This is a genomic window from Burkholderia sp. AU19243, from assembly GCF_018148075.1.
GTDB classification, from domain to species: domain Bacteria; phylum Pseudomonadota; class Gammaproteobacteria; order Burkholderiales; family Burkholderiaceae; genus Burkholderia; species Burkholderia latens_A.
In genome coordinates this window covers 224,996-281,215 of sequence record NZ_JAGSTV010000003.1, presented here as the reverse complement: position 1 = coordinate 281,215, position 56,220 = coordinate 224,996, and the positions used below count along the sequence as shown (strand labels likewise).

Here is a 56,220-nt window from a genome sequence, read left to right as displayed (position 1 = left end):
CGTCCGCGGTCGCTCGCGCGCACGTCGCGTGTCGCGTCGGCAATCACCATCAGCGCGGTGCGGATCTGCTGCGCGTAGCGCATGCCGGCGTCGGTCAGGCATAGCCGCTTGCCGTTGCGCGTGAACAGCTGCACACCCAGTTCCTCCTCGAGCGCGCGCACCTGGTGGCTGACCGCGCCGTGCGTGACGTAGAGCTCGTCGGCGGCGCGAGAGAAGTTCTCGTGCCGCGCGGCGGCTTCGAATGCGCGAATGGCGTTGAGCGCAGGCAGCTGGCGGAGGTCCATTTGCTAATTTTCCTCACATCGACGTGAAAAATGGTCGTTTGGTCGGATGCCTTGGGGTGACTACGATTGTAGCCATCGAAGCACGTATTGGCGGAGTCGATCATGCAAGAAATTTCCTCAAGCATCACGTTCGAAATCCCCGCAGGCGAAACCGTACCGATGAAGGTCCAGCACAGCACGCGCCTGACTGTGCAGTGCGGGCCGGTGTGGGCGACGCGCAGCAACGACGTCGAAGACTACTTCCTCGTCGACGGCGAGACGCTGAAGCTGCGCCGCGGCGAGCGGCTGTGGCTCAGTGCGGAAAGCGGGCGGGGCGCGCACGTCGCGTTCTCGGTGTCGCGACCGGCTCGGGACGTCGCACGCGGTGCGCTCGCGCGGCTGCGCGAGCGCGTGAATGCGCTGCTTCACGACGGCTGGCGCACCGTCTGACGCGGCTTTCGTCCGACGGATGCCTGCCATCCGTCCCTTTTCCCTGCCCGGCGAGACCGATGGGTTTTCGGTAAACTGACGGCCATGTCCGTCTCGCCGGTTGCCATCGTGTCCACGCCTGTCGCTGTTTCCGCATCGCCCGCCGGGGCTCCGGTCGAGTCCGTCGTGCCGGTGACCGTGCGCTGGCGCGGCAGCGAGGCCTACCAGGCGAGCTTTGACGCGATGCGCGCGTTCACCGACACGCGCACGGCCGACACCGGCGACGAAATCTGGGTCGTCGAGCATCCCCCCGTCTACACGCTCGGCCAGGCCGGCGACCCGGCTCACCTGCTGGTGGCCGACAGCGGCGTGCCGCTCGTGAAGGTCGACCGCGGCGGACAAATCACCTATCACGGCCCCGGCCAGATCGTCGTCTACCTGCTGCTGGACTTGCGCCGCCGCAAGCTGATGGTGCGCACGCTCGTGACGAAGATCGAGGAGGCCGTGATCGAAACCCTCGCGGCGTATAATCTCGCTTCGGTCCGCAAGGCGGGCGCGCCCGGTATCTACGTGGCGTCCGGCGCGCACGAAGGCGCGAAGATCGCGGCCCTCGGCCTGAAGATCCGCAACGGCTGCAGCTATCACGGGCTGAGCCTGAACGTGAAGATGGATCTGCGCCCGTTTCTCGCGATCAACCCGTGCGGCTACGCCGGACTGGAAACCGTCGACATGGCGAGCCTCGAGGTTGCCGCCGACTGGAACGACGTCGCCCGCACGCTCGTGGGGCGCCTGATTGCCAACCTCGATGGCGCATCCGCGGCCGCCGACAAGCCGCAGGCACTGGAACATTCGAATGACTGACGTTACCGCTTCTCCCGCACCGGCCGATTCGGCCGCGACCGCTGCCTACGATCCGACCGCCAAGCAGAAGGCGCAGGCGAAGACGGCGCGCATTCCGATCAAGGTCATTCCGATCGAGAAGCTGAAAAAGCCGGAGTGGATCCGCGTGAAGGCGGCCACCGGCAGCTCGCGCTTCAACGAGATCAAGACCATCCTGCGCGAGCACAACCTGCACACCGTGTGCGAGGAAGCGAGCTGCCCGAACATCGGCGAGTGCTTCGGCAAGGGCACTGCGACGTTCATGATCATGGGCGACAAGTGCACGCGCCGCTGCCCGTTCTGCGACGTCGGCCACGGCCGCCCCGATCCGCTCGACGCGGACGAACCGAAGAATCTCGCGCGCACGATCGCCGCGCTGAAGCTCAAGTATGTCGTGATCACGAGCGTCGATCGCGACGATCTGCGCGACGGCGGTGCTGCTCACTTCGTCGAGTGCATTCGCGAAGTGCGCGAACAGTCGCCGGACACGCGCATCGAGATCCTGACGCCGGACTTCCGCGGCCGTCTCGACCGTGCGCTGTCGATCCTGACCGCGGCGCCGCCGGACGTGATGAACCACAACCTCGAAACGGTGCCGCGCCTGTACAAGGAAGCGCGCCCGGGTTCGGACTACGCGCATTCGCTGAAGCTGCTGAAGGACTTCAAGGCGCTGCATCCGGACGTCGCGACGAAGTCGGGGCTGATGGTCGGCCTTGGCGAAACGGAAGAGGAAATCCTGCAGGTGATGCGCGACCTGCGCGCGCACGACGTCGACATGCTGACGATCGGCCAGTACCTGCAGCCGTCCGAGCACCATCTGCCGGTGCGCGCGTACGTGCATCCGGATACGTTCAAGATGTACGAGGAAGAGGCGTACAAGATGGGCTTCACGCACGCGGCCGTCGGCGCGATGGTGCGCTCGAGCTATCACGCCGATCTGCAGGCGCATGGGGCGGGGGTGGTCTGATTGCTCGCTGAGTTGAACGCACAAAAACCCGCGGCGCGGTATTTTGTTCGTTTTTTCCGATATCCCGCGAAATCGCGGTTTCTCGCGGCTCAAATAATCAGGTACGAGAAGATGCCACGCGTTTCACGAACGCGCCAGAAATGCTTTGACCCGATTCATTGCCTCGGAGCAGTCCTTTTCTCTAAACAAGCGCGACGCCATTTGGGCTGGGTCACCGAAGAAGAAGCGTTCATATAGGATTTGGCGCCCGCCAAATGCCGAGATCGCCGTGTCCCATGCCAACCGGTACAGCGCGATCCGATCATAGGCATCCATGCGGGCTACCTCGTAATAGCGTCTAATGTCTGCAGCAAGCGGTCCAGTGAGAGATATCGTGGCCGGCATCGAAACGAGGCCGCTGGCTCCGAGTTGCTGAATGATCTCGACCATTCTGGGATAGAGACGAGGATACAGATTTCTAGCGGCGTCGAGCGGGTCCCAGGCCGGAACGAGCATCCCGAAGGCATTGTTATGGGCGCCGGCTTCGGCTGCATGTCTGAAGGCCTTCAAGGTTTCAAGATTGACCCAGACTTCCGCCATTTTTTCATGAACGTGCTGAAATTTTTCCAGCCCGGATCCTTCTATCATCAGGGAGACCAGGCCGAGGAGAAACTCGGTCTTGACGATATTCTTGCAAACTACTTGGTAAGCCATGTGTGCGGTTGCACCGGTGGCCATATAGGCCATATTGCAAATATCGATGTCTCGATAGCAAAAGACGCGTTCCCACGGAACAAACACATCATCAAAGATCGCGACCGCGTCCATTTCTTCGAATCGGGCGCTAAGCGGGTGATCCGCCGCGCCGAATCCGTAATCTACCGAGTCGCGGCAGACGAAGCGCAGGCCGGGCGTCGCGGTCGGGAGTGCACAGCCAAATGCGTATGACTTTGATCGATCAGAATGATCCATCAAGCGCGCGGGAAAGAGTGCAATCTCGTCGGCGAATGGCAGAGTCGCAAGCAGACGTGCGCCGCGTATTACGATACCGTCATCCCGTTCCTCGCACACGTGAGTGGCAACCGCCGCATCAACCTGGAGCGCTGGGCCAACCAAGCGGTCAGGGCGTGGATTGAGCAGTGTGTGAGTCAACGATAGGTCGTTTTCACGAATGAAATCGTGGTATCGAATAGCATTTGCGCCATATGCTCGATCGGAAGTGCTGAACAAGGCTGCACTTCCCGAGAAAGAGGATATTGCACGATTCAGATACGCGGGCTCGCGCCCGAGCATCCCCATACTGTATTGGGCGCTATGCTGAAGAGCGTTGCCAAGCGAAACGAGGTCTGAGGGGGTGCGGGGAATACCGAATGAGCGATTGACCACCGTTCCCCGGGGACCCTTCTCGAGCAGGATATCCTCAGCGTTCCATTGGTAATCGTAGAGCCCGGCCAAGGTTGCCACTCCATTCTTGAATGCCGGATCGGTGGTAACGTCGGCGATCCGCGCACCACGATGCCAGATTTCTGCAGGATGCCTACGCAAGCGCTCGATAACATCGGCACTATGTCGAGCACCGGTGAATTGGTGGTTTGTCGTTAGAGAATCATTCATGTTTATCAAGAGTAGTGATAAATTGATTGCAGGAAGTCTGAACGCATGGCTATTCGTGATTCGGTTGATCCGCCGTTATTCCACTTTCTCGATGCTTTTCGTCATAGCAAAGCGCTGCTATCTGCCACCGATCGTCGCAGATTAGCCACAGCTCTAGAAAATCAAACATGGTAAGTATTCTTCCATCGCGTCGCATCGAGCCGGTGCCGGAAAACGACGCCCATTGCTGTTTTTCAGAGATTTTCGTGATTTCGTCGTGGACGTACATACCGAAATTACACCAACTCTGCTCGAGCAGATGTCGTTGTATATAGGATATTTGTTGGGATTTCGTCGATATTCTGCCTCCTCGCTTTACGAAGAAATGAGGGCTTTCGACGAAATTAAGTTGATCGACGTCCCCATTCATATAGGCGTCGATCCAGACGTCTCTCATTTGCAATAGACTGTATCTTGGCTTCATGAGATTTTGGTGAATTGAATATTTTATGGTGTTTATCGATATTTTGTGCTGATTTGGTAATTGGGCAGGGTAAACGCCGGGCGTCGTTTTTTGTGAATTGTGATGACGTTTTTCATGCATTCTTCTATGTCAATCTCTCGGATTGCATTAATTATATTCTCTCTAAAAATATAAAAATCAGCTGAGTCTGGGTCGAAATTGATGGTGCCGCGAAAAATTTCGCTAAGTCCAAGTTGATTGGCTATGGCGTGAATGATATCCAATTTTCTCGGAAAATCGAGGCCAAATGTTATGTGCAACGAGTGGGCTGAGATGGTTTGGACGTTGTGCCAGTAGCCGGAAGGGAGATATAGGCTGGATCCTGTTCGCAGGTTTTCAAGGAGATCAGGTGAGCCGGTTGGCGGATCGAGATAGAAGCTCTTGTCTCCTCTGTTTGGTGAAATATATGTCGGATTATAGATGTGCCAACGCTTTTCACCGGACAGCTGCACTGAAATGATGTCGTGGTCGTCAAAATGGCACCCGAAACTAGTCCCGGATTGAGCGGAGATATAGAGGTTCGCCCACGACTGGCATTTCAGGATGTGTTCGATTTCAGTAGTCAATGCTAAGACAGGTGGAAAGTAATCCTGGCATCCGTCGATGATAATGGTGCAACCATCATCCAGCGCGCGATACAGAAGGTCAGGCATAATTGTCGCGAACCTGCCGCCGCGTGGATTCGAGCTGTATCTTAGAAATCCGCAGTATCCGCGCGGATATTCCGTGTCAGCGCTACTAATTCTGATTCTGGGGTAGTCGAGCAACCCACTTTCTAGTAGAGCGTTTACGGTGCTCCAATTAGGTAGATTTTGGCGCATCACGGGACCAAGCAGATGTGGGTGCATGTGTAGCACATGCTTGGTGAAGAATTCGAGATCGAAGTTCGGGAAGAGGGAGTTAGTCACGAATAATCTCCAGCGTTTTCAGATCGGAATTCGCCGCGAGGACGAAGGCATTGAGCGGAGTGCTCGAGGTGCCGAATAATTGGCGAGGATCCTGATGCAGAATGAGGAGGACGTAGACGCGATTCGACAAATCCGCAATTAACGAGGCCAAGCTGATCACGCCGGCAGTCTCCAACCCGGCAAACGGCTCGTCGAGAATAATCAGGTCAGCATTTTGCAAGAGCGCTCTGGCGACTCCTAGTCGCTGCCGTTCGCCTCCGGATAATAGCCCCCCTTTTTCACCGACGACAAAATCCAGACCATCTGCGGTGCAAAATTTACTCAACCCGACTGACGATAGCGTTGAAATCAATTCGCTATCGTGGGCATCGGGATTGCCGTAGAGAAGATTGTTGCGGATGGATTCATTGAAAATGATACTTTCTTGCGATGTGGAGGAAATCGACTGGAGCAAGGAGTCGCGCTCGACAGACGACATGTCGATGCCGCATAGAAATATCTTCGAGGTAGGAGGAGTGATTTCGCCTCTCATGATACGCGCGAGCGTGCTTTTGCCGATCCCGCTGTCCCCTCTCATCGAATTGATGTGACCTTTTAGAATGACGATATCACCCGTAACGGGGTAGGATTGCCTGTCTTGATGGTCAAATAAAATGAGATTATCAATTTTGTAGTGGATATTTTCTGTTGTTCGGATATTAATCGTGATCAGCTCTCGTTGCGCTACATTCGCTTGAGTGAGTGCGTCCGATATTCGCTCAATATCGATTTTGGCGTGCAGGATGTTTCTGTAATTGAATCCGAGTGAATTGATCTGTGAAATCATATGGGCTAATCCAGTGGAGAGCATGATCGTGGTACCTATGCTTCCAATTTTGTCGCCGTCGAACCACGAGAGCGCGACGTACGCCATACCCCCGCAAAGTACGGCTGCCCAGATGCTGTCTTTCAGGAGCTCCTTTGAGTGATAAAACCGTTTTTTTGCCAACGTCGTCAAGAGCAGTGCATGTTTCCGAGCGCGCACCGAGATTGCCTCGGATGAAATCGGTCCGGCGTTGATGAAACTGTCATGCATGAAGGCAGAGCACGCCGCATCTGCTTCGGAGATGTTTCGAATGAGCGGCACGCGAGTGCGAGTAACCTTGATGATATAGATTGAATAAATCACACCGCATAGTACGAGCGCCAGACTCGCACTTGGTCCGATCAAGAAGAGCGTAAACGCAATGATCGAAATAAATTCGAGAGTGATGGATAGCGTGGAGCGCAATGTGTTGTTCAGAAACGAGCGGACGGACCCGATGGCGTCTTGAAGTCTCTTCTGCAACTCTCCGGAGTTTTTTTGTCTTGACGAACTTGAGTCCAGATTGATGACGTGTTTGTACCATGCGTCTCTGATGTCATTTTCCAACCTCACCGCAAGGATGTTGGACGAGAATGTCGAGATTCCGCCGCAAACGGGAAGCAGCAGACGTTGAATCGAGAAAAACAGTACGAATAAGTAGATGCCGTGTGCGCTGTTGCTCTGAATGCTTTCCGTTAACCATTTCAAAAGTGCACCCAATGAGGTATTGAGTGCCGAAGTGGCGGCAGATGCGATGAAAATGACGAAAAGCAGGCCACGATATCGATTTATCAACAATGGCAGGCGAGACGCATTTTTAGTGTTTCTTTTCAAGATAGGTGCAATGAGAAGGATTGCCGGTCGGGGGAGGCGCCATGAACGAGACACGGCACCATGCGGTCGTGCTGACGGGCAATGAGTGGAGCCGTCGCTTACGACTTGCTAGAACCGAACGGTTTGTCCATGACGCGCATTGAAATCGTGATCGACGATTCGTCGATCAGGAATACAAACTCTTGTTCGAGTTGCATGAGCAATAGACGCCGCAACCGTGCCCACCACAGTACATGGACGGATTCTGTCGCTGGATGATTCCTTCGATCAATTCAGTCGGCGTTAAGGATCTTGCTGCTTCGGGATCCATTGGCGAGCCGATGTGAACGAGATCTTCGTGGTAAACCGGGCGCTGGAGGGCGTTGAGTTTTTGTAGCGAATAGGAATTGCCGAACTCGACATACCATTTTCTTACGGTTTCGATGCCGAAGGTCTCGTGGATGATATCGATTTGCTGCTGAAGCCGAATCCTCTTGTATTCGGATAGGGTGATTCCGTGAGACGAGAGATCTCTGATTTTTTCGATTAGATGCGCTCTGCAGAAGGGAGTGTGATGTAGCATCCTCCCAAAAAATGCATCGCAGAACTCGGAGTATTCTTTGGTGAAAAGAATAAAGGTGTGCCACATCTTATCGATGATGAGAACGGACTCGTCGATTTCGAAGGTGATGCAGTGCCTCTGTGCATGATCCGCTAGGAAAAGGAATTTCTTGGTTTCCTCGAAGATGTCGCTGGCGGCTTGCTCGCTTACACTCCATTTGTCCCGAAATTTCTTGATGACGCCATCGTTTCGGTATTTGATGAGTTCTGTTGGGAGGCAGAAAGGCGTACTGTTTGGATTGGACGCTGAAGTGGATTGATACGTCTGAGTTGCATTTTTCATGGTTCCTCGCGATGTTGAGGTGCATGCATCTTTTTAAGTGACTTTTATCGAACCGAGTGTCAAACGATTCTTCGTTTGATATGGAAAGCTAACGTTTGCTTTGTCGAATTGATATGGGACGTGTACGAAATTTTTTCTGGCGAGAATGGCGTGTTTTTCTGGCGATATGCGAAATGGATCGGTGGGCCATCTAAGTCATTCGATCTGAAAAATCGGAGCTTTGGCGAGAATCGGAAATCTAGTCTAAATTTTTGTTTTGATGGCCCCGCGGAGAATTTACATTCTGGTCTGTCTCGCTTGTCACCGCTTAGACCCGGTGGCCCCCTGCATGGGGCGACACTCGCGGTCGGTCGACGCGATACAAAGGACGTACGGCATCAGTATCCACACGCGTCTGAGAGAGTTGCCGAGACACCAGCGATTGTTTCTGTCGTCGCGTCGAAGGCGAACTGCGATCGCATGTCTCCACGCACTGATCGCCGCTCAATCGACGATCACATGCAATAAAGCATGAAAAGCAAAGCCGAAACGGCATCGATAGCTTCGCACGATAAGTTCGCTCCCGCCGCGAGCAAAGCTCGTAAAGTCGGCTCTCCGCTTGCAACACCCGCATTCCGAAGGAGAGCCGCATGTCCCGTTTCAGCTTCATCCGCCGCGCGCTCGTCGCGCTGACCGCCTTTGCCGCGCTCGGCGCAGCACACGCCGAATCGCGCGAAGTCGTGATCGCGTATCAGGACATGGTCGTACCGTGGCGCTACGCGCAGGCGAGCGGTGAAGTCGAGAAGGCAACCGGCTACAAGGTCACGTTCCGCAAGCTCGACAGCGGCGCCGACGTGATCCGCGCGCTCGCGTCGGGCTCCGTGCAGCTCGGCGAGGCCGGCTCCAGCCCGATCGCGGCCGGCCTGTCGCAAGGCCTCGACATCTCGCTGTTCTGGGTGCTCGACAACATCAACGACGCCGAGGCGCTCGTCGCGCGCAACGGCTCCGGGGTGACCAGCGTCGCCGGGTTGAAGGGCAAGAAGATCGGCGTGCCGTTCGTGTCCACGTCGCACTTCCATACGCTCGTCGCGCTGCAGGCCGCCGGCGTCAATCCGAACGACGTGAAGATCGTCAACCTGCGTCCGCCCGAAGTCGCGGCCGCATGGACGCGCGGCGACATCGATGCGACCTATATCTGGGATCCGGTGCTCGCGAAGGTCAAGCAGTCGGGCACCGTGCTGACGACGTCCGGCCGGGTTGCGAAGGAAAGTGGCAAATCGACGTTCGACGGCTTCGTTGTCAGCCGCAAGTTCGCGCGCGAGAACCCCGAGTTCGTCACGCGCTTCGTGAAGGTTCTCGCGTCGGCAGACGCCGACTATCGCGCGCATGCGGCGGCCTGGAAGGTCGGCTCGCCGCAGGTTGCGGCGGTCGCGAAGGTGTCCGGCGCGAACGCGCAGGACGTGCCGGCCAGCCTCGCGCTCTACGCGTTTCCGACGGTGGCCGAACAGGCTTCGCCGACGTGGCTCGGCGGCGGCGCGCAATCGGGCGCCGCGAAGTCGCTCGCGGCCACCGCTGCATTCCTCAAGTCGCAGGGCACCATCCAGACGGTGCTCGCCGATTATTCGGCCGGCGTCGATCCGCAGTTCGTGCAGAAGGCCGCGCGCTGAGCCCGACCATTCAGCCCACTCGTCGCGGAGCCCTTCGATCATGAGCACGCTGGAAGTCCGTCACGTATCGGTCGCGTATCCGGGGGAGCGCGGCAGACCGACGACGCAGGCGCTCGCGCGCGTCGACCTGCGCATCGATTCCGGTGAATTCGTCGTCGCGCTCGGCGCCTCCGGGTGCGGGAAGACGACGCTGCTGAACTGCATGGCCGGCTTCGTCGCGCCGACGACCGGCGACGTGCGCATCGACGGCGTGCCGGTCACCGGCCCCGGCGCCGATCGCGGCGTCGTGTTCCAGAAATACGCGCTGTTGCCGTGGCTCGACGTGCTCGACAACGTCGCGCTCGGGCTGCGCTTCGCGCGCGTGTCGAAAGCCGAACGCGAAGCGCGCGCGACAGAGATGCTCGCGCTCGTCGGCCTCGAGCGCCATGCGCATGCGCGCGTGTATGAACTTTCCGGCGGAATGCAGCAGCGCGTCGGCATCGCGCGTGCGCTCGCGAGCGATCCCCGCGTGCTGCTGATGGACGAGCCGATGGGGGCGCTCGATGCGATGACGCGCGGCACGATGCAGTCGCTCGTGCTTGACGTGTGGGCGCGCACCGGCAAGACGGTGTTCTTCATCACGCACGACGTCGAGGAGGCGCTGTTCCTCGCCACGCGTCTCGTCGTGATGACGCCGGGCCCCGGCCGGATCGCGGAAACCTTCGAGCTGCCGTTCGCGCGGCGTTACGTCGCTTCCCGCGATGCGCGAGCGGCGAAGTCGTCGCCGGAATTCATTGCGTGGCGCGAGCGGCTGATCGCATATCTGCATCGCGACGACGCGGCCGCGGAGGCCGCGTGATGCATGAGTTCGCGCGGCACGGCGCATCCGTAGGACGCGGGCGGATCAGTACTTTGGACAAGCAGGGCGACATGAGCACGCAGGATTCTTTGGCGGCCGAGCGCGCGGCCGCGCCGTCCGCGCAGGACGATCACGCCGTACGACGACGCGACGCAGCCCGTCGGGCCCGTGCGTCGCATCGCTACCGCTTGCCGGGGCAGGGGACGACGGCCGCGCTCAGCGTAGCGACGGCCGGGGCGCTGGCCGTGCTGTGGTGGGTCGCGACGCATCTGCAGTGGCTGCCGCCGCTGTTCCTGCCCGCACCTGAAGCGGTGTGGATCGCGTTCGTCGACGCATGGCACGGCCGTATCCAGGGCGGGCTGCCGTTGTCCGAACACCTGCTGTGGAGCGCAGCGCGCGTGTTCGGCGCGTTCGTGTTCGCGACGGCGATCGGCGTGCCGGCCGGCATTCTGATGGGCGTGAGCCGCATCGCGCGCGGCGTGCTCGATCCGCTGCTCGAGTTCTACCGGCCGCTGCCGCCGCTCGCGTACCTGCCGCTCGTCGTGATCTGGTTCGGCATCGACGAAACGGCGAAGCTCGTCGTGATCTTCCTCGCATGCTTCGCGCCGATCGCGATGGCCGCACGCGCCGGCGTGCGCGCGGCGACGGTCGAGCAGATCAACGCCGCGTATTCGCTCGGCGGCAGCTTCGCGCAAATCGTGCGGCACGTGGTGCTGCCGGCCGCGCTGCCGGAAATCCTCACCGGGCTGCGGATCGCGATCGGGTTCGGCTGGACGACGCTCGTCGCGGCCGAGATGGTCGCCGCGACGGCCGGGCTCGGGCAAATGGTGCTCAACGCGTCGAGCTTCCTGCGTACCGATATCGTGGTGATGGGGATTTTGATCATCGGCGCGATCGCGTGGCTGTTCGATCTCGCGATGCGGTGGGTCGAGCGGCGGCTGGTGCCGTGGAAGGGGCGCGGGTGATGCGGCACGGGCACGCGCGAATGCTTCGCGCGGCCGTTCACTCGCCCATCGCCACTCCTTCCCGCCGCGGATCCGCGCCACCGAACCACACCGTCTGCCCCTGCACGTTCAGCCGCTGGATCCCCTGCACGCCCGAGTTCATCTCGACGACCTTCACGTCGTGCCCGCGCCCCTTCAATCCGTCGACGAGCGCATTCGACACGCGCCCGCGTTCGAGCTGCGTCGGCCCGTTCATCGATCCGAAGTTCGGCAGCGCGATCGCCTGCTGCATCGTCATCCCCCAGTCCAGCACGCCGATCATCGTCTTCGCGACGTGGTTGATGATCGCGGGGCCGCCGGCCGAGCCGACGATCATCGTCACCTGCTTCGTCTTCTGGTCGAACACGAGCTCCGGCGACATCGCGGAGCGCGGCCGCTTGCCGGGCTGAACGCGATTCGCGACCGGCCGCCCGTTCTCGCTCGACACGAATGAGAAGTCGGTCAGCTGGTTGTTCAGCATGAACCCGCGCACCATCAGCCGCGAACCGAACGCGTCCTCGACGCTGGTCGTCATCGACAGCGCCTGGCCGTAGCGGTCGATGATCGCGAGGTCGGACGTCGAAGGCAATTCGGGGCTGCGGTCGTCGGCGAACGCGAGCGTCGCGCCCTGCGGCGTGCCGGCCTGCGCGACGCCCATGCTCGTGTCGCCGATCAGCCGTGCGCGCTGCGCGAGATACGACTTGTCGGTGAGGCTCGCCCAGTTGCCGCCGGGCAGCGGCACGAAATCGGGATCGGCGACGTAGCGCGCGCGGTCCGCATACGCGAGGCGTCCGGCCTCGCTGAACAGGTGTGCGGCGAACGGCGTCGGCTCGTAGCCGACGTCGTTGCGCACCGGCTTCTGCGCGCCGATCTGCTGCCAGTCCGGCATCGCCTCGAGGATGCCGAGCATCTGCGCGATCGCGAGGCCGCCCGACGACGGCGGCGGCATCCCGCACACGACCGAACGCCGGTAGTCGGTGCATAGCGGCGCGCGCACCTTTGCCTTGTAGCGCGCAAGATCCTGCAGCGACAGCAGCCCCGGATTCGTCGGGTGCTTGCGCACCTTCGCGACGATGTCGCGCGCGATCGCGCCGGTGTAGAACGCGTTCGCGCCGCGATCGGCGATCTGGCGCAGGACCGTGGCGAGCGCGGGGTTCTTCAGCACCGTGCCGGCCGCCTTCGGCGTGCCGTCCTTGTTGTAGAAGTACGCGCGCGCGGCCGGATCGTTCATCAGGTACTTGTCGTTCGCGATCAGCATCGCCAGACGCGGGCTGATCGTGAAGCCGTGCTCGGCGAGCCGGATCGCCGGCTGGAACAGCCGCCGCCACGGCAGCTTGCCGTGCGCGCGATGCGCGGCGTCGAGCATGCGCAGCACGCCCGGCGTGCCGACCGAACGCCCGCCGACCACGCCCTCGTAGAAACTCATCGGCTGGCCGGTCGGGCCGTAGAACAGCCGGTCGGTCGCGGCGGCCGGCGCGGTTTCGCGGCCGTCGTAAGCCTGCGTCGCCTTGCCGTCGAAGTAGAGCATGAATGCGCCGCCGCCGATGCCCGACGACTGCGGCTCGACGAGCGCGAGCACCATCTGCGTCGCGATTGCCGCGTCGATCGCAGTGCCGCCCGCTTTCAGCATTTCGTAGCCGGCCTGCGTCGCGAGCGGGTTCGCGGCCGCGATCATGAAGCGCTGCGACGTCCAGCCGGGCTTGTCGGTCCAGCCGGACGACCGCTCGGGCGCGTGCGCGCCCGGCAGCGGCACTGCGGCGTCCGATGCGGCGGCGACCGGTATGACGGCGTTCGATGGTGCGGACGGCGACGTGCAGCCGGCCCCGAACGTGACCAGCGCGGCGAGCGCGAGCGTGGCGGCGAGCGTCCGGGGACGCGAAGGCGGACGAATCCGGTCGAACATTGAACCCTCGGCAACGGTGAATTCGAAGGAGGCGGCGGCGCCGTGCGCACGCGGCGCGCTATTGTCGCCGCGCGGCCGCCGGGTTGTCATCAGACAGGAAACCCTGACGCATCCCGCCCGGCCCGCCGCGGCCGGTCTTTCCGGCCTGTTCGAGGATGAACTCTATGAAGGTCTGGGTCGCGCGCGTGTGGTGCCGGTTCGGCATGTACAGCATGTACATGTGCGTGCCGAAGATGCTGAGCCGATAAGCGTCGAGCGACGTGACGACGGCGCCGCTGCGGATGTCGTCCTGCATCACGTAGTCGGGCACGATGCCGACGCCGATTCCCGCGAGGATGGCCTCGCGCAGGAACAGGAAGTTCTCCGAAATCAGCGTGGGCTCGAGCAGCACCTCGTGGCGCTCGTCGCCGAGATACGCGGCGATCCGCAGCTGCCGGCCCAGCACCGTCGCGGTGACGACCGGCGCGGCGGCCAACGCGCCGAGGCTCGCCGGCATCCCGTGCTCGGCCGCGAACGCGCGCGACGCGCACGCGACGTAGCGCACGGCGCCCATGTCGCGCGCGACGAGATTCTGCGGCGGCTCGGACATCACGCGGATCGCGATGTCGACTTCGTCGCGCATCAGATCCTCCACGCGATTCTCGAACACGACATCGAGCACGATGCCCGGATGCAGCCGCTTGAACGCGAGCAGCCACTCGGACATCACCATCTGCCCGTAGCCGCTCGGCACCGACAGCCGGACGCGGCCCTGCAGGTCCTGGCCGAGCGTCGTCACCGATTCCTGCGCTGCAAGCAGCTCGTTGCGAATGCGCCGGCCGTGCTCGTACAGCTTCAGCCCGATCTCGGTCGGCTCGATGCGGCGCGTCGTCCGGCGCACGAGCTGCTGGCCGATCGAGCGTTCGAGCTGGTTCAGCCGATAACTGACGTTCGCGCGGCTCATCTTCAGCCGCTGCGCGGCCTTGCTCAGGTTGCCGGCGTCGAGGATCTCGACGAGCAGCGTCAGCGCGTTCAGGTCCATCCGCGGTGTCTCCTGATCCGTCCCGTTTAACCTGCCGAAACGGTTCGAAAGCATTCAATGTCAAGTCGGACTTGACAGCTTGTAAAGGCGGGCGGGAATTGTCAATGAATCTCGATCAATCGAGAATCCACCGATGGCTGGCCACCGCGCCGGATCCGTTTCCCGCCCACGCGGAACCACGCTCGCGAACCGGCATCGACCGCCGGTGCGGGCGCGGTCCACCGCGCACGGCGCACCGCACCTGGAGACACGATGAATTCATCCGCTTCCCCCGAGACACCGGCGAGCGGCACCGTCACGCGCGAACGGCGCGACAAGGTGCTCGTCGTCACGGTCGACCATCCGCCCGTCAACGCGCTGTCTGCCGACGTGCGGCGCGGCCTCGCCGACGCACTCGACGCCGCGCAGGCCGATGCCACCATCCGCGCGGTGCTGATCGTCGGCGCCGGCCGCAACTTCATCGCGGGCGCCGACATCCGCGAATTCGGCAAGCCGCCGGTGCCGCCGTCCCTGCCCGACGTGTGCGAGCGGATCGAGTCGAGCGCGAAGCCGGTCGTGGTCGCTCTGCACGGCGCGACGCTCGGCGGCGGCCTGGAGGTCGCGCTCGCCGCGCATTACCGGATCGCGGTGCCCGGCGCGAAGCTCGGGCTCCCCGAAGTGACGCTCGGCCTGCTGCCGGGCGCGGGCGGCACGCAGCGCGCGCCGCGCCTGATCGGCGCAAAGGCCGCGCTCGACCTGATGCTGACCGGCCGCCACGCGAGCGCCGACGAAGCGCTCGCGCTTGGCCTCGTCGATCGCGTCGCGCACAGCGACGACACGCTCGCCGAAGGGCTCGCGTACGCGCAGGAACTCATGTCGCTCGGCGCGCCGCCGCGGCGCACGCGCGATGCGCAGGGCCTCGCCGATCGAGCGGCCGCGCAAGCCGCGATCGATGCGGCGCGCGCCGAGTTGCCGAAGAAATCGCGCGGGCTGTTCTCGCCCGCGAAGATCGTCGACGCGGTCGAGGCCGCGCTCACGCTGCCGTTCGACGCGGGAATGAAGCTCGAACGCAGCCTGTTCCTGCAATGCGTCGACAGTCCGCAGCGCGCGGGCCTGGTGCATGCGTTCTTCGCGGAACGCGAGGCCGCGAAGGCGCCCGAGGCGCGCCGCGCGAGCGCGCGCCCGGTCGAGCGGATCGGCGTGGTTGGCGGCGGCACGATGGGCGCGGGTATTGCGGTCGCCGCGCTCGACGCCGGCTTGCCGGTGACGATGATCGAACGCGACGACGCGTCGCTCGCGCGCGGCCGTGCGCATGTCGAGAAGGTGTACGACGCGCTCGTCGCCAAGGGCCGGATGACGCCCGCCGCGCACGCGGCGCGGCTCGCGCGCTTCAAGGGCAGCACGTCGTACGACGCGCTCGCGCAGGCCGCCGTCGTGATCGAGGCCGTGTTCGAGGACATGGCCGTGAAGAAGGCCGTATTCGGCGAACTTGCGCGCGTATGCAAGCCGGGCGCGGTGCTCGCGACCAACACGTCGTATCTCGACATCGACGAGCTGGCCGCCAGCATCGACCGGCCGGCCGACGTGATCGGCCTGCATTTCTTCTCGCCGGCGAACGTGATGAAGCTGCTGGAGATCGTCGTGCCGGCGCGCGTCAGTGCCGACGTCGTCGCGACCGCGTTCGCGCTCGCGAAGCAGATGAAGAAGACGCCGGTGCGGGCCGGCGTGTGCGACGGCTTCATCGGCAACCGGATCCTGGCCGTCTACCGCACCGCGGCCGATTACCTGATGGAAGACGGCGCATCGCCGTACCAGATCGATCGCGCGGTGCGCGAGTTCGGATTTCCGATGGGACCGTTTCAGGTCGTCGATCTCGCGGGTGGCGACATCGGCTGGGCGACCCGCAAGCGGCGCGCGGCGACGCGCGATCCGAACGCACGCTATGTGGAGATTTCGGATCGCCTGTGCGAGCGCGGCTGGTTCGGCCAGAAGACGGGGCGCGGCTACTACCTGTATCCGGAGGGCGCGCGCGTCGGCACGCCGGACCCGGAAGTCGAAGCAATCGTCGCGGAAGAACGGGCGAAGAAGGGCGTCACGCCGCGCACGTTCACCGACGACGAGATCCTGCGCCGCTACGTCGCCGCGATGATCAACGAAGGTGCGAACGTCGTGCACGAGAAGATCGCGCTGCGCCCGCTCGACGTCGACGCGGTGTTCCTGTACGGCTACGGCTTCCCGCGCTATCGCGGCGGGCCGATGCATTACGCGGACACGGTCGGCCTCGACAACGTGCTCGCCGACATCCGCGCGTTCGCGCACGAAGATCCGCTGTTCTGGAAGCCGTCGCCGCTGCTCGTCGAGCTGGTCGAGCGCGGCGCGAACTTCGCGAGCCTGAACCACATCGACTGAACGTCAATCGCATACGCAACGGACCCACGATGGACCTCAATTTCACTCCCGAAGAGGAAGCGTTCCGCACCGACGTGCAGCGCTTTCTCGCCGCCGAACTGCCGGAACGCATCGCGCGCAAGGTGAAGGGCGGCCTGCGCCTGACGCGCGACGACATGCGCGAATGGCACGCGATCCTGAACGCGCGAGGCTGGCTCGCGAGCCACTGGCCGCGCGAGTACGGCGGCCCCGGCTGGAGCGTCGCGCAGAAGTTCCTGTTCGACAACGAATGCGCGCTCGCGGGCGCGCCGCGCATCGTGCCGTTTGGCGTGAACATGCTCGGCCCCGTGCTGATCAAGTACGGCAGCGAAGCGCAGAAGCGCCACTGGCTGCCGCGCATTCTCGACGGCACCGACTGGTGGTGCCAGGGTTATTCGGAGCCGGGCGCCGGCTCCGATCTCGCGTCGGTGAAGACCACCGCGGTACGCGATGGCGATCACTACATCGTGAACGGCCAGAAGACGTGGACGACGCTCGGTCACTACGCGAACATGATCTTCTGCCTCGTGCGCACCGCGACCGACGTGCGCAAGCAGGAGGGCATCAGCTTCCTGCTGGTCGACATGAACACGCCGGGCGTCGAAGTGCGCCCGATCATCACGCTCGACGGCGAGCACGAAGTGAACGAGGTGTTTTTCACCGACGTGCGCGTGCCCGCGGCAAACCTGGTCGGCGAAGAAAACCGCGGCTGGACTTACGCGAAATACCTGCTCACGTACGAGCGCACGAACATCGCGGGCATCGGCTTCTCGACGGCCGCGCTCGAGCGGCTGCGCGCGGTCGCGGCGAAGGTCACGAAGAACGGCCGGCCGCTTTTGGATGATCCGTTCTTCGCGGCCCGCGTCGCGCGCGTCGAGATCGAACTCGAGAACATGCGCACGACCAACCTGCGCGTACTGGCCGCGGTCGCGGGCGGCGGCGCGCCGGGCGCGGAAAGCTCGATGCTGAAGATCCGCGGCACGCAGATCCGCCAGGAAATCACCGCGTTGATGCGCCGCGCGATGGGGCCGTATGCGCTGCCGTTCATCGAGGACGCACTCGACGCCAACGACGCGCAGGACAGCGAACCGGTCGGCCCGGACGAAGCGGCGAGCGTCGCGCAGCAGTACTTCAACAACCGCAAGCTGTCGATCTTCGGCGGCTCGAACGAGATCCAGAAGAACATCATCGCGAAGATGATGCTCGGGCTGTGACGAGGGACGCGACGATGGATTTTCAGCACACGGAAGACCGGCGGATGCTGGCGGATACGTTGAACCGCTTCATCGCCGAACAATACGCGTTCCCGGTGCGCGACCGCATCGCACAATCGGCCGAAGGCTTCGACCGCACGATGTGGCGGCGCTTTGCCGAGCTTGGCGCGGTCGGCGCGCTGTTCTCCGAAGCGGACGGCGGCTTCGGCGGCGCAGGTTTCGACATCGCCGTGGTGTTCGAATGCGTCGGGCGCGGGCTCGTCGTCGAGCCGTTCCTCGGCGCGCTGCTCGCAGGCCGCGCGCTCGCGCTCGCCGGCGGCGACGCGCATCGCGCGCGGCTCGCCGCGCTGATCGACGGCAGCGCGAGCGCCGCGTTCGCGCACGACGAGCCGGGCTCGCATTACGAGCTGACCACCGTGCGCACGCGCGCCGAGCGCGCTGGCGACGGCTGGGTGCTGACGGGCGCGAAGGGCGTCGTCGACCATGCCGCGCAAGCGGCGTTCTTCGTCGTCAGCGCGCGCGTGTCCGGCCATGACGACGACGCGGCCGGCATCGGCCTGTTCGTCGTGCCGGCCGATGCGCCGGGCGTGTCGCTGCGCGACTACCGCAAGATCGACGGCGGCCGCGCGGCCGAAGTGCGCTTCGAACGTGTCGTGCTGCCGGCCGATGCCGCGCTAGGCGGGTCCGAAGCGAACGGCGGCGAAGCAGGGGCCGCATTGCTCGAGCGCGTGCTCGGCTACGGGCTGCTTGCGCTGTCGGCGGAAGCGCTCGGCGCGATGGACGTCGCGAAGGAAGCGACGCTCGACTATCTGCGCACGCGCAAGCAGTTCGGGATGCCGATCGGCAGCTTCCAGGCGCTGCAGCATCGAATGGCCGACCTGCTGCTCGAAGTCGAGCAGGCGCGCTCGGCGGTGATCAACGCGGCCGCGCAGCTCGATGCGCCGCGCGCGGTGCGCGAACGCGCGCTCGCGGCGGCCAAGTACACCGTCGGCCGGATCGGCACGCTGGTCGCGGAAGAGAGCATCCAGCTGCACGGCGGGATCGGGATGACGTGGGAGCTGCCGCTGTCGCATTACGCGAAGCGGCTCGTGATGATCGATCACCAGCTCGGCGACGAGGATCACCATCTCGCGCGCTACATCGCGCTGTCCAACCAATAAGAGACGGACGGCGCGAATGGAGGAGACAACGATGACGAACGACACGCGCGCGCTGCCGCTGGCCGGTGTGAAAGTGCTCGATTTCTCGCGCGTGCTGGCAGGCCCGTGGAGCGCGATGGTGCTCGCGGATTTCGGCGCGGAAGTGATCAAGGTCGAGCACCCGGCGCGGGGCGACGACACCCGCGACTGGGGGCTGCGGATCGGCAACACCGAGACGACTTACTTCAACAGCGTGAACCGCAGCAAGCGGTCGATCTGCATCGACCTGCAGACGGACGAAGGGCGGCGCATTGCCCGCGAGCTGGCCGCGCACGCGGACGTGCTGGTCCACAACTTCAAGTGCGGCGGCGCGGAGAAGCTCGGGCTCGGCTACGACGCGCTCGCCGCGCTCAATCCGCGGCTCGTGCATTGCGCGATCTCCGGCTACGACCGGTCGGGCCCGGAAGCCGCGCGCCCCGGCTACGACCTCGTCGTGCAGGGCGAGGCCGGGCTGATGGCACTGAACGGCGAGGCTGGCCAGCCGCCGCTGAAGTTCGGCGTCGCGGCGGTCGACCTGTTTACCGGCATGTATTCGGCGCAGGCGATTCTGGCCGCGCTGTACGAACGCCATGCGACCGGCCGCGGGCGGCGCATCGAAATGGCGCTGTTCGACTGCGGGCTGATGATCACCGCGTACTACGGGCTCGATGCGCTGCTGATGGGCGAGGATCCGCCGCGCTACGGCAACGCGCATCCGTCGATCGTGCCGTACGGCGTGTTCGACGCGGCCGACGGCCCCCTCGTGATCACGGTCGGCAACAACACGCAGTTCGCGCGCTTCTGCGATGCGATCGAGCGGCCCGAGCTTGCGGCCGACGAACGCTACAAGACCAACATCGGCCGTTCCGAAAATCGTGCCGCGCTGCTGCCGGAGATCCGTCGCGAACTCGCGCGGCGGCCGCGCGCGACGCTGCTCGCGGCGCTGGCGGGGGCCGGCATTCCGTGCGGCGAAGTGCTCGGGCTGCACGAAGCGCTGACGTCGGAGCGTGCGGCGCGCGCGGGACTCGTCACGCGGCAGCCGCATCCGGTCGCAGGCGGCGTCGACGTGCTTGCGCCGCCGTATCGCTTCGACGGCGCGCGGCTGCCGGTGCGCGGCGCGCCGCCCGTGCTCGGCGCCGATACCGGCGACGTGCTCGGCGACTGGCTCGGGATGTCGGCGGAAGACGTCGCGCGGCTGCGGGCGGATCGCATCGTGTAGCGGACTGCATCGGTTGCCGCCGCGGCGCGGGCGGCGCAATGGACGCGCGCCGATGTTCCATACAACACACGTCGCGTAACGACGAGAAGATATTGGAGACACCATGGAGCTTTCCGTCATCGAATCGGTCACGGCGCGCCGTGACTACCAGCAGCTCGTGCGTGCACGGCGCCGCTTCAGCTTCACGCTGACGGCGCTGATGATCGCCACGTACTACGGCTTCATCCTGCTCGTCGCGCTCGCGCCGCATGTGCTGGCCGCGCCGCTCTACCGCGGCGCGACGACGACGGTCGGGATCGTCGCGGGCGTCGCGATCATCCTGGTCGCGATCGGCCTGACCGCGTGCTACGTGCTGCGCGCGAATCGTGCGTTCGACCGCCGCGTCGACGCGATCCTGCAACGTTCGTGACGGAGGCCTGCATGCGAGTCATTTCGCGCGCACTCGGCGCGCCGGCCGTTTTCGTGTCCTCCTTCGCTCACGCGACCGGCGTCGCGGGGCCGATGCCCGACAAGGTCGAGCTGAACCCGGTCGCGATCGCGATGTTCTTCGCGTTCGTGTTCGCGACGCTGGCGCTCACGCGCGGGGCCGCACGCCGCACGCGCTCGACCCGCGACTTCTATACGGCCGGCGGCGGCATCACCGGGCTGCAGAACGGGCTCGCGATCGCGGGCGACTACATGTCGGCCGCGTCGTTTCTCGGGTTGTCGGGGATGGTGTTCATGTTCGGCTTCGACGGGCTGATCTACTCGATCGGCTTCCTGGTCGGCTGGCCGTTCGTGATGTTCCTGATTGCCGAGCCGTTGCGCAACCTCGGCAAGTTCACGTTCGTCGACGTCGTCGCGTACCGCTTTGCGCAGCGGCCGATCCGGCTGCTGACGTCCGCGAACGCGCTGACGATCGTCGTGCTGTACCTCGTCGTGCAGATGGTCGGCGCGGGCAAGCTGATCCAGTTGCTGTTCGGGCTGTCGTACGGCACGGCGGAGCTGATCGTCGGCGTGCTGATGGTCGTCTACGTGTTCTTCGGCGGGATGACGGCGACTACCTGGGTGCAGGTGATCAAGGCCGTGTTGTTGCTCGCCGGCGCGACGCTGCTCGCGTGGCTCGCGCTCGGCGAGTTCGGGTTCAGCGTCGACGAGATGTTCCGCCGCGCGGTGGCGGTGCATCCGGGCGCGCTGTCGATCATGGGGCCCGGCAAGCTGATCCGCGATCCGGCCAACGCGCTGTCGCTCGGCATCGCGCTGATGTTCGGCACGGCCGGCTTCCCGCACATCCTGATGCGCTTCTTCACGGTGCCGAACGCGAAGGAGGCGCGCAAGTCGGTGCTGTACGCCACCGGCTTCATCGGCTACTTCTACCTGCTGACGTTCGTGATCGGCTTCTCGGCGATCGTGCTGCTCGCGCAGCATCCGGAATTCTTCCGGCTCGGCGCGAACGGCACGTTCAACCTGACGCACGACCTGCTCGGCGGATCCAACATGGTCGCGGTGAAGCTCGCGCAGGCGGTCGGCGGCAACTGGTTCTACGGGTTCATCGCGGCCGTCACGTTTGCGACGATCCTCGCCGTGGTCGCCGGCCTGACGCTCGCCGGCGCGACGACGATCTCGCACGACCTGTATGCGCAGATGTGGGCGCGCGGCAAGCCGGACGAACGGCTCGAGATGCGCATCTCGCGCGCGGCGACGATCGGGCTGTCCGCCATCGCGATCGCGCTGTCGATCCTGTTCGAACACGTGAACGTCGCGTTCATGGTCGGCCTCGTCGCGGCGGTGGCCGCCAGCGCGAATTTCCCGGTGCTCGCGATGTCGATCTTCTGGCGTGGAATGACGACGCGCGGCGCGGTGCTCGGCGGCGCCCTCGGCCTCGCGTCGGCGGTAGTGCTCACCGTGCTGTCCAAGTCGGTGTGGGTGGACGTGTTGCACCACGCGCACGCGCCGGTATTTCTCGACAACCCGGCGCTCGTGTCGGTGCCGCTCGCGTTCATCGGGATCGTGGTCGGCTCGCTCGCCGACCGCGGCGAGCGCGCACGCCGCGAGCGCGAGGCGTTCGAGCGGCAGGAGTTCTACGCGCAGACGGGCGTGCTCGCGAGCCGCGCCGTCCAGCACTGATTCATCCGATGAAACGATGCATCCGTCCGGATCGCCGGACGGATATTTTCCGGAAATCCGGAATCCCGGATTTCCTTGCGTGCCGCATTATGAGAAATACAATGAAAACAACGGCTTGAGGGGTTCCGGAAACCTGGCATCGACCTTGCGATATGAAAAGCACGGCCGCCCCCCGGCCCGACTATTAAACCAAGGAGACAATCGATGACCAGCGCCTTCCTCCCCTGTCGGATGTTCTGAGGCATCGCTTGTTGCGGCACGGCAGCCGCGCGGGCGAATGCCTTCTCCCCCGAGACATTCGCCTGCGCGCGTGACGCCGTTTCCACGGCTCATCTACTTCAGCAGGAACCATCGTGAAGAAGAAACCCTTCTACAAAGTGCTCTATGTGCAGGTGATCTTCGCCATCATCGTCGGCGTGATCCTCGGCCACTTCTATCCGGCGCTCGCCACCGACATGAAACCGCTCGGCGACGGCTTCATCAAGCTGATCAAGATGGTGATCGGTCCGATCATCTTCTGTACGGTCGTCACCGGCATTGCCGGCATGGAGGACATGAAGAAGGTGGGCCGCGTCGGCGGCAAGGCGCTGCTGTACTTCGAGATCGTGTCGACCTTCGCGCTGCTGCTCGGCCTCGCGGCCACGCACCTGCTGCGTCCGGGCGTCGGCTTCAACATCGATCCGGCGACGCTGAACGGCAAGGAAGTCGCGTCGTACGCGGCGAAGGCGCACGGGCAGTCGACGGTCGACTTCCTGATGCACATCATCCCGAACACGATGGTCGATGCGTTCGCGCAGGGCGAAATCCTGCAGATCCTGCTGATCGCGCTCCTGTTCGGCAGCGTGCTCGCGCACCTCGGCGAGCGTGGCAAGGTCGTGACCGACTTCATCGACGGCCTGACGCGCGTGCTGTTCGGCATCGTCCACATCGTCACGAAGCTGGCGCCGATCGGCGCGTTCGGCGCGATGGCGTTCACGATCGGCAAGTACGGCGTCGGCTCGCTGGTGCCGCTGCTCAAGCTGATCGGCACGTTCTATCTGACGTCGGTCGTGTTCGTGCTCGTCGTGCTCGGCGCGATCGCGCGCTTCACCGGCTTCTCGATCATCCGCTTCGTGTCGTACATCAAGGAAGAGCTGCTGATCGTGCTCGGCACGAGCTCGTCGGAAGCCGCGCTGCCGCAGTTGATGGAAAAGCTCGAAAAGGCCGGCTGCTCGCGTTCGGTCGTCGGCCTCGTCGTGCCGACCGGCTACTCGTTCAACCTCGACGGCACCAACATCTACATGACGATGGCCGTGCTGTTCATCGCGCAGGCGACCAACATCGAGCTCACGTGGATGCAGCAGCTCACGCTGCTGGCCGTGGCGATGCTGACGTCGAAGGGTGCGAGCGGCGTTACCGGCGCGGGCTTCATCACGCTCGCCGCGACGCTCGCGGTGGTGCCGACGATCCCGCTGTCGGGCATGGTGCTGATCCTCGGCATCGACCGCTTCATGAGCGAATGCCGCGCGCTGACGAACATCGTCGGCAACGGTGTCGCGACCGTCGTCGTGTCGGCGTGGGAGAAGGAGCTCGACCGCAACAAGCTGCGCCAGGCGCTGAAGGGCGGTAGCGAAGTCACGCCGACCGAGACGGCCGGCGTCTGATGCGATGAACGAGCAGGCGGCGGCGCCGCCCGTCGGCCGGGCGGGCCGCGGCGACCGGGGCAGCGATGCGGAGGCCTATGACACAATAGGCGATCCGCATCGTCAGGAAGCCTCGACCGTGACGCGCCGCCTGCTCATCTTCGCCGTGCTTGCCGCCGCGCTCGCCGCGGCATGCGCGCTGACGTGGACCATCACATGGCAGCGGGGCGTCGCCGAGCTTCAGCGCAATGCCGCGGTGCGCGTCGACCGCACCACCAACGCGCTCAAGAGCACGCTCGACCGTTATGAATCGCTGCCTTATCTGCTCGGCAGCCATCCGTACGTGCAGGATTTGCTCGCCGAGCCCAACCGTGCCGATTTCACCGCGCGCGCGAACCGTTACCTCGAAGACCTCAACGAACACGCGCACGCGACCGTCACCTACGTGATCGGCGCGGATGGCCTGTGCGTCGCCGCGAGCAACTGGCGCGCGCCCGACAGCTTCGTCGGGACCGAATATCGTTTCCGTCCATATTTCCTCGATGCGATGAACGGGCAGGTCGGCCGTTTCTTCGGCATCGGCACGATCTCGCGGGATCCCGGCTATTACATCTCGCAGCCGGTATGGCGCGACGGCCGGATTGCCGGCGTCGTCGTCGTGAAGCTCAATCTCGAATGGTTCCAGGGCGCCGACGCGTCCGAGCCGCTCGTCGTCGCGGACGATCACGGCGTCGTGTTCCTGTCGTCGGTGCCCGCATGGAAGTACCACACGCTGCGACCGCTCACGGGGCCCGTGGCGGCGTCGATCTACGAGACGCGCCAGTACGCGCAGCAGCCCGTCACGCCGCTGCCGCTGCGCGTCGAGCAGGTGCTCGGCGCCGATGCGGAGATCGTGCGGCTTGGTCCCGGCCGGCGCGCGCCGCGCTTTCTCGCGAGCAAACGGCGGATCGGGGAACCCGACTGGCTGCTGGTCACGCTTGCACCGATCGCCCCGGTCGACGCCGACGCCCGCAACGCGACGATCGTCACGGGTTTCGGGTTCGTGTCGGTGGCGCTGCTCGCGTTCTACTGGCGGATGCGCCGCGCGCGCGTGCGCGAGATGATCCGCGGCCGCGCGCTGCTGCAGCAGGCGTATGCGGAGCTGAACCGGCGCGTCGAGGAGCGTACGGCCGACCTGTCGGAAGCGAACGAGCAGTTGCAGAAGGAAGTCGGCGACCGGATCCGCGCGGAACAGGAACTGCGCGCCGCGCACGACGAACTGATCCAGGCGAGCAAGCTCGCGGCGCTCGGCCAGATGGCCGCCGGCATCACGCATGAACTGAACCAGCCGCTCGCGGCGTTGCGCAGCTTCTCGGACAACACGCGCGTGCTGCTCGATCGCGGCGAACAGACGGCCGCGCGCGAGAACCTGGAAGCGATCGCCGCGCTGACCGAGCGAATGGGCAAGATCACGAACCAGCTGAAGCTGTTCGTCGGCCGCGCAAAGCCGCGCAACGAGCAGGCGCTCGTCGTGCGCGCGCTGCGCAGTGTGCTGTCGCTGCTCGGCGAGCGCCTGCGCGGCGTCGCGCTCACGCTGACGCTGCAGGACGCGACCGTGTCGCCTGCACAGGATGCGCCGCTCGACCTCGCGCGCGACTATCCGGAACTCGTCGCGCGCTGCGAGGACCTGCGCCTCGAGCAGGTGCTGATCAATCTGCTCGGCAACGCGCTCGACGCGGTCGCCGGCGTCGCGGCGCCCGCGATCGAAGTGACGATCGCGGTGTCCGTCGCGACGGTCGCGATCGAAGTACGCGACAACGGTCCGGGCATCGCGCCCGACCTGCTGCCGCGCCTGTTCGAACCGTTCTTCACGACCAAGGAAATGGGGCGCGGGCTCGGGCTCGGCCTTGCGATCTCGTCGTCGATCGCGAGCGACGCCGGCGGCGCGCTGACCGCGCGCAACGCGCCGTCCGGCGGCGCGCTGTTCGTCTTGACGTTGCGGCGCGCACGCACGCATCATCCGGACGCCGTGTCCGAGCCGGCGGGTTCGCGCTAGCGCCCCGCCGGCCGGCATCAACGAGAGCCGCGCGCGATTGCGCCGCGCGGCCTGTCAGGAGCAAGTGACTACGATGGCCAACCGGCTGCAAGTGATCTATATCGAAGACGATGCGCTCGTTCGCCGGGCGAGCGTGCAGAGCCTCCAGCTCGCGGGGTTCGACGTCGCCGGGTTCGAATCGGCGGAGGCGGCCGACAAGGCGATCGTCGCGGAAACCGCCGGCGTGATCGTCAGCGACATCCGGCTGCCCGGCGCGAGCGGGCTCGATCTGCTCGCGCAGTGCCGCGAGCGCGTGCCCGACGTGCCGGTGATTCTCGTCACCGGTCATGGCGACATCTCGATGGCCGTGCAGGCGATGCGCGACGGCGCGTACGACTTCATCGAAAAGCCGTTCGCGGCCGAGCGGCTGATCGAGACGGTCCGTCGCGCGCTCGAGCGGCGCGAACTCGTGCTCGAGAACCATGCGCTGCGGCGCGAGCTGGCCGGGCAGAACATCGTCGCGCCGCGCATCATCGGCCGCAGCCCGGCGATCGAACAGGTGCGCAAGCTGATCGCGAACGTCGCACCCACCGATGCATCGGTGCTGATCAACGGCGACACCGGCGCCGGCAAGGAGCTGATCGCGCGCAGCCTGCACGAGCTGTCGCCGCGTCGCGACAAGCCGTTCATTGCGGTGAACTGCGGCGCGCTGCCCGAGCCGATGTTCGAGTCCGAGATGTTCGGCTACGAGCCCGGTGCGTTCACCGGCGCCGCGAAGCGGCGCGTCGGCAAGCTCGAGTACGCGTCCGGCGGCACGCTGTTCCTCGACGAGATCGAAAGCATGCCGCTCGCGCTGCAGGTGAAGCTCTTGCGCGTGCTGCAGGACGGCGTGCTCGAGCGGCTCGGCTCGAATCAGCCGATCCGCGTGAACTGCCGCGTCGTCGCGGCCGCGAAGGGCGACATGAGCGAGCTCGTCGCGGCCGGCACGTTCCGGCGCGACCTGCTGTACCGGCTCAACGTCGTGACGATCGCGCTGCCGCCGCTCGCCGAGCGCCGCGAAGACATCGTGCCGCTGTTCGAGCACTTCATGCTGGATGCCGCCGTGCGCTACGGGCGGCCGGCGCCGGTGCTGACAGACCGGCAGCGTGCGAGCCTGATGCAGCGCGATTGGCCGGGCAACGTGCGCGAGCTGCGCAATGCCGCCGACCGTTTCGTGCTCGGCGTCGCGGACATGCCGCAGCACGCGGGCGCGAACGACGACGCGGCGGAGAACGACCAGACGCTGAAGGAGCGCATCGAGCAGTTCGAGCGCGCGGTGATCGCCGAGGCGCTGAACCAGACGGGCGGCGCGGTCGCCGCGACAGCCGATCGGCTGCATGTCGGCAAGGCGACGTTGTACGAGAAGATGAAGCGCTACGGGCTGTCGGCGAAAGGCGACGGCGAGCGCTGAAAAACGAACGGACCGCAGTGCGGTCCGTTGTGCGGAGCAGCGCGCCGTCTGGCGCGCTGCGAGTCAGTCGGGCGGTAGCGGCGCGCGGGGCTCAGGCCGCGTTGCCGTCGAGCGCCTTCTTCAGCAGCGCGTCGAGTTCCGCGAATTGCGGGGCGCCGACGTAGCGCTTCAGGATCTTGCCGTCCTTGTCGACGACGAAGGTCGTCGGCGTGAGTTGCACGTTGCCGAACTGCTTCGCGACGCTGCCGTCGTCCAGCGCGACCTTGAACGGCAGCTGGCGCGTCTGCGCGTAGTTTGCGACGTACATCGGCGGATCGTAATTCATCGCGACCGCGACGAATTCGAGCCCCTGGCCTTTGAAGCGGTTATAGGTCTCGACCATCTGCGGCATTTCCTGCATGCAGGTCGCGCAGCTCGTCGCCCAGAAGTTCACGAGGTAGACCTTGCCTTTCAGGTCGCCGGCCGTCGACACCTTCTGACCCGACAGCAGCGTGAAGGTGGCGTCCGGCACGGTGGACTTGCCGTTGAACGCGAAGAAGCCGGCGACGGCGATCGCGGCGACGACGACGGCCGCGGCGATATAGCGGGCGGGCCCGGTGCGGCGCCGGGCGGGAGGCGTGGTGTTCATCTGCGGTGCTCTCGGAGTCGGTCGATCGCGCGGATCGATGCAAAGGACGTCGAAATTCGGCGCCTATTTTAGCGCGAATGCGGCGCGCGCACCGGCGGCGCCCGCGCATCTCCGGTGTCGGCTTCAGCGGATAATGGCGGTTTTGCCTGCCCGTCACCGCCATGCCGAAGGAAGCCGTCGATTCATTGCGTCCCCTTTTTCGTTTACTGCGACACTTCGCCGCGCTCGCGTGTGTGGGCGCGGCGCTTGCCGCGTGTTCGCCGTCGTATGACTGGCGCACGCTGCACAACGACGCCGGCTATACGATCGACCTGCCGGCGAAGCCGACCGTCGAGGACCAGCCGGTGGCGGTCGGCGGCGCGTCGATGCCGATGCGGATGCAGGCTGCGCACGTCGACGGGGCGGTGTTCGCGGTCGGCACGCTGACGTTGCCGGACGACCGCGACGACACGCGGCGCGCCGCGCTGGAATTTCTGCGCACGGGGCTGTCGCGCAATCTCGAAGGCGCGCCGCAGACGGCCGCCGTGGCGGTGCCGCTTGCGGCGGGCGGCGCGGTGGCCGGGCTCGAGTTGCGCGTCGCGGGCGCGGCCAGCGGCGGCGACCATGCGCACAAGACGATCGTCGCGCGGCTCGTCGCACGCGGCCGGCACGCGTACCAGGCGGTGGTGATCGCCGACGGCCCGCTCGCGCAGGAGCAGTTCGACCAGTTTTTCGGCTCGTTCAAGCTCGACTGACAGGGCCGGTGACGCGTGCCGACACGCTGTGACAACTGAAAGTTCGTTCGCAGCTTTCGACGCTAATCGACGGATTTTGCGGGGATTTTTGGGCTATCCACAGCGGATGTGGATAACTTTGTTGAAAAGTCGGGCTCATCTCCCGCAGAGCCGCGCCGGACGGCTTTCCGGTATTTTTAACGGCTTCCGGCCCTTTCGATAAAAGTCAATTAAAACAAAGAGATAGAGATTCTGCGCGAATTCGGTCGTGGCGACGTCGGCGCCGGCCCCGGATTCGCGAAATTGTGCATAAGTCAAGTCTTGACAGCCGTATTTTGTCCTCCGAGGGCGCTCACAGTGCGGTGAGCGCCCGCCGGTAGCGGATCGCTTCGGCGATCTGCGCGGCTGTCGGCATCGGGTCGCCGGCCAGATCGGCGACCGTCCGTGCGACCTTCAGCACGCGGAAATACGCGCGCGCCGACCAGCCGAACCGCTCGCCGGCCTCGCGCAGCAGTCGCTCGCCGTCGTCGGTCGGCCGGCACAGGTCGTCGGTTTCACGGCCGCTCAGCATGTGATTCGTCTTGCCCTGACGCTCGAGCTGCAGCGCCCGCGCGTGCGCGACCCGCGCGGCGACCGCGGCGCTCGGCTCGCCGGGGGCCGTCGCGCGCGACGCGAGTTCGGCCGGCGACAGCGCGGGCAAGTCGATCTGGATGTCGATCCGGTCCAGCAGCGGCCCGGACAGCTTGCGCAGGTAGCGCGCGGCGGCGTCCGGCGTGCAGCGGCAGCGCCCGGAAGGGTCGCCGTGCCATCCGCACGGGCACGGGTTCATCGCGGCGATCAACTGGCATGCGGCCGGGAAGTCGGCCTGCTGCGCTGCGCGAGAGATCGTGATGCGGCCCGCTTCCAGCGGCTCGCGCAGCATTTCGAGCACGTGCCGGTCAAACTCGGGCAACTCGTCGAGGAACAGCACGCCGAGGTGCGCGAGCGTGATCTCGCCCGGCTGCGGCGGATTACGGCCCCCGACCAGCGCGGCCGCGCTCGACGAATGATGGGGGGCGCGGAACGGCCGCCGGCGCCACTGGGCGGGCGAGAAGCCGAGCCGGCTCGCGGAAAGCAGCGCGGCCGACGTGAGCGCTTCGTCGTCCGTCAGCGGCGGCAGCAGGCCGGGCAGCCGCGCGGCGAGCATCGACTTGCCGGCGCCGGGCGGCCCGACCATCAGCATGTGGTGGCCGCCTGCCGCGGCTACTTCGAGCGCGCGCCGTGCGCCGCGCTGTCCGACGACGTCCGCGAGATCGGGAGCGGCGGGCGCCGGCACGCCGTCGACGCACGGTGCGGCAACCGGCACGAGGCGCGCGTCCGGCGCACCGGCGAGGTGCGCGCACAACGCGGGCAAGTCGGATGCGCCAAACACGGTGACGCCGGGCACGAGCGCGGCCTCGGCCGCACTGTCGAGCGGCAGGTAGAGCTCGGGTGGACGGGACCGGGCCGTCGCGCTGGCGGCTGCGCAGCAATCGGAGGTGCCAGGAAGACCCGCCGCGAGGCCGCTATCGGCACCAAGACGCGCGCCGGAATCCAGGTTCGGGCCGAAGCCATCCGCGCCTTCACTCGCGCGCCAATCGCGCGCCGCACCGCACGCCATCGCGAACGCGCCGCGCATCGGCCGCAGCGCGCCGGTCAGCGACAGCTCGCCCGCGAATTCGCGCCCGGCCAGCGCATCGGCCGGGATCTGGCCATTCGCCGCGAGGATGCCGAGCGCAATCGGCAGGTCGAAGCGGCCCGACTCCTTCGGCAGGTCGGCCGGCGCCAGATTGACGGTGATGCGCCTGACCGGGAAGTCGAATCCGCAGTTCTGCAGCGCGGCGCGCACGCGCTCGCGGCTTTCGCGGACTTCGAGATCGGGCAGGCCGACGATCGAGAACGACGGCAACCCGTTGGCGAGATGGACTTCGACGGTGACGTCCGGCGCGCGGCCGGCCGCCGGCGCGCGACTGCGCACCACAGCAAGCGACATGGCGAGGCTCCTGCAAATGGAATCGGTCGGGCACGATGGGGGGCCGCATGCCACGGGAATCGGAGGAATCGGTGCGCGCGTGCCGGCGTGGCGCGGGAAAGAACGAGGTACAGCGAAGAACGACGAACAGCGAAGAACGGGGGACTGCGAAGAACGACGGAGCGGCCTGCCGCATGGCTTGCCGACATCCGCGTGGCAGGCGCGGGCCGCACGGGGCGGCCCGCGCCCGGACCGTCAGGTCGGGTGAGGCGTCAGGCCTGGGATGCGGCGAGTCGCTGCTCGAGTTCGGCGACGCGCTTCTCGAGCTCCTCGAGACGCACGCGGGTGCGGGCGAGCACCTGTGCCTGCGTGTCGAACTCCTCGCGCGTGACGAGATCGAGCTTCGAGAAGCCTTGCGACAGCATGGCCTTCACATTGCGCTCGACATCCTTCGCCGGCGAGTTTTTCAGCAGGTCGCTGACGCGCGACTGCAGATCGTTGAAAACATCGCTGGGTTGCTTCATGAGATATCCCTTCCTTGCACAAAAAATGTGCATCTTCAGTTGCGTACGTGCCCATGATGCACACATGACCGGAAATGGTGCGCCAGTAGCGCGAAATCCGGGCATGGCGCCCGCATGGGTGAATGGCCCGGTGAGCCGGGACGTGCGTGCACTCTAGCAACGATCCTTTCGGCGCGCCAGCAAACCGGGCCACGTTGGCCATTCGGCCGGGCTTCCGCACCTTTCAACGGACGATGCGACCCCGCTTCGAAGCCATTCGACGCGGTGCTCGCGCAAACATGGCATGCGAGTTGCTGAGGAGAGAACCGTTACAACATTCCAACCAATTCGACGGGACCACCCAGCGAGAGGACTTCATGAAACTCATTACCGCAATCATCAAGCCGTTCAAGCTCGATGAGACCCGAGAAGCGCTGTCCGCGCTCGGCGTCTCCGGCATCACGGTGACCGAGGTGAAAGGGTTCGGGCGCCAGAAGGGGCACACCGAGCTGTACCGGGGCGCCGAATACGTGGTCGATTTCCTGCCGAAGATGAAGATCGAGGCGGCCGTGTCCGACGATCTCGTCGACCAGGCGGTCGAGGCGATCGAGCGGGCGGCGCGCACCGGCAAGATCGGCGACGGCAAGATCTTCGTCACGCCGATCGAACAGGTGATCCGGATCCGGACCGGGGAGACAGGCGCTGACGCGCTGTAACAAAGACAAGCGACAAGAGGAAACCTGAGATGCGCAAACTTCTGATGTCCCTGCTGATGACCGGCTCGCTGATCGCGGCCGGCGTTGGCCCCGCGCTCGCCGACGACGCGGCTTCCGCCGCGGCCGCGTCCGCGCCCGCTGCAACGGCTTCCGACGCAACGGCATCCGCGCCGGCTGCTTCGGCGCCTGCCGCCACCGACGCATCGGCAACCGCCGCCGCCGCACCCGCTTCGGGCGCCGCGGACGCATCGGCCGCCGCCGCCGCATCCGCGCCTGCCGCACCTGCGGCCCCGACCGCGCCGTTCTCCGTCGACTCGTCGAAGATCAGTGCCGGCGACACCGCGTGGATGCTAACGTCCACCGCGCTCGTGCTGTTCATGACCGTCCCCGGCCTCGCGCTGTTCTATGCGGGCATGGTCCGCAAGAAGAACGTGCTCGCGACGGTGATGCAGAGCTTCGCGATCACCGCGCTGATCACGGTGCTGTGGACGGTGATCGGCTACAGCCTCGCGTTCACGCCGGGCAACGGCTTCATCGGCGGCCTGTCGCGCGTGTTCCTGCACGGCATGAACTACATCAAGGGCGACAAGGCGACCACGCTGACCGTCAGCCACCTCGCGACGACGATCCCCGAGTCGGTCTACTTCGTCTACCAGATGACGTTCGCGATCATCACGCCGGCGCTGATCTGCGGCGCGTTCGCCGACCGGATGAAGTTCTCGGCGATGCTCGTGTTCATGACGCTCTGGTCGCTGATCGTCTATGTGCCGATCGCGCACATGGTGTGGGAGCCGACCGGCTGGCTGTCGGCAGACGGTGTGCTCGACTTCGCGGGCGGCACGGTCGTGCACATCAACGCCGGTATCGCGGGCCTGATGTCGTGCCTGGTGCTCGGCAAGCGCGTCGGCTACGGTCGTGAATCGATGGCGCCGCACAACCTGGTGCTGACGATGATCGGCGGCTCGATGCTGTGGGTCGGCTGGTTCGGTTTCAACGCGGGTTCCGCGGTGGCGGCCGACGGCCGTGCCGGCTTCGCGATGCTGACGACGCAAGTCGCGACGGCGTGCGCGGCGCTCGGCTGGATGTTTGCCGAGTGGATCGCGAAGGGCAAGCCGTCGGTGCTCGGCATCGTGTCGGGCGCGGTCGCCGGTCTCGTGGCGATCACGCCGGCAGCCGGCTTCGTCGGTGTGGCGGGCGCGCTCGTGATCGGTGTCGCGGCGGGCGTGATCTGCTTCTGGTCGGCGACGTGGCTCAAGTCGAAGCTCGGCTACGACGATTCGCTCGATGCGTTCGGCGTGCACGGCGTGGGCGGGATTCTCGGCGCACTGCTGACCGGCGTGTTCGCGGTCAAGGACATCGGCGGCGCCGACGGCAGCCTCATGCTGCAAGCGAAGGGCGTGCTGATCACGCTGGTCTACAGCGGCGTGCTGAGCTTCGTGCTGCTGAAGCTGATCGACCTGACGATCGGCCTGCGCGTGACCGAAGAGGAAGAGCGCGAAGGTCTCGACGTGATCCTGCACGGCGAGCATGTCGAATAAGTCATGAGATTGAACGCGGGCCGCCGCGCAGACGGCGCCCGCCCCGAATGAGCGCAGCGACTTCGGCCCGCCCACCCGGCGGGCTTTTTTTCTCCTGCTGCGTGCTGCCGGAGCGGATGACCCTTCACTCTATCGGGTCAATAGCCGAAAACTTCCTCCATATCCTTGTGAAGCCGGGAACAATCCCCAAATGGGCAGGGCAATTGCTCTACAATCTTCATTCTCCCGCTCGCGAGTGATTCATGGTTCCCCACCTCGTTACCGCGTTGAACGGTCCGCTGCTCGAACTCGAGCAGAAGATCCTCGACGCGACGCCTGCGATCGAACGCTGGTTCAGGCTCGAATGGCAGGAACACACGCCGCCGTTCTATTGTTCGGTGGACCTGCGCAACGCCGGCTTCAAGCTGGCGCCCGTCGACGCGAACCTGTTTCCCGGCGCATTCAATAATCTGCCGTCCGAAGTGCTGCCGCTCGCCGTGCAGGCCGCGATGGCCGCGATCGAGAAGATCTGCCCGGACGCGAAGAACCTGCTCGTGATTCCCGAGTTGCCGACCCGCAACGCGTTCTACCTGGAAAACGTCGCGCGGCTCGCGACGATCATGCGTCAGGCCGGCCTGAACGTGCGCTTCGGCTCGCTCGATTCGAGCATCACCGACATCACGCCGATCACGCTCGCCGACGGCCAGAAGATCGTGCTCGAGCCGCTCGAGCGTTCGCAGCGCCGCCTCGGCCTGAAGAATTTCGATCCGTGCTCGATCCTGCTGAACAACGACCTGTCGGCCGGGATCCCGGCCGTGCTCGAAAACCTGCACGAGCAGTACCTGCTGCCGCCGCTGCACGCGGGCTGGGCCGTGCGCCGCAAGTCGACGCACTTCTCCTGCTATGACGACGTCGCGAAGAAGTTCGCGAAGATGGTCGGCGTCGATCCGTGGATGGTGAATCCGTATTTCGCGCACGTCGAAGGGGTCGACTGGCAGGCGCATGAAGGCGAGCAGGCGCTCGCCGACGCGATCGACGGCGTGCTGAAGAAGATCGCGCGCAAATACCGCGAATACGGTATCAGCGAAAAGCCGTACGTCGTCGTGAAGGCCGACGCGGGCACCGCCGGGCGCGGCGTGATGACCGTGCACGACGCGGCCGAGATCGGCCGCATGTCGAAGGCCGAGCGTGCGCAGATGGCCGAGTCGAAGGCCGGGCTTGCGGTGCGCGACGTGATCGTGCAGGAAGGCGTGTATACGTTCGAGCGCGTCGGCGACGAAGTTGCGGAGCCGGTCGTGTACATGATCGACCGCTACGTGGTGGGCGGTTTCTACCGCACCCACGGCGGCCGCGAGCGCGACCAGAACCTGAACGCGCCGGGCATGCACTACGTGCCGCTCGGCTTCGAGCACACCGCATTGCCGGATGCCGGCGCGAAGCCGGGCGCTGCGCCGCCGAACCGTTTCTACATGTACGGCGTCGTCGCGCGCCTGTCGCTGATCGCGTCGTCGATCGAACTGGAAAAGACCGATCCCGAAGCCATCCAGGTGTAACGGCTTCGCTACGTACAGGACCCGCATGGACATTCTCTTTATCGCCGACCCGCTCGAGCGCTTCAAGATCTACAAGGATTCGACCTACGCGATGATGGCGGAGGCCGCGCGGCGCGGGCATGCGATCTACACATGCCAGCCGCACCAGCTCGCGTGGACGGGCTCGGGCGTCGAGGCGGACGTGCAGCGCGTGACGATCGTCGGCGACACTGCCGACCTGCACCGCTACCCGTGGTACGAGGCGGGCGCGCACGAATCGCGCCGGCTGACGTCGTTCGGCGCGGTGCTGATGCGCAAGGATCCGCCGTTCGACATGGAATACGTGACGGCCACGTGGATGCTCGAGCTGGCCGAGCGTGCGGGCACGCGCGTGTTCAACAAACCCCAGTCGATCCGCGATCACTCGGAGAAGCTCGCGATCGGCGAGTTCTCGCAGTTCGTCGCGCCGACGCTCGTGACCCGCGACGCCGCGCGTTTGCGCGCATTCCACGCGGAGCATGGCGACGTGATCGTGAAGCCGCTCGACGGGATGGGCGGGATGGGCGTGTTCCGCGTGAAGGCCGACGGGATGAATCTCGGCGCGATCATCGAGATGCTCGGCCATGACGGCACGCGCTCGCTGATGATTCAGAAGTTCATTCCCGAGATTACCGCCGGCGACAAGCGGATCCTGCTGATTGCGGGCGAGGCGGTTCCGTATTCGCTCGCGCGGATTCCGCAGGGTAGCGAGGTGCGCGGCAATCTGGCCGCGGGCGGGCTCGGCGTCGCGCAGCCGCTGACGCCGCGCGACCGCGAGATCGCCGAGACGCTCGGGCCGGTGCTGGCCGCGCGCGGGCTGCTGCTGGTCGGGCTCGACGCGATCGGCGACTGGCTGACCGAGGTGAACGTGACGAGCCCGACCTGCTTCCGCGAGATCATGGAGCAGACGGGCTTCGACGTCGCCGCAATGTTCATCGACGCGCTGGAGCGGGCGGCCGCGTAGCCCGTTTCGCGCGCAAGCCCGGCGGCGGCCGCGCAGGTCCCCCGTCGCCGGAGCGGTTCGATCGGCCTGCTACAATGCCCGCTTGCCCGGTGCCGCGACCAGCGCGCCGAAGGCCCGGCGGTCGGGCCGAAACCGTTGCAAGGCTGAACATGAAACGCTTCCCTCACTCGCTATGCTCGTTGCCCCGCCGCGGGGCGTCGGCCCGCCAGCCGCGGGCGGGAGCACGCTGACATGGCCGGGATCCTGATCATCGCGCACGCGCCGCTCGCCACCGCGCTGCGCGACTGCATCGCGCACATCTATGGCGGCGTGCCCGCGCGCATCGGCTGTATCGACGTGCTGGCGGATAGCGATCCGGCCCAGGTGATGGCATTCGCTCACGCGGAACTCGCGCGGCTCAGGGAAGACAACGGCGTCGTCGTCCTGACCGACATGTACGGCGCGACGCCCGCGAACATCGCGGGCCAGCTCGCGAAGCTCGACAACGTGCGCGTGCTCGCCGGCGTGAACCTGCCGATGCTCGTGCGCGCAGTCTGCTACCGCACCGTGCCGCTCGACAAGCTCGTCGACAAGGCGCTGTCCGGCGGCGCGAAGGGCGTTCACGAAGTGGCGGCCGGCACGCCGCCGCCGCCGACCGAAGTCGGCTGCGGCCAGTGCGCGCCGATTCCGCCGGAGCCGCAACCGCGCACCGAATCGCACTGACCGGCCCGTTTTTCCTGTTTTAGACCGATCCGCCGACGCCCGTCGTCGGCGGCCGCGACCGACCCGACCGAGAATCATGCTTCAACAAGAAACCACGATCGTCAATAAATTGGGGCTCCATGCACGCGCGTCCGCCAAGCTCACGCAGCTGGCCGGCAACTTCCAGTCCGAAGTCTGGATGACGCGCAACGGGCGCAAGATCAACGCGAAGAGCATCATGGGCGTGATGATGCTGGCGGCCGGTATCGGCAGCACGGTGACGATCGAGACCGACGGTCCCGACGAGAAGGAAGCGATGGACGCGCTGCTGAAACTGATTGCGGACAAGTTCGGCGAAGGCCAGTGATGCCCGCACGGGATCATTGTCGTTTCGATGCAGAATGCCGCGTTTTCCGCGGCATTTTTTTCGTCCGTAACATTGATGCGAAACGCGCAATGCTGCGCTGCATGCAGTCAGCGGGCACGCGCGGAATTTATAATCGACAACCGGGGTCATAAGCGCATCGCAGCAGTGTGCCGCGGCTTTACATGTACAGAGGAGGTGCGCGTGTCGTTCACGCTGCATGGCATTCCCGTCTCACGTGGTATCGCGATCGGGCGAGCGTATCTGATCGCGCCGGCGGCGCTCGACGTCGCGCATTATCTCGTCGACGCCGACCAGATCGATGCCGAAGTCGAGCGGTTCCGTACCGCGCGCGAGGTCGTGAACCGCGAGCTCGACGCGCTGCGCGCCGACCTGACCGACGACACCCCGACCGAAGTGGGCGCGTTCATCGACGTGCACGCAATGATCCTGAACGACGCGATGCTCGTGCAGGAAACGATCGACCTGATCCGCACGCGCCGCTACAACGTCGAATGGGCGCTGACCGAGCAGCTCGAGCTGCTCACGCGCCACTTCGACGATATCGAGGACGAATACCTGCGCGAGCGCAAGGCCGACATCGAGCAGGTGGTCGAGCGTGTGCTGAAGGCACTCGCCGGTGCGCCATCCGCGTCGCAGGCGCTCGATGGCGCGGCCGCGCGCGGCCAGAACGAGATGATCGTCGTCGCGCACGACATCGCGCCGGCCGACATGATGCAGTTCAAGTCGCAGTCGTTCCAGGCGTTCGTCACGGATCTCGGCGGCCGCACGTCGCACACGGCGATCGTCGCGCGCAGCCTCGGCATCCCGGCCGCAGTCGGCGTTCAGCACGCGAGTTCGCTGATCCGCCAGGACGACCTGATCATCGTCGACGGCGACCAGGGGATCGTGATCGTCGATCCGGCGCCGATCGTCCTCGAGGAATATTCGTATCGCCAGTCCGAGAAGCTGCTCGAGCAGCGCAAGCTGCAGCGGCTGAAATTCTCGCCGACGCAAACGTTGTGCGGCACCAAGATCGACCTGTACGCGAACATCGAGCTGCCGGACGACGCGAAGGCGGCCGTCGAGGCCGGCGCGGTCGGCGTGGGGCTGTTCCGCTCCGAATTCCTGTTCATGCATCAGAAGGAGATGCCCGAGGAGGAAGAGCAGTTCGCCGCCTACAAGCGCGCGGTCGAGTGGATGAAGGGGATGCCGGTGACGATCCGCACGATCGACGTCGGCGCGGACAAACCGCTCGACGCGCTCGACGAAGGCTACGAGACTGCGCCGAATCCGGCGCTCGGGCTGCGCGCGATCCGCTGGAGCCTGTCCGAGCCGCAGATGTTTCTCACGCAGCTGCGTGCGATCCTGCGCGCGTCCGCGTTCGGGCAGGTGAAGATCCTGATCCCGATGCTCGCGCACGCGCAGGAGATCGACCAGACGCTCGACCTGATCCGTGAGGCGAAGCGCCAGCTCGACGACGCGGGGCTCGCATACGATCCGAACGTGCGCGTCGGTGCGATGATCGAGATTCCGGCGGCCGCGATTGCGCTGCCGCTGTTCCTGAAGCGCTTCGATTTCCTGTCGATCGGCACGAACGACCTGATCCAGTACACGCTCGCGATCGATCGTGCGGACAACGCGGTCGCTCATCTGTACGACCCGCTGCATCCGGCGGTGCTGCACCTGATCGCCTATACGCTGCGCGAAGCGAAGCGCGCGGGCGTGTCCGTGTCGGTGTGCGGGGAGATGGCGGGCGACCCGGCGCTTACGCGGCTGCTGCTCGGGATGGGGCTCACGGAGTTCTCGATGCATCCGAGCCAGCTGCTGGTCGTGAAGCAGGAGATTCTGCGCGCGCACCTGAAGTCGCTCGAGAAGCCGACGGCCGACGTGCTGGCCGCGTTCGAGCCGGAGGAAGTGCAGGCGGCGCTCAAGCGCCTAGCGGTCGCGGAGCCGCGCGCGGACGCTGCGGCCTGAACCGCTGCACCGCACATTCGCCAATGTAGCGAAACGTCATGCATGCGCGCTTGCGCGCATGCATTGCGCGCGTCAGTGCCGCCGCTGGCACACGGGGCAATCGGCCTGGCGCGCGATCTTCATCGTCGTCCATTCCATCCGCAGCGAATCGAGCATCATCAACCGGCCGCTGAGCGTCGTGCCGATCGCGCCGATCACGCGCAGCGCTTCGGCCGCCTGCATCGCGCCGATGATCCCGACCGTCGGCGCGAACACGCCCATCGTCGCGCACGCGACTTCCTCGAACGGCTGGTCTTCCGGGAACACGCACGCGTAACAGGGCGCGGCAGGGTCGCGGAAGTCGAACGTGCTGATCTGGCCGTCGAAGCGCAGCGCAGCGCCGGACACGAGCGGCACGCCGTGCGCGACGCACGCGCGATTGATCGCATGGCGTGTCGCGAAATTGTCGGTGCAGTCGAGCACGACGCTCGCGCGCGGCACGTGTTCGTCGAGCCACGCGTCGTCCACGCGTGCGGCGACCGCATCGATCGTCACCTCCGGGTTCAGCCGCATGAGCGTGTCGCGGCCCGATTCGACCTTGCTGCGGCCGACCGACGCCGTCGCGTGCAGGATCTGCCGCTGCAGGTTCGTGAGGTCGACCGTGTCGGCGTCGACGAGCGTGATCGTGCCGACGCCGGACGCCGCGAGATACATCGCGGCCGGCGAGCCGAGTCCGCCCGCGCCGACGACGATCGCATGCGCGTCGAGGAAGCGCTGCTGCGCCTCGATGCCGATTTCGTCGACGAGGATGTGACGGGAATAGCGGAGGAGTTGATCGTCGTTCATGGGGAGGTCGGGCGATGCAGGCCGCCGGCGGCGGCGCGGGCGCGTTTCGCGTGTGTCTGCGTATTCTAGGCGCACATGAAAAACGGGCCATCGCGGTCTTCCCGCGATGGCCCGTCGGATGCCGGCCGGCGCTTACTGCGGCGCCGACGCGGCCTTCGGTGCGGCGGCCTTCGCGCCCGACGCCTTCGCGGCGGACGCGGCCTTCGCCGCAGGGCTCTTGGTCGTGCTTTCGGCGAGCAGCGACTTCGATTCCTGCACCGGCTTGCCCTCGAGCTTGTTCAGCGCCTGTTGCATCATGAAGTCGTCGGCGCTGCCGAACTCGATCGGCTTGCGATCGCGATCCTTCTGGCGTTGCTCCGGCGTCTTCTTGTCGTTCTGCTCCTCGAGGACGCGCAGCTGATCCATCCGGCGCTGCTCGCGCTCTTCCTGTTCCTTCTTCTCGTTCGGGTCCTGCGTGTTCGCGAGGTGGTTCGTGTAGTCGACCTCGCGCGTCACGAGCACGTCGTCCGGATCGCCGTCCGCGTACTGATCGACCGGCACGTCGGGCGTGATGCCCTTGTTCTGGATCGATCGGCCGCTCGGCGTGTAGTAGTAGGCGGTCGTCAGGCGCAGTGCGGTGTCGGCCGTCATCGGGCGAACCGTCTGCACCGAGCCCTTGCCGAACGTCGTCTTGCCCATGATCTGCGCGCGCTTCGAATCCTGCAGCGCGCCGGCGACGATTTCCGACGCGGACGCCGAATACGCGTTCGTCAGCACGACCATCGGCACGGTCTTGAAGATCGGCGGCAGATTCTTCAGCGGATCGCCGTCGAAAGACGGCAGGCGATAGTTGTCGTAGGTGTCGCGGTAGACCTGCTTCGAATCGGGAATCTGGCCGTTGGTCGACACGACGACGGAGTCGGGCGGCAGGAACGCGCCGGCGACGCCGACCGCGCTCTGCAGCAGGCCGCCGCCGTTGTTGCGCAGGTCGAGGATCAGGCCCTTCAGGTTCGGCTGCTGGCGTGCGATGTCCTGCAGTCTTGCGGCGAGATCGGGCGTCGTGCGCTCCTGGAAGCTCGTGATCCGGATGTATGCGTAGCCCGGGTCGAGAATCTTCATCTTCACGCTCTGGACCTTGATGATCGCGCGCGTGACCGTGATCGGGAACGTGCGGTCGTCGCTCTTGCGGAAGATCGTCAGCGTGACCTTGGTGCCCGGCTCGCCGCGCATTTGCTTGACGGCCTTGTCGAGCGTCATCCCGCGCACCGGCTTGTCGTTGATGCGCGTGATCAGATCGCCCGGACGGATGCCGGCGCGGAACGCGGGCGTGTCCTCGATCGGCGAGATCACCTTGACGAGGCCGTCTTCCTGCGAGATCTCGATGCCGAGACCCGCGAAGCGGCCCTTCGTCTGCTCCTGCAGCTCGTCATAGTCGGTCTTGTCGAGGAACGACGAGTGCGGGTCGAGGCTCGACACCATGCCTTTGATCGCCGCCGTCAGCAGCTTCTTGTCGTCGACCGGCTCGACGTACTCGCGCTTGATCTGGCCGAACACTTCCGCGAAGAGGCGGAGCTGGTCGAGGGGAAGCGGCGCGGTGACGGTCTGCTCGGCAGACGCCGAGATCTGCAGCGTCGCGAATACGCCCGTGGCGAGGCCCGCGGCAATCAGGCCGATGTTCTTCAATTTCATTCGCATAGAGAGTCTGGTGCGGTCGGGAAGCGCGTGGCGGTAGCGGGGATGTAGCGGACAAGTATAACTGTTCGTCCGAATACTCAGTGGAACGGCGCGAAAAGCGCCGGAGGCCCGGTCCCGGGGCCCGGCGGGTGCCGCCGGATGTGCGGCGAAGTCGAAAGCGGTTTCGACAGCATCGGAGCCGTGAAGGTTCGCGCCGCGCGCCGACGCGGCCGGCGGCAGGCCGCGCGAATGGCGGCCTGCCCGCCGCGACGGGCGTCAGCCCGCCTTGCCCTGCTTCGCGACGGCGGCCTGCGCCTTCGCGATTGCTTCCTGATCGCCGAGGTAGTAATGCTTGATCGGTTTGAGGTTCTCGTCGAGTTCATAGACGAGCGGCACGCCGTTCGGGATGTTCAGGCCGACGATGTCGCTATCGGAAATGCCGTCGAGATACTTGATCAGCGCGCGCAGCGAGTTGCCGTGCGCTGCGATCAGCACCTGCTTGCCCGCGCGCACGGCCGGCGCGATCGACTCGTTCCACAGCGGCAGCACGCGCGCGACCGTGTCCTTCAGGCACTCGGTGAGCGGCAGCTGCTCGCGCGGCACCTTCGCGTAGCGCGGGTCGTTGAACGGCGCACGTTCGTCGGTCGGCTCAAGCGCGGGCGGCGGCGTGTCGTAGCTGCGGCGCCACACGAGCACCTGCTCGTCGCCGAATTTCGCGGCCGTTTCCGCCTTGTTCAGGCCCGACAGCGCGCCATAGTGGCGCTCGTTCAGGCGCCACGAGTGGACGACCGGCAGGTACATCAGGTCCATCTTGTCCTGCACGTGCCACAGCGTGCGGATCGCGCGCTTGAGCACCGACGTGTATGCGATGTCGAACGTGTAGCCGGCTTCCTTGAGCAATTCGCCGGCCTGGTAGGCCTCGTTGCGACCCTGTTCGGTCAGGTCGACGTCGACCCAGCCGGTGAAGCGGTTTTCCTTGTTCCACGTCGATTCGCCGTGGCGGATGAGAACGAGTTTGTACATGGATCTTGCGGTCGGTAGTGAGAGGGAAGCGGGGCGCGGCGCGCGGCGCCCGGTCCGGGCCCGCCATCGCGCAAGACGGTTATTTTATAATGGCGGGATTGTCCTTTTCCGATTTCTCTTTTTCCGGCGGCTTTCCGTGACGTTCTTTACCAATTACACGAACCTGGCCCTTATCGCGATCCTGCTGGTTTCCGGCGGCCTGCTTGCGTGGCCGGCCCTGCGCCGCGGCCGCGGCGGCCTGTCGGCTGCGGAAGCGACGCAGCTCATTAATCGCCGCAACGCGGTCGTGATCGACCTGCGCGCGCCGTCCGACTTCGCCGCCGGCCATCTGCCGTCCGCGCGCCAGGTCGCGGCCGGCGAGATCGGCGCGAAAATTGCGCAGGTCGCGAAGAACAAGAGCACCCCCGTGCTGCTCGTTTGCCAGAACGGTCAGCAGTCGCAAAAGGCGGCGCGCGAGGTCGAGGCGGCGGGCTATGCCGAGGTACACGTGCTGGAAGGCGGCGTCGCCGCCTGGCAGCAGGCCGGGATGCCGGTCGTCAAACAAGGAGTGGCGAAGTGAACAAGGTTCTGATGTACAGCACGCAGGTGTGTCCGTATTGCATGCAGGCCGAGCGCCTGCTGAAGCTGCGCGGCGTCGAGCAGATCGAAAAGGTACTGATCGACCGCGATCCGGCCCGCCGCGAGGAGATGATGGCGCGCACGGGCCGGCGCACGGTGCCGCAGATCTATATCGGCGACACGCACGTCGGCGGTTACGACGATCTGTCGAAGCTCGACCGCGAAGGCGGCCTCGTGCCGCTTCTGCAAGCGGCCTGATTAGGGCAGAATGGCCGCCGGCCGCGCCGCGGCTCTGGGCGCACAGGATCCAACCGGGGTGGCCGGCATGAAGCCGGCCGCCTCGCCACCATTTTTAGGGAAACACCATGTCCGACGTCGAAAACCAACCGTTCTTCAACATTCAGCGCGTCTACCTGAAGGATATGTCGCTCGAGCAGCCGAATTCGCCGGCGATCTTCCTCGAGCAGGACATGCCGTCGGTTGAAGTCGAAGTCGACGTCAAGGCCGAGCGCCTCGCGGAAAGCGTGTTCGAGGTCGTCGTGTCGGGCACCGTCACCGCGAAGGTGAAGGACAAGGTCGCGTTCCTGATCGAAGCGAAGCAGGCCGGCATTTTCGACATTCGCAACATTCCGGACGAACAGCTCGACCCGCTCGTCGGCATCGCGTGCCCGACGATCCTGTTCCCGTACCTGCGCTCGAACATCGCGGACGCGATCACGCGTGCGGGCTTCCCGCCGATCCACCTGGCGGAAATCAACTTCCAGGCGCTGTACGAGCAGCGTCTCGCGCAGCTTCAGCAGCAGGCCGGTGCGGCAGCCGCACCGAACGGCGCGCCGAATGGCACGACGCTGAACTGACGTTTGACTCCGGACCGGTGCTGGGTATGAAAGTAGCCGTTCTCGGCGCCGGTGCCTGGGGCACCGCGCTCGCGGGCCATCTGGCCGCGCGGCACGATACGCTTCTGTGGGCGCGCGACGCCGCGCTGATCGCCGGGCTGCAGGCCCGGCACGAAAATTCCCGCTATCTGGACGGCATCGCGTTGCCCGATGCGCTGCGCTACGACGCCGATCTCGGCGCCGCGCTCGCGCACGGCGCCGCGGACGACGCATTGTGCGTAATCGCCGCGCCCGTGGCCGGCCTGCGCATACTCTTCGGCGCAATGCGCGACGCCGGCTGCGTGCCCGCGCACGTCGTGTGGGTCTGCAAGGGCTTCGAAGCCGACACGCATCTGCTGCCGCATCAGGTAATCGCGGCCGAGCTGCCCGGCCAGCACAGCAACGGCGTGCTGTCGGGGCCGAGCTTCGCGCGCGAGGTCGGGCTTGCGCTGCCCGTCGCGCTGACGGTCGCGAGCGCTTCCGCCGAATGCCGCGAGCGCACGCTCGCCGCGTTTCATCACGGCGCGATGCGGATCTATACGGGCGACGACGTCGTCGGCGTCGAGGTTGGCGGCGCGGTGAAGAACGTGCTGGCGATCGCGACCGGCATCGCCGACGGCCTCGGTCTGGGGCTGAACGCGCGCGCTGCGCTCATTACGCGCGGCCTCGCCGAAATGTCGCGCCTCGGCGTCGCGCTCGGCGGCCGCGCCGAAACTTTCACGGGCCTCACGGGCCTCGGCGATCTGATCCTCACCGCGACGGGCGACCTGTCGCGCAATCGCACGGTCGGCCTGCAACTCGCGGCCGGCCGCTCGCTGAACGACATCCTCGGTGCGCTGGGCCATGTGGCCGAGGGCGTGCGGTGTGCGCAGGCCGTGCTCGCGCTGGCGCGCGCGCAGGCAATCGAAATGCCGATCACCGAGGCCGTGTGCGGCGTGCTGTTCGACGGCGTTGCACCGCGCGATGCGGTGAGCGGGCTGCTGCGGCGCGACGCACGCGCCGAATGACCGCCGGCGGACCGGGTTCACGGATCGCAGACCGGTGACGCAGCCGTCAGCGCTGGTGCTCCGCATGCGCGCGACGCCAGTACGGTTGACGAACATCATTCGGGCTGTTGCAGCCGCGCGTTCGCGCAAAGCACGCGGCGCCAAAGCGCACTACGCTTGAAGCATCTCCGGCGCTTCGCGAGGGTGTCATGCTCCAGATCGGTTCCACCACGCTCGACGCGCAACTCGTCGACATCACGACGCTCGACGTCGACGCGATCGTCAATGCCGCGAACGGTTCGCTGCTCGGCGGCGGCGGGGTCGACGGCGCGATCCATCGCGCGGCCGGCCCGGGCCTGCTGGCGGAGTGCCGCACGCTCGGCGGCTGCGAGACCGGCGACGCGAAGCTCACGCGCGGCCACGCGCTGCCGGCACGGTACGTGATTCATGCGGTCGGCCCGGTATGGCACGGCGGCGCGCGCGGCGAGCCCGACCTGCTTGCCGCGTGCTACCGGCGCGCGATCGAGCTGGCCGAGGACGTGGCGGCGACGTCGATTGCCTTTCCCGCGATCAGTTGCGGCATCTATCGCTATCCGGCCGACGAGGCCGTCGACATCGCGGTCGGTACGGTGATCGAAACGCTTCCGCAGGCGCCGAACCTCGCGCGCGTGATATTCGCGTGCTTTTCGTCCGACATACACGACCTGTATCGCGCGCGGCTAGCGGGCCGCTAGCGGCGCTTTCCGGCGCCGCGCCGCAGTAGCGTGCGCGTCAGGCGCCGCCTTCGAAGCCGGCCTGGCGCCACGCCTCGAACACGACCACGGCCACCGTGTTCGACAGGTTCAGGCTGCGATTGCCCGGCCGCATCGGCAGGCGCACGCGCTGTTCGTTCGGAAAGCGCTCGAGCAAGTCGGCCGGCAGGCCGCGCGTCTCCGAGCCGAACACGAACCAGTCGCCGGGCACGAACGCGTGGTCGTGAAAGCGCCCGGAACCGCGGGTCGTGAACGCGAACATCCGCGCGGGATCGGGCGTTTCGGCCGCGACGAACGCGTCCCAGTCGCGGTGCACGCGCATTTCCGCATATTCGTGATAGTCGAGGCCGGCGCGGCGCATTTTCGCGTCGTCGAGCGGAAAGCCGAGCGGCTCGATCAGGTGCAGGCGCGCGCCGGTGTTGGCGCACAGGCGAATCACGTTGCCGGTGTTCGGCGGAATTTCGGGGGCGACGAGGACGACGTTGAACATGGTTGGGTCTGGCTGGGCCGGCCGGGGCGGAGCGACATCTGCTCGTTCCCGGCCGGCCGGTTCGTGACGGCCGCGTCCGCGTGCGGACGGCCTCTCTACTGTCTATCTAATTAATCCCTGGCGGTGCGCAGCGCAACCAGATTCGTCACGCGCGCGGCACCGGCCGCCTTCAATGCTTGCGCGGCCGCCGCGAGCGTCGCGCCGGAGGTCATCACGTCGTCGACGAGCGCCACGTGACGGCCGGCGACATCGCCTGTCACCGCGAATGCCGCGAGCACGTTGTCACGCCGCGCGCGCCGGTCCAGCCGCGACTGCGGCGCAGTGTCGGTCACGCGCGCGAGCAGCGCCGCGTCGGCGTGCACGCCGAGCCGGCGCGCGAGCGGCCGCGCGATCGCCCACGCCTGGTTGTAGCCGCGGGCGACGAGCCGTGCGCGCGACAGCGGCACCGGCGCGATTACGTCGAGGCTGCCCGCGGCGCGTATCGCGTCAGTGTCGTCGACCTGCCGCGCGAGCCGCGCGGCGAATTCCGCGCCGAGCGCGAGCCGCGCATGAAACTTCAGGCCGCGTGCGAGCGCGTCGAGCGGGGCGCGGTAATCGGCGAGCGCCAGCGTCGCATCGAACGGCGGCGGAGTCGCGCGGCACGCATCGCAACGGTACGCGGACGCACGCCCGTCGCCCGCGTGCGGGCCGCTCGCCGCGCGCGGCCGCGGGGTGCGGACGCTCAGCGGCACCGCGCAGACGTCGCAGCGCAGCCGCGTTTCATTCCAGTACGCGCCGTCGCACGGCACGCAAATCACCGTGTGTGACAAATTGCCGCACAACGCGCATCGATTCGGCAACGCCAGTGCGCCGATGCGCGCAGCGAGCATGCCAATCTGCGACAAAACGACGCGCAGCGGGCGCGGGGCGGAACTGCGATCCATCGCGAACACTCCTGACGGGCCCGCCTCGCTGAAGGCTGCGAGGCGAGCGAGTATACTTCGGGCTCTTCGCCAGTGTGCCCGACATGTCCCCAGCTTCGACTTCAACCGGCCGTCCGGCCAATGACGCCCGGCGTTTGCGGCGCATCTTCGATCGCCGTGCCGCCACGTTCGACGCGGTCGCGTTCCTGCCGCGCGAGATCGCGCAGCGGATGAACGAGCGCCTCGAATACATCAAGGTGAGCCCCGCGGCCGTGCTGGACGCGGGCTGCGGCCCCGGCGACGACCTGCCGGCGCTGCGCGCGCGCTTCCCCGAGGCGCCGGTGTTCGGCGTCGATCTGTCGGGTGCGATGCTCGCGCGGGCCGGCGAACGCGAGGTCGAGCAGACGAGCTGGCGCCGCTGGCTGCCTGCGTCGCTCGGCCGGGCGCTGGGCCAGCGCGGCCCGCGGGTCGCGCAGGCCGATTTCTCGGTGCTGCCGTTCGCGGCCGGCGCGTTCGACCTGATCTGGTCGAACCTCGCGCTGCACTGGCATTCGCGTCCCGATACCGTCTTCCCGGAGTGGCAGCGCGTGCTGCGCGTCAACGGCCTGCTGATGTTCAGCACGCTCGGCCCCGACACGCTGCGCGAGCTGCGCGCAGCCTGCGCGGATGCCGAAGCGGCCCTCGGCATCGCACCGGCGGCCGCGCGCGTGATCGATTTCGTCGACATGCACGACCTCGGCGACATGCTCGTCGAGAGCGGCTTCGAGATACCGGTGATGGACCAGGAAGTGCTGACCGTCACGTACAAGACCCCCGATTCGCTGCTGGCCGACGTGCGCCGCTGGGGCGCGTATCCGTTCGACCGTACGGTGCCGGCGCACGCGATACGACGCTTTCGCGCGGCGCTCGGCGACGCGCTGGAGGCGCGGCGGCGCGCGGACGGCACGATCGCGCTGACGTTCGAAGTGATCTACGGCCACGCGTGGAAAGCGGTGCCGCGTACGACCGCGGAAGGGCACGGGATCGTGCGCATCGAAGATATCGGAAAGGGGCGTCCGAAGAATCGGTAAAGCGGTAAAGAGGGGTTTTGTTATGTCCGAAATTAGCGGCGCAAAGCGGGGTCGAATTGATGCGAAAAATGGCCGGGAAGCTTGTGGCGCTTGGCTCGCGGGCCGATAGCCGCTTGCTTGTGGATGCCATTGAACCCGCCTATAATGCGTCAGCTTGTCGTCCCGGGGTCCCCGCAATACGGGCCGACGAGTCCGATGCAGGCATGCATCGCATGCCATTCGCGTGAGGCGGCGATGGAAGCAGCGAGGGTGTTGGCGGAGACGACGAACAGCGAACCGGTCCTCGCGGACTGGCTGATGAAACGCAACTGTTCGGTGTCGCCGCGCCAGTTCATGCTGTTTTACGCGTCGCTCGCGGGCTTCTCGCTGGTGATCGCGGCATTGCTGATGTGGCGTGGGGCCTGGCTCGTCATGCCCTTTACCGGAGTCGAATTGCTGGCGGTCGGAATCGCGTTTGCGATCTATGCCCGTCATGCGGTCGACTACGAGCGCATCAGGCTGTTTCCGCACCGGCTCGTGATCGAGCGGATGGATGCGGAGCGGTTCACGCAGATCGAATTCAACCCGCGCTGGGTGCGGGTCGAGCCGGGTCCGACGCCGCGCGATCCGATTCGACTGGTATCGCGTGGGCAGACCGTCGTAATCGGGCAGCATCTCGCGCAGTACAAGCGTGCGCAGTTCGCCGACGAGCTGCGCGTGTCGCTCAGGCGCTGCGGCTGACGAAGCGCGGGCACCGGCCGGAACGGGCGGGCGGCTTGCGACGGGGGAGGGTTTGAATGGAAATTTTGGGTAAGGATGCTATGAAAACAATCAAGCGAGCCCTCACGGGCGTGCTGGCATGCAGCGGATTGCTCTTTGCCGGCGCTGCTCTGGCGGTCGGTGATAGCCCGGGCGGCCCCCGCGTCAACGAGATCAACTTTCAGCCGCCGGTCACGAAGATCGCCGAGGAGCTCTACGATCTCCACACGATGATGCTGATCCTGTGTACGGTGATCTTCGTCGGCGTGTTCGGCGTGATGTTCTATTCGATCTTCGCGCACCGCAAATCCAAAGGCCACAAGGCTGCCAATTTCCATGAGAGCACGACCGTCGAAATCATCTGGACGATCGTGCCGTTCATCATCGTCGTGCTGATGGCGCTGCCGGCCACGAAGGCCGTCGTCGCGATGAAGGACACGACCAACGCCGATCTCACGATCAAGGTCACCGGCTACCAGTGGAAGTGGGGCTACGACTACGTGAAGGGCCCGGGCGAGGGCATCGGCTTCCTGTCGACGCTGACCACCCCGCGCGACGAAGTGATGGGCAAGAAGGCCATCACCGAAACCTATCTGCAGGAAGTCGACAACCCGCTCGTCGTGCCGGTCAACAAGAAGATCCGCATCATCACGACCGCGAACGACGTCGTCCACTCGTGGTACGTGCCCGCGTTCGGCGTGAAGCAGGACGCGATCCCCGGCTTCGTGCGCGACACGTGGTTCAAGGCCGACAAGGTCGGTACGTTCCGCGGTTTCTGTACCGAGCTGTGCGGCAAGGAACATGCGTACATGCCGGTCGTCGTCGAAGTGCTGTCGGAAGACGACTACGCGAAGTGGGTCACCGCGCAGAAGGCGAAGCTCGCCAGCGCATCCGTCGATCCGAACAAGGTTTACACGATGGCCGAACTCGTCGCGCACGGCGAGGAAGTCTACAAGGCGAACTGCGCGGCCTGCCACCAGGTGAACGGCAAGGGCCTCGGCGCGTTCCCCGCGATGGACGGCAGCCCGATCGTGAACGGCCCGATCGCCGGCCACGTCGAGCGCGTGCTGCACGGCAAGGGGGCGATGCCGTCGTGGGCGTCGCTGTCGGACCTCGACATCGCGTCGGTCATCACGTACGAGCGCAATTCGTGGGGCAACCACAAGAACGACCTGCTGCAGCCGAAGCAAGTGGCTGACGCGCGCAACGGCAAGATGCCGGAAGACGCCGCGGGCGCGGCGGCGCCGGCCGAAGCGGCGCCTGCGCAAGCGGCATCGGGCGCGGCCGAGCAGCCGGCGGCAGCGTCCGCGTCGGCCGCGGCGGCACTGTCGACGATCTACTTCGAAACGGGCAAGAGCGTGCTGCCGGCCGACGCGAAAGCGGCGATCGCAGCGGCGGCCGACTATGCGAAGGCACATCCGGACGCGAAGCTCGCGCTGTCGGGCTTCACCGACAAGACGGGCTCGGCCGACGCGAACGCCGAACTCGCGAAGCATCGCGCACAGGCCGTGCGCGACGCGCTGAAGGCAGCAGGCGTGGCGGAAGACCACATTATTCTCAAAAAGCCGGAAACGATCACGGGCGGGGCTGACGCCAAGGAAGCCCGGCGTGTCGAGATCGGGCCGGCGGCTTGACGTGTCGCTGAGTTAGTCGACGTATTCGCATTAGGAGATTCTCATGTCTAGCATCGGGCACGACGTAGCCGCGGGCCACGCGCACGACGACCACGCGCACGAAGCGCCGCACGGCTGGCGCCGCTGGCTGTTCGCCACCAACCACAAGGACATCGGTACGCTGTACCTGCTGTTCTCGTTCATCATGTTCCTGTCGGGCGGCGTGATGGCGCTCGGCATTCGCGCCGAGCTGTTCGAGCCGGGCCTGCAGATCATGCGTCCGGAGTTCTTCAACGAACTCACGACGATGCACGGCCTGATCATGGTGTTCGGCGCGATCATGCCGGCGTTCGTCGGCTTCGCGAACTGGATGATTCCGCTGCAGATCGGCGCGTCCGACATGGCGTTCGCGCGGATGAACAACTTCAGCTTCTGGCTGCTGCCGGTCGCGGCCGTGCTGCTGGTCGGTTCGTTCTTCGCGCCGGGCGGTGCGACGGCTGCCGGCTGGACGCTGTACGCGCCGCTGTCGACGCAGATGGGCCCGGGCATGGACTTCGCGATTTTCGCGGTCCACATCATGGGTGCGTCGTCGATCATGGGCGGGATCAACATCGTCGTGACGATCCTGAACATGCGCGCGCCGGGCATGACGCTGATGAAGATGCCGATGTTCGCATGGACCTGGCTGATCACCGCGTACCTGCTGATCGCCGTGATGCCGGTTCTGGCAGGCGCGATCACGATGGTGCTGTTCGATCGCCACTTCGGCACGTCGTTCTTCAACGCGGCAGGCGGCGGCGACCCGGTGATGTACCAGCACATCTTCTGGTTCTTCGGCCACCCCGAGGTGTACATCATGATTCTGCCGGCGTTCGGGATCGTGTCGCAGGTGATCCCCGCGTTCGCACGCAAGACGCTGTTCGGCTATAGCTCGATGGTGTACGCGACCGCTTCGATCGCAATCCTGTCGTTCATGGTCTGGGCGCACCACATGTTCGCGACGGGCATGCCGGTCACCGGCCAGCTGTTCTTCATGTACGCGACGATGCTGATCGCGGTGCCGACGGGCGTGAAGGTGTTCAACTGGCTCGCGACGATGTGGCGCGGCTCGATGACGTTCGAAACGCCGATGCTGTTTGCGATCGGCTTCCTGTTCGTGTTCACGTTCGGCGGCCTGACGGGCCTGATGCTGGCGATGGCGCCGCTCGACATCCAGTACCACGGCACGTACTTCGTGGTCGCGCACTTCCACTACGTGCTGGTGGCCGGCTCGCTGTTCGCGCTGTTCTCGGGCTGGTACTACTGGTCGCCGAAGTGGACGGGCTGGATGTACAACGAGACGCGCGGCAAGATCCACTTCTGGTCGTCGATGATCTTCTTCAACCTGACGTTCTTCCCGATGCACTTCGTCGGTCTCGCGGGCATGCCGCGCCGCTATGCGGACTACCCGGCGCAGTTCACGGACTTCAACCAGGTCGCGACGATCGGCGCATTCGGCTTCGGCCTCGCGCAGGTGTACTTCCTGTTCGCAGTCGCGCTGCCGGCCTATCGTGGCGGCGGCGAGCTGGAAAAGGCGTCGGACAAGCCGTGGGACGGCGCGACGGGCCTCGAATGGACGGTGCCGAGCCCGGCTCCGTTCCACACGTTCGAGCAACCGCCGCACGTGGAATAAGCATCACCGTGCGCTCCGCCGCTGCCTGCCGTGCAGGCAGGCGCGGCGGGCGCCGGATCGATGGACCAGCGAAGTTTCAGCGAAGTTTCAGATGAACCGGAATCCACAAGAAAGACGAACGCCCGAGCAGATTCGCGCGGGCAACAAGCGGCTCGGCCTCACCCTGCTCGTCATCGCCGCCGTTTTTTTTGTGGGTGTCGTGATCAAGCAGTGGTGGCTGTCCACTCACTGATGCAGTAACTGACGCAGTAGCGAGGATGTAGTCGTATGTCGAAGCCGGAAGAGGGCGCCGTCGATCGGGCGTTCAATCGTTCGATGCTGGTGAAGCTCTTCGTGGTGGCCGCGCTGATGTTCGGCTTCGGCTTCGCGCTGATTCCGATGTATCGCGCGATCTGCCAGATCACCGGCATCAACAATCTGGTGCAGCGCGATGTCAGCGAACGCGAGGCGAAGAGCACGCAGGTCGACTACAGCCGCACCGTGTCGGTCGAGTTCGATGCGAATGCGCGCGGCCCGCTCGGTTTCAAGCCCGAGCACAATAGCCTCGACGTGCATCCGGGCGAACTGACGACGATCGTCTACGACGTGACCAACGGCCAGGGCCGGCCGGTGGTCGCCCAGGCGATTCCGAGCTACGCGCCGAAGCAGGCGACGGAGTTCTTCAAGAAGATCGAGTGCTTTTGCTTCACGCAGCAGACGCTGGCCGCGAACGAGTCGCGCAAGATGCCGGTGGTGTTCGTGATCGATCCGAAGCTGCCGAAGGACGTGAAGACGATCACGCTGTCGTACACGTTCTTCGAGCTGAATACGCCGGCCGCGCCGGCGCCCGCACCGCGCAAGACGGCGGAGCAGGGCGCAGCGAAGCCGGCCGCATGACGACGGAGACGGGGCGATGACGGAAACCAAGCGGGGCGGGTCGTTCGGCCAGGCGTTGCGAGCGGTGTTGTGGTCGTTCTTCGGCGTGCGCAAGCGGCGCGACCTGGAGGCCGATGCGACGCAGCTGAATCCGCTGCACGTGCTGATCGTCGCGTTGATCGCGGCCGGCGTGTTCATCGGCGTGCTGATCCTGATCGTGCGAGCGGTCGTCGGCTGAGGCCGGAGCCGCGAAAGAATGCAGTGCGCAGCGCCCCGGCGCTGCGTGCGGGAAAGAGCGGCGGCCGTCGCGCCGCGCAAGAAATACAGCCGGAGCGGTTTCCGGTACACAAATTGGACTGAAGTGGAGAATCAAGCATGAGCGGTCAAAACCAGACCCCGTACTATTTCGTGCCGCATCCGTCGCAGCATCCGATCAGCGCGGCCGTCGGCCTGCTGGTCATGCTCGGGTCGGTGGCGCTGTGGATCAACGGTCACGACTGGGCTCCGTACACGGCGCTGCTTGGCCTGCTGTGGTTGCTCTTCACGCTGTATCACTGGTTCGGCGACGCGATCGCCGAATCGGAAGGCGGTCACTACGGCAAGAACGTCGACAAGTCGTACCGCTGGAGCATGAGCTGGTTCATCTTCTCCGAAGTGATGTTCTTCGGCGCATTCTTCGGTGCGCTGTTCTATGCGCGCGAAATCGCGCTGCACCAGCTCGGCAGCCTCGACTACAAGCTGATCTGGCCGGACTTCTCCGCCGTGTGGCCGAACGAAGGCCCCGCCGCGCTCGCCGGGCACTTCAAGACGATGGGCCCGTGGCCGGTCCCGACGCTGAACACCGCGTTCCTGCTGGCATCGGGCGTGACGCTGACGGTGTCTCACCACGCGCTGCGCGACGATCACCGCAAGAAGGCCATCGCATGGCTCGCCGCGACGCTCGTGCTCGGTATCTGCTTCCTGTTCATGCAAGGCTTCGAGTACTACCACGCGTACAACGAACTGAACCTGACGCTGAACTCGGGCGTCTACGGCTCGACGTTCTTCCTGCTGACCGGCTTCCACGGTTTCCACGTGTTCCTCGGCGGCACGATGCTCGCGGTGGTGCTGGTGCGGATGATCCGCGGCCACTTCAAGCCCGATCACCACTTCGCATTCGAAGGCGCCGCGTGGTACTGGCACTTCGTCGACGTCGTCTGGCTCGGCCTGTACGTCGTCGTCTACTGGCTGTAAATGCAACGACGGCCCGCGCAGCGATGCGCGGGCCGTTTTCATTGGCGGGGACGGGGCAGCGGCCGGCTGCCCGTGCTCAACGCCACCGGCGCCGCCGCGACTCAGTCAGGCGGCGCTTTTGCTTGGTGGCACCGCTGTGCGGCGAAATGTCACAGCGGCGGCGGATGTATCAACGCCCGATCGGCAGGCCGGTCGAATGGATCCAGCCCATCCAGTTCGCGAACAGGATGAACAGGAACAGCGACACCGACAACCCGACGCGGGTGGCGAGCGACCAGACCATGCGTTTCGTATGGCCGCGGTCGTGCATCATGAAATACAGCGCCGAGCCCATGCTGGCGATGATCAGGACGAAGGCGATGGGAACGAGTATCTGCATGACACGAACCGGACGACGGCAATTCGAAAGGAAGAGGATAATTATCGCACTTCGCTTTCGCGAATGCGTTTCGCGGGCAGCCCGATGAAGATTCGCTGGCTGCCTGCGCTGCTGGTTCTCGTCGTCGTCGCGGGCGCGATACGCCTCGGTTTCTGGCAGCGCGACCGCGCGCACCAGAAGGAAGCGCTGCAGGCGAACATCGTCCGCTTCGAGCACGCGGCGCCCGTCGACGTCGGCGCGGAGCCGATCCCGCTCGCGTCGATCGAGTTCCACCGGGTGCGGGCGAGGGGCCGCTTCGTGCCCGAGCAAGCGGTGTTCCTCGACAATCGGCCGTATAACGACCAGCCGGGTTTTTACGTCGTGATGCCGTTTAAACTCACGGGCGGCGGCGCCGTGCTGGTGAACCGGGGCTGGCTGCCGCGCAACATCGCCGATCGCACGGCGATCGAGCCGTTCGCGACGCCCGCGGGCGACATCGAGATCGAAGGCATCGCGCGCGCCGACGCGTCCCGTGCATTCGAGCTCGGCGAAGGCGGGTCGGCTGCGCACCAGAAGATCCGGCAGAACCTGGATGTCGCCGCATATGCGAAGGAAACGGGGCTGCCGCTGCAGCCGTTCGTGATCCAGCAGACGAGCGACGACGGCGACAAGCTCGTGCGCGACTGGCCGGCGGCGACGACCGGCGTCGAGCGCAATTACGGTTACATGTTTCAGTGGTGGGGCATCGCGGCGGCCGCGCTCGGTTTCGGCCTGTACGCCGCGCGGCGTGCGGCGAAGAAGTCGGCCGGCGCGTGAGCGCAGCCCCGACGCGGCGGCAGCGCCGCGGGTTCGTTTCGAGAGGTCTGATTTGTCCATGCAATCTTCCCGTCAGAGTCCGGCCGCGTCGCCGGTTTCACCGGCGGCCCGCAAGCGCGGCCGCTGGATGCTCGTACTGCTCGGGCTCGTATGCGCGGCGCCGATCATCGCGTCGTACTTCACCTACTACGTGATCAAGCCGAAGGGCGGTTCGACCAACTACGGCACGCTGATCGAGCCGCAGCGGCCGATCCCGGCGGATCTGCAGGTCACCGACGAAACGGGCAAGACGGTGCCGCTGTCGTCGCTGCGCGGCGTGTGGCTGTTCGTGATGACCGATCGCAGCGCGTGCGACGACGCGTGCGCGCAGAAGCTCTATTTCATGCGCCAGATCCGCGTCACGCAGGCCGGCGAGCGGCACCGGATCACGATGGTGTGGCTGCGCAGCGATGCGGGCGCGATCCCGCAGAAGGTG

At 65.6% G+C, this 56,220-nt stretch carries 54 protein-coding genes (2 of these 54 only partly in view); 38 read left to right on the top strand and 16 right to left on the bottom strand.

Translation table 11 applies throughout. The annotated features are described in order from the left end of the window. Positions 1–284, bottom strand: the beginning of a protein-coding gene (locus tag KDW55_RS07510) for a transcriptional regulator GcvA (protein WP_209821139.1). 706 nt of this gene lie to the left of the window's left edge; 284 of the gene's 990 nt are visible here — the first part of the coding sequence; its start codon is at positions 282–284; its stop codon lies beyond the left edge, outside the window. A gap of 102 nt (positions 285–386) precedes the next feature. Between KDW55_RS07510 and KDW55_RS07505 the strand changes: the two genes are divergently transcribed. From KDW55_RS07505 to lipA, 3 genes are all read left to right on the top strand, one after another. After that, positions 387–713 carry a DUF2917 domain-containing protein gene (locus KDW55_RS07505; protein WP_040144804.1) on the top strand — a complete coding sequence of 109 codons (327 nt, stop codon included), beginning with the start codon at positions 387–389 and terminating at the stop codon, positions 711–713. A gap of 84 nt (positions 714–797) precedes the next feature. After that, positions 798–1,553 (top strand): lipoyl(octanoyl) transferase LipB, encoded by a 756-nt coding sequence (gene lipB, locus KDW55_RS07500; RefSeq protein WP_040142179.1) that lies wholly within the window; start codon positions 798–800, stop codon positions 1,551–1,553. Next, the gene (lipA, locus tag KDW55_RS07495) at positions 1,546–2,538 is read left to right on the top strand and encodes a lipoyl synthase (RefSeq protein ID WP_040142177.1); all 993 of its coding nucleotides are present in this window, start codon (positions 1,546–1,548) and stop codon (positions 2,536–2,538) included. The genes lipB and lipA overlap by 8 nt, the downstream gene beginning before the upstream one ends. A gap of 123 nt (positions 2,539–2,661) precedes the next feature. Here lipA and hpaB read toward each other — a convergent pair whose 3' ends face one another. The 4 genes from hpaB to KDW55_RS07475 form a co-directional block, all read right to left on the bottom strand. After that, positions 2,662–4,131, bottom strand: coding sequence for a 4-hydroxyphenylacetate 3-monooxygenase, oxygenase component (gene hpaB / locus KDW55_RS07490; RefSeq protein ID WP_059544678.1), 1,470 nt, complete (start codon positions 4,129–4,131; stop codon positions 2,662–2,664). A 495-nt stretch (positions 4,132–4,626) separates the two neighbouring features. After that, positions 4,627–5,541 (bottom strand): cupin domain-containing protein, encoded by a 915-nt coding sequence (locus KDW55_RS07485; protein WP_212197911.1) that lies wholly within the window; start codon positions 5,539–5,541, stop codon positions 4,627–4,629. After that, positions 5,534–7,219 carry an ABC transporter ATP-binding protein gene (locus KDW55_RS07480; protein WP_212197910.1) on the bottom strand — a complete coding sequence of 562 codons (1,686 nt, stop codon included), beginning with the start codon at positions 7,217–7,219 and terminating at the stop codon, positions 5,534–5,536. Before KDW55_RS07480 ends, KDW55_RS07485 begins: the two co-directional genes overlap by 8 nt. 166 nt (positions 7,220–7,385) lie before the next feature. Next, positions 7,386–8,102 carry a hypothetical protein gene (locus KDW55_RS07475; RefSeq protein ID WP_059544682.1) on the bottom strand — a complete coding sequence of 239 codons (717 nt, stop codon included), beginning with the start codon at positions 8,100–8,102 and terminating at the stop codon, positions 7,386–7,388. 629 nt (positions 8,103–8,731) lie between these two features. Here KDW55_RS07475 and tauA point away from each other — a divergent pair. From tauA to KDW55_RS07460, 3 genes are read left to right on the top strand one after another with little or no spacing between them, the layout of a single operon-like run. Then, positions 8,732–9,748, top strand: a complete 1,017-nt coding sequence (tauA, locus tag KDW55_RS07470; protein WP_059544684.1) for a taurine ABC transporter substrate-binding protein — start codon at positions 8,732–8,734, stop codon at positions 9,746–9,748. A gap of 40 nt (positions 9,749–9,788) precedes the next feature. Further along, positions 9,789–10,586 carry an ATP-binding cassette domain-containing protein gene (locus KDW55_RS07465; RefSeq protein WP_209821135.1) on the top strand — a complete coding sequence of 266 codons (798 nt, stop codon included), beginning with the start codon at positions 9,789–9,791 and terminating at the stop codon, positions 10,584–10,586. Then, entirely contained in the window at positions 10,586–11,551 is a 966-nt protein-coding gene (locus KDW55_RS07460) for an ABC transporter permease subunit (RefSeq protein ID WP_059544688.1), read from the top strand. The genes KDW55_RS07465 and KDW55_RS07460 overlap by 1 nt, the downstream gene beginning before the upstream one ends. Positions 11,552–11,588: 37 nt before the next feature. Here KDW55_RS07460 and ggt read toward each other — a convergent pair whose 3' ends face one another. Then, the gene (gene ggt / locus KDW55_RS07455; protein ID WP_059544740.1) at positions 11,589–13,472 is read right to left on the bottom strand and encodes a gamma-glutamyltransferase; all 1,884 of its coding nucleotides are present in this window, start codon (positions 13,470–13,472) and stop codon (positions 11,589–11,591) included. 58 nt (positions 13,473–13,530) lie between these two features. Next, entirely contained in the window at positions 13,531–14,493 is a 963-nt protein-coding gene (locus KDW55_RS07450; RefSeq protein ID WP_059544690.1) for a LysR family transcriptional regulator, read from the bottom strand. Between the two features lie 252 nt (positions 14,494–14,745). Here KDW55_RS07450 and KDW55_RS07445 point away from each other — a divergent pair, with 252 nt between their 5' ends. From KDW55_RS07445 to KDW55_RS07405, 9 genes are all read left to right on the top strand, one after another. Continuing rightward, entirely contained in the window at positions 14,746–16,881 is a 2,136-nt protein-coding gene (locus KDW55_RS07445; RefSeq protein ID WP_212148360.1) for a 3-hydroxyacyl-CoA dehydrogenase NAD-binding domain-containing protein, read from the top strand. 29 nt (positions 16,882–16,910) lie between these two features. After that, complete coding sequence (locus tag KDW55_RS07440) at positions 16,911–18,113, top strand: acyl-CoA dehydrogenase family protein (RefSeq protein ID WP_209821132.1); 1,203 nt, start codon at positions 16,911–16,913, stop codon at positions 18,111–18,113. Between the two features lie 14 nt (positions 18,114–18,127). Continuing rightward, the gene (locus tag KDW55_RS07435) at positions 18,128–19,273 is read left to right on the top strand and encodes an acyl-CoA dehydrogenase (RefSeq protein ID WP_212160831.1); all 1,146 of its coding nucleotides are present in this window, start codon (positions 18,128–18,130) and stop codon (positions 19,271–19,273) included. A gap of 31 nt (positions 19,274–19,304) precedes the next feature. Next, positions 19,305–20,510, top strand: a complete 1,206-nt coding sequence (locus KDW55_RS07430) for a CaiB/BaiF CoA-transferase family protein (RefSeq protein ID WP_212148358.1) — start codon at positions 19,305–19,307, stop codon at positions 20,508–20,510. 103 nt (positions 20,511–20,613) lie between these two features. Then, a complete protein-coding gene (locus KDW55_RS07425; protein ID WP_059544695.1) occupies positions 20,614–20,919 on the top strand; it encodes a DUF485 domain-containing protein in 306 nt (101 codons plus the stop codon). Between the two features lie 11 nt (positions 20,920–20,930). After that, a complete protein-coding gene (gene actP, locus KDW55_RS07420; RefSeq protein WP_212160832.1) occupies positions 20,931–22,616 on the top strand; it encodes a cation/acetate symporter ActP in 1,686 nt (561 codons plus the stop codon). Positions 22,617–22,969: 353 nt separating this feature from the next. Continuing rightward, on the top strand, positions 22,970–24,259 hold the full coding sequence (locus KDW55_RS07415; RefSeq protein WP_040142157.1) for a dicarboxylate/amino acid:cation symporter: 1,290 nt from the start codon (positions 22,970–22,972) through the stop codon (positions 24,257–24,259). Positions 24,260–24,263: 4 nt separating this feature from the next. Then, complete coding sequence (locus KDW55_RS07410; protein ID WP_209824659.1) at positions 24,264–26,273, top strand: ATP-binding protein; 2,010 nt, start codon at positions 24,264–24,266, stop codon at positions 26,271–26,273. 73 nt (positions 26,274–26,346) lie between these two features. Then, positions 26,347–27,702 (top strand): sigma-54 dependent transcriptional regulator, encoded by a 1,356-nt coding sequence (locus KDW55_RS07405; RefSeq protein ID WP_069241783.1) that lies wholly within the window; start codon positions 26,347–26,349, stop codon positions 27,700–27,702. Between the two features lie 91 nt (positions 27,703–27,793). Here KDW55_RS07405 and KDW55_RS07400 read toward each other — a convergent pair whose 3' ends face one another. Then, on the bottom strand, positions 27,794–28,330 hold the full coding sequence (locus KDW55_RS07400) for a TlpA disulfide reductase family protein (RefSeq protein ID WP_040142151.1): 537 nt from the start codon (positions 28,328–28,330) through the stop codon (positions 27,794–27,796). 161 nt (positions 28,331–28,491) lie between these two features. On the opposite strand from KDW55_RS07400, the gene KDW55_RS07395 reads away from it, so the two are divergent. Continuing rightward, on the top strand, positions 28,492–29,064 hold the full coding sequence (locus tag KDW55_RS07395) for a hypothetical protein (protein WP_040142149.1): 573 nt from the start codon (positions 28,492–28,494) through the stop codon (positions 29,062–29,064). Between the two features lie 331 nt (positions 29,065–29,395). Here KDW55_RS07395 and KDW55_RS07390 read toward each other — a convergent pair whose 3' ends face one another. Then, on the bottom strand, positions 29,396–31,054 hold the full coding sequence (locus KDW55_RS07390; protein WP_069241782.1) for a YifB family Mg chelatase-like AAA ATPase: 1,659 nt from the start codon (positions 31,052–31,054) through the stop codon (positions 29,396–29,398). A gap of 251 nt (positions 31,055–31,305) precedes the next feature. Then, positions 31,306–31,557 (bottom strand): accessory factor UbiK family protein, encoded by a 252-nt coding sequence (locus tag KDW55_RS07385; protein ID WP_040142145.1) that lies wholly within the window; start codon positions 31,555–31,557, stop codon positions 31,306–31,308. Positions 31,558–31,913: 356 nt separating this feature from the next. Here KDW55_RS07385 and KDW55_RS07380 point away from each other — a divergent pair, with 356 nt between their 5' ends. The 7 genes from KDW55_RS07380 to ptsP all read left to right on the top strand — a co-directional run bounded on the left by KDW55_RS07380 (position 31,914) and on the right by ptsP (position 39,326). Then, entirely contained in the window at positions 31,914–32,252 is a 339-nt protein-coding gene (locus tag KDW55_RS07380; RefSeq protein ID WP_006398175.1) for a P-II family nitrogen regulator, read from the top strand. Between the two features lie 29 nt (positions 32,253–32,281). Next, a complete protein-coding gene (locus KDW55_RS07375) occupies positions 32,282–33,790 on the top strand; it encodes an ammonium transporter (RefSeq protein WP_069241781.1) in 1,509 nt (502 codons plus the stop codon). Between the two features lie 242 nt (positions 33,791–34,032). Beyond that, positions 34,033–35,322, top strand: a complete 1,290-nt coding sequence (gshA, locus tag KDW55_RS07370; RefSeq protein ID WP_069241780.1) for a glutamate--cysteine ligase — start codon at positions 34,033–34,035, stop codon at positions 35,320–35,322. Positions 35,323–35,347: 25 nt separating this feature from the next. Beyond that, positions 35,348–36,304: a glutathione synthase gene (gene gshB, locus KDW55_RS07365; RefSeq protein ID WP_040142140.1), complete on the top strand. Its 957-nt coding sequence runs from the start codon at positions 35,348–35,350 to the stop codon at positions 36,302–36,304. A 231-nt stretch (positions 36,305–36,535) separates the two neighbouring features. Then, positions 36,536–37,006 carry a PTS fructose transporter subunit IIA gene (locus tag KDW55_RS07360; protein WP_040142137.1) on the top strand — a complete coding sequence of 157 codons (471 nt, stop codon included), beginning with the start codon at positions 36,536–36,538 and terminating at the stop codon, positions 37,004–37,006. Positions 37,007–37,082: 76 nt separating this feature from the next. Then, on the top strand, positions 37,083–37,352 hold the full coding sequence (locus KDW55_RS07355) for an HPr family phosphocarrier protein (protein ID WP_006763311.1): 270 nt from the start codon (positions 37,083–37,085) through the stop codon (positions 37,350–37,352). Positions 37,353–37,553: 201 nt separating this feature from the next. Beyond that, complete coding sequence (gene ptsP / locus KDW55_RS07350; RefSeq protein WP_040144800.1) at positions 37,554–39,326, top strand: phosphoenolpyruvate--protein phosphotransferase; 1,773 nt, start codon at positions 37,554–37,556, stop codon at positions 39,324–39,326. Positions 39,327–39,398: 72 nt separating this feature from the next. Here ptsP and KDW55_RS07345 read toward each other — a convergent pair whose 3' ends face one another. The 3 genes from KDW55_RS07345 to gpmA all read right to left on the bottom strand — a co-directional run bounded on the left by KDW55_RS07345 (position 39,399) and on the right by gpmA (position 42,827). Then, positions 39,399–40,151 carry a HesA/MoeB/ThiF family protein gene (locus KDW55_RS07345; RefSeq protein WP_040142134.1) on the bottom strand — a complete coding sequence of 251 codons (753 nt, stop codon included), beginning with the start codon at positions 40,149–40,151 and terminating at the stop codon, positions 39,399–39,401. Between the two features lie 132 nt (positions 40,152–40,283). Then, positions 40,284–41,825, bottom strand: coding sequence for a S41 family peptidase (locus KDW55_RS07340; protein WP_040142132.1), 1,542 nt, complete (start codon positions 41,823–41,825; stop codon positions 40,284–40,286). A 255-nt stretch (positions 41,826–42,080) separates the two neighbouring features. After that, complete coding sequence (gene gpmA, locus KDW55_RS07335; RefSeq protein ID WP_040142130.1) at positions 42,081–42,827, bottom strand: 2,3-diphosphoglycerate-dependent phosphoglycerate mutase; 747 nt, start codon at positions 42,825–42,827, stop codon at positions 42,081–42,083. A 136-nt stretch (positions 42,828–42,963) separates the two neighbouring features. On the opposite strand from gpmA, the gene KDW55_RS07330 reads away from it, so the two are divergent. The 5 genes from KDW55_RS07330 (at position 42,964) to KDW55_RS07310 (ending at position 45,980) form a co-directional block, all read left to right on the top strand. Beyond that, a complete protein-coding gene (locus tag KDW55_RS07330) occupies positions 42,964–43,386 on the top strand; it encodes a rhodanese-like domain-containing protein (RefSeq protein ID WP_040142128.1) in 423 nt (140 codons plus the stop codon). After that, positions 43,383–43,643, top strand: coding sequence for a glutaredoxin 3 (grxC, locus tag KDW55_RS07325; protein ID WP_040142126.1), 261 nt, complete (start codon positions 43,383–43,385; stop codon positions 43,641–43,643). Before KDW55_RS07330 ends, grxC begins: the two co-directional genes overlap by 4 nt. Positions 43,644–43,750: 107 nt before the next feature. Then, positions 43,751–44,242, top strand: coding sequence for a protein-export chaperone SecB (gene secB / locus KDW55_RS07320; protein ID WP_040142124.1), 492 nt, complete (start codon positions 43,751–43,753; stop codon positions 44,240–44,242). Positions 44,243–44,268: 26 nt separating this feature from the next. Further along, positions 44,269–45,267, top strand: a complete 999-nt coding sequence (locus tag KDW55_RS07315) for an NAD(P)H-dependent glycerol-3-phosphate dehydrogenase (protein WP_212160835.1) — start codon at positions 44,269–44,271, stop codon at positions 45,265–45,267. 188 nt (positions 45,268–45,455) lie between these two features. Further along, positions 45,456–45,980, top strand: a complete 525-nt coding sequence (locus KDW55_RS07310; protein WP_040142121.1) for an O-acetyl-ADP-ribose deacetylase — start codon at positions 45,456–45,458, stop codon at positions 45,978–45,980. Between the two features lie 37 nt (positions 45,981–46,017). Here the strand turns inward: KDW55_RS07310 and trmL are convergent, their stop codons facing one another. Further along, the gene (gene trmL / locus KDW55_RS07305) at positions 46,018–46,488 is read right to left on the bottom strand and encodes a tRNA (uridine(34)/cytosine(34)/5-carboxymethylaminomethyluridine(34)-2'-O)-methyltransferase TrmL (protein ID WP_040142119.1); all 471 of its coding nucleotides are present in this window, start codon (positions 46,486–46,488) and stop codon (positions 46,018–46,020) included. Between the two features lie 110 nt (positions 46,489–46,598). After that, on the bottom strand, positions 46,599–47,411 hold the full coding sequence (locus KDW55_RS07300) for a phosphoribosyltransferase family protein (RefSeq protein WP_069241779.1): 813 nt from the start codon (positions 47,409–47,411) through the stop codon (positions 46,599–46,601). 83 nt (positions 47,412–47,494) lie between these two features. Between KDW55_RS07300 and KDW55_RS07295 the strand changes: the two genes are divergently transcribed. From KDW55_RS07295 to KDW55_RS07260, 8 genes are all read left to right on the top strand, one after another. Next, complete coding sequence (locus tag KDW55_RS07295) at positions 47,495–48,460, top strand: methyltransferase domain-containing protein (protein WP_040142115.1); 966 nt, start codon at positions 47,495–47,497, stop codon at positions 48,458–48,460. A gap of 195 nt (positions 48,461–48,655) precedes the next feature. Next, the gene (locus KDW55_RS07290; protein ID WP_212197909.1) at positions 48,656–49,180 is read left to right on the top strand and encodes a DUF2244 domain-containing protein; all 525 of its coding nucleotides are present in this window, start codon (positions 48,656–48,658) and stop codon (positions 49,178–49,180) included. Between the two features lie 56 nt (positions 49,181–49,236). Beyond that, positions 49,237–50,832 carry a cytochrome c oxidase subunit II gene (gene coxB, locus KDW55_RS07285; protein WP_040142111.1) on the top strand — a complete coding sequence of 532 codons (1,596 nt, stop codon included), beginning with the start codon at positions 49,237–49,239 and terminating at the stop codon, positions 50,830–50,832. A gap of 43 nt (positions 50,833–50,875) precedes the next feature. Continuing rightward, entirely contained in the window at positions 50,876–52,483 is a 1,608-nt protein-coding gene (gene ctaD / locus KDW55_RS07280) for a cytochrome c oxidase subunit I (RefSeq protein WP_040142110.1), read from the top strand. Positions 52,484–52,574: 91 nt separating this feature from the next. After that, positions 52,575–52,715: a cytochrome oxidase small assembly protein gene (locus tag KDW55_RS07275; RefSeq protein WP_006752059.1), complete on the top strand. Its 141-nt coding sequence runs from the start codon at positions 52,575–52,577 to the stop codon at positions 52,713–52,715. A gap of 35 nt (positions 52,716–52,750) precedes the next feature. Next, entirely contained in the window at positions 52,751–53,359 is a 609-nt protein-coding gene (locus tag KDW55_RS07270) for a cytochrome c oxidase assembly protein (protein WP_040142108.1), read from the top strand. Positions 53,360–53,375: 16 nt separating this feature from the next. After that, positions 53,376–53,576 (top strand): DUF2970 domain-containing protein, encoded by a 201-nt coding sequence (locus KDW55_RS07265; protein WP_040142106.1) that lies wholly within the window; start codon positions 53,376–53,378, stop codon positions 53,574–53,576. Between the two features lie 137 nt (positions 53,577–53,713). After that, the gene (locus tag KDW55_RS07260) at positions 53,714–54,571 is read left to right on the top strand and encodes a cytochrome c oxidase subunit 3 (RefSeq protein WP_040142103.1); all 858 of its coding nucleotides are present in this window, start codon (positions 53,714–53,716) and stop codon (positions 54,569–54,571) included. A gap of 169 nt (positions 54,572–54,740) precedes the next feature. Here the strand turns inward: KDW55_RS07260 and KDW55_RS07255 are convergent, their stop codons facing one another. After that, the gene (locus KDW55_RS07255) at positions 54,741–54,950 is read right to left on the bottom strand and encodes a twin transmembrane helix small protein (RefSeq protein WP_212160836.1); all 210 of its coding nucleotides are present in this window, start codon (positions 54,948–54,950) and stop codon (positions 54,741–54,743) included. Positions 54,951–55,034: 84 nt separating this feature from the next. Between KDW55_RS07255 and KDW55_RS07250 the strand changes: the two genes are divergently transcribed. Then, the gene (locus KDW55_RS07250; protein ID WP_040144799.1) at positions 55,035–55,745 is read left to right on the top strand and encodes an SURF1 family protein; all 711 of its coding nucleotides are present in this window, start codon (positions 55,035–55,037) and stop codon (positions 55,743–55,745) included. 58 nt (positions 55,746–55,803) lie between these two features. After that, positions 55,804–56,220 carry the 5' portion of a cytochrome C oxidase subunit I gene (locus KDW55_RS07245; RefSeq protein WP_069241777.1) on the top strand. The gene runs 210 nt beyond the window's last position, so only the first 417 of its 627 coding nucleotides appear in the window; the start codon lies at positions 55,804–55,806; its stop codon lies off the right edge, out of view.

Bases quoted from the DNA above. Each gene is read 5' to 3' on its own strand.
- KDW55_RS07380 (WP_006398175.1), top strand. From the start codon at position 31,914: ATGAAACTCATTACCGCAATCATCAAGCCGTTCAAGCTCGATGAGACC.
- KDW55_RS07410 (WP_209824659.1), top strand. From the start codon at position 24,264: ATGAACGAGCAGGCGGCGGCGCCGCCCGTCGGCCGGGCGGGCCGCGGC.
- KDW55_RS07395 (WP_040142149.1), top strand. From the start codon at position 28,492: ATGCCGAAGGAAGCCGTCGATTCATTGCGTCCCCTTTTTCGTTTACTG.
- KDW55_RS07345 (WP_040142134.1), bottom strand. From the start codon at position 40,151: ATGAACGACGATCAACTCCTCCGCTATTCCCGTCACATCCTCGTCGAC.
- hpaB (WP_059544678.1), bottom strand. From the start codon at position 4,131: ATGAATGATTCTCTAACGACAAACCACCAATTCACCGGTGCTCGACAT.
- KDW55_RS07375 (WP_069241781.1), top strand. From the start codon at position 32,282: ATGCGCAAACTTCTGATGTCCCTGCTGATGACCGGCTCGCTGATCGCG.
- KDW55_RS07310 (WP_040142121.1), top strand. From the start codon at position 45,456: ATGCTCCAGATCGGTTCCACCACGCTCGACGCGCAACTCGTCGACATC.
- lipB (WP_040142179.1), top strand. From the start codon at position 798: ATGTCCGTCTCGCCGGTTGCCATCGTGTCCACGCCTGTCGCTGTTTCC.
- KDW55_RS07435 (WP_212160831.1), top strand. From the start codon at position 18,128: ATGGATTTTCAGCACACGGAAGACCGGCGGATGCTGGCGGATACGTTG.
- KDW55_RS07260 (WP_040142103.1), top strand. From the start codon at position 53,714: ATGAGCGGTCAAAACCAGACCCCGTACTATTTCGTGCCGCATCCGTCG.
- KDW55_RS07250 (WP_040144799.1), top strand. From the start codon at position 55,035: ATGAAGATTCGCTGGCTGCCTGCGCTGCTGGTTCTCGTCGTCGTCGCG.
- ctaD (WP_040142110.1), top strand. From the start codon at position 50,876: ATGTCTAGCATCGGGCACGACGTAGCCGCGGGCCACGCGCACGACGAC.
- KDW55_RS07255 (WP_212160836.1), bottom strand. From the start codon at position 54,950: ATGCAGATACTCGTTCCCATCGCCTTCGTCCTGATCATCGCCAGCATG.
- KDW55_RS07385 (WP_040142145.1), bottom strand. From the start codon at position 31,557: ATGAAGCAACCCAGCGATGTTTTCAACGATCTGCAGTCGCGCGTCAGC.
- KDW55_RS07445 (WP_212148360.1), top strand. From the start codon at position 14,746: ATGAATTCATCCGCTTCCCCCGAGACACCGGCGAGCGGCACCGTCACG.
- KDW55_RS07315 (WP_212160835.1), top strand. From the start codon at position 44,269: ATGAAAGTAGCCGTTCTCGGCGCCGGTGCCTGGGGCACCGCGCTCGCG.
- actP (WP_212160832.1), top strand. From the start codon at position 20,931: ATGCGAGTCATTTCGCGCGCACTCGGCGCGCCGGCCGTTTTCGTGTCC.
- KDW55_RS07430 (WP_212148358.1), top strand. From the start codon at position 19,305: ATGACGAACGACACGCGCGCGCTGCCGCTGGCCGGTGTGAAAGTGCTC.
- KDW55_RS07360 (WP_040142137.1), top strand. From the start codon at position 36,536: ATGGCCGGGATCCTGATCATCGCGCACGCGCCGCTCGCCACCGCGCTG.
- KDW55_RS07440 (WP_209821132.1), top strand. From the start codon at position 16,911: ATGGACCTCAATTTCACTCCCGAAGAGGAAGCGTTCCGCACCGACGTG.
- trmL (WP_040142119.1), bottom strand. From the start codon at position 46,488: ATGTTCAACGTCGTCCTCGTCGCCCCCGAAATTCCGCCGAACACCGGC.
- secB (WP_040142124.1), top strand. From the start codon at position 43,751: ATGTCCGACGTCGAAAACCAACCGTTCTTCAACATTCAGCGCGTCTAC.
- gpmA (WP_040142130.1), bottom strand. From the start codon at position 42,827: ATGTACAAACTCGTTCTCATCCGCCACGGCGAATCGACGTGGAACAAG.
- KDW55_RS07505 (WP_040144804.1), top strand. From the start codon at position 387: ATGCAAGAAATTTCCTCAAGCATCACGTTCGAAATCCCCGCAGGCGAA.
- ggt (WP_059544740.1), bottom strand. From the start codon at position 13,472: ATGTTCGACCGGATTCGTCCGCCTTCGCGTCCCCGGACGCTCGCCGCC.
- coxB (WP_040142111.1), top strand. From the start codon at position 49,237: ATGGAAATTTTGGGTAAGGATGCTATGAAAACAATCAAGCGAGCCCTC.
- KDW55_RS07300 (WP_069241779.1), bottom strand. From the start codon at position 47,411: ATGGATCGCAGTTCCGCCCCGCGCCCGCTGCGCGTCGTTTTGTCGCAG.
- KDW55_RS07460 (WP_059544688.1), top strand. From the start codon at position 10,586: ATGCATGAGTTCGCGCGGCACGGCGCATCCGTAGGACGCGGGCGGATC.
- lipA (WP_040142177.1), top strand. From the start codon at position 1,546: ATGACTGACGTTACCGCTTCTCCCGCACCGGCCGATTCGGCCGCGACC.
- KDW55_RS07465 (WP_209821135.1), top strand. From the start codon at position 9,789: ATGAGCACGCTGGAAGTCCGTCACGTATCGGTCGCGTATCCGGGGGAG.
- gshB (WP_040142140.1), top strand. From the start codon at position 35,348: ATGGACATTCTCTTTATCGCCGACCCGCTCGAGCGCTTCAAGATCTAC.
- tauA (WP_059544684.1), top strand. From the start codon at position 8,732: ATGTCCCGTTTCAGCTTCATCCGCCGCGCGCTCGTCGCGCTGACCGCC.
- KDW55_RS07355 (WP_006763311.1), top strand. From the start codon at position 37,083: ATGCTTCAACAAGAAACCACGATCGTCAATAAATTGGGGCTCCATGCA.
- KDW55_RS07475 (WP_059544682.1), bottom strand. From the start codon at position 8,102: ATGAAAAATGCAACTCAGACGTATCAATCCACTTCAGCGTCCAATCCA.
- KDW55_RS07270 (WP_040142108.1), top strand. From the start codon at position 52,751: ATGTCGAAGCCGGAAGAGGGCGCCGTCGATCGGGCGTTCAATCGTTCG.
- KDW55_RS07400 (WP_040142151.1), bottom strand. From the start codon at position 28,330: ATGAACACCACGCCTCCCGCCCGGCGCCGCACCGGGCCCGCCCGCTAT.
- KDW55_RS07405 (WP_069241783.1), top strand. From the start codon at position 26,347: ATGGCCAACCGGCTGCAAGTGATCTATATCGAAGACGATGCGCTCGTT.
- KDW55_RS07295 (WP_040142115.1), top strand. From the start codon at position 47,495: ATGTCCCCAGCTTCGACTTCAACCGGCCGTCCGGCCAATGACGCCCGG.
- KDW55_RS07450 (WP_059544690.1), bottom strand. From the start codon at position 14,493: ATGGACCTGAACGCGCTGACGCTGCTCGTCGAGATCCTCGACGCCGGC.
- KDW55_RS07265 (WP_040142106.1), top strand. From the start codon at position 53,376: ATGACGGAAACCAAGCGGGGCGGGTCGTTCGGCCAGGCGTTGCGAGCG.
- KDW55_RS07340 (WP_040142132.1), bottom strand. From the start codon at position 41,825: ATGCGAATGAAATTGAAGAACATCGGCCTGATTGCCGCGGGCCTCGCC.
- KDW55_RS07275 (WP_006752059.1), top strand. From the start codon at position 52,575: ATGAACCGGAATCCACAAGAAAGACGAACGCCCGAGCAGATTCGCGCG.
- KDW55_RS07290 (WP_212197909.1), top strand. From the start codon at position 48,656: ATGCAGGCATGCATCGCATGCCATTCGCGTGAGGCGGCGATGGAAGCA.
- gshA (WP_069241780.1), top strand. From the start codon at position 34,033: ATGGTTCCCCACCTCGTTACCGCGTTGAACGGTCCGCTGCTCGAACTC.
- KDW55_RS07425 (WP_059544695.1), top strand. From the start codon at position 20,614: ATGGAGCTTTCCGTCATCGAATCGGTCACGGCGCGCCGTGACTACCAG.
- KDW55_RS07390 (WP_069241782.1), bottom strand. From the start codon at position 31,054: ATGTCGCTTGCTGTGGTGCGCAGTCGCGCGCCGGCGGCCGGCCGCGCG.